The organism is Shewanella sp. YLB-07, from assembly GCF_009377275.1.
Genome location: NZ_VOQB01000015.1, coordinates 115,343 through 173,013 on the forward strand (window position 1 = coordinate 115,343; position 57,671 = coordinate 173,013).

General features: G+C 46.3%; 52 protein-coding genes and 1 pseudogene (2 of these 53 running past the window's edge). 32 read left to right on the forward strand and 21 right to left on the reverse strand.

The window, feature by feature from the left end; translation table 11 throughout:
- The 5 genes and pseudogenes from FS373_RS25835 to FS373_RS32280 form a co-directional block, all read left to right on the forward strand.
- Positions 1-760, forward strand: the 3' portion of a protein-coding gene (locus tag FS373_RS25835) for a TolC family protein (RefSeq protein WP_144044619.1). Its footprint begins 656 nt before the window's first position; 760 of the gene's 1,416 nt are visible here — the last part of the coding sequence; its start codon lies off the left edge, out of view; it ends in the stop codon at positions 758-760.
- Positions 750-1,721, forward strand: coding sequence for an HlyD family secretion protein (locus FS373_RS25840; RefSeq protein ID WP_152830900.1), 972 nt, complete (start codon positions 750-752; stop codon positions 1,719-1,721). Before FS373_RS25835 ends, FS373_RS25840 begins: the two co-directional genes overlap by 11 nt.
- 13 nt (positions 1,722-1,734) lie before the next feature.
- Entirely contained in the window at positions 1,735-2,940 is a 1,206-nt protein-coding gene (locus FS373_RS25845) for an ABC transporter permease (RefSeq protein WP_152830901.1), read from the forward strand.
- Between the two features lie 7 nt (positions 2,941-2,947).
- Positions 2,948-4,096: an ABC transporter permease gene (locus tag FS373_RS25850; RefSeq protein ID WP_144048779.1), complete on the forward strand. Its 1,149-nt coding sequence runs from the start codon at positions 2,948-2,950 to the stop codon at positions 4,094-4,096.
- Between the two features lie 562 nt (positions 4,097-4,658).
- Positions 4,659-4,805, forward strand: a pseudogene (locus FS373_RS32280) (ABC transporter permease); the annotation flags it as partial.
- 338 nt (positions 4,806-5,143) lie between these two features.
- On the opposite strand, the gene FS373_RS25860 reads toward FS373_RS32280, so the two are convergent.
- Both FS373_RS25860 and yjgA read right to left on the reverse strand, forming a co-directional pair.
- Complete coding sequence (locus FS373_RS25860; RefSeq protein WP_152830902.1) at positions 5,144-7,690, reverse strand: Ig-like domain-containing protein; 2,547 nt, start codon at positions 7,688-7,690, stop codon at positions 5,144-5,146.
- Between the two features lie 82 nt (positions 7,691-7,772).
- Complete coding sequence (yjgA, locus tag FS373_RS25865; protein WP_152830903.1) at positions 7,773-8,312, reverse strand: ribosome biogenesis factor YjgA; 540 nt, start codon at positions 8,310-8,312, stop codon at positions 7,773-7,775.
- Between the two features lie 140 nt (positions 8,313-8,452).
- On the opposite strand from yjgA, the gene pmbA reads away from it, so the two are divergent.
- The 5 genes from pmbA to arsJ all read left to right on the forward strand — a co-directional run bounded on the left by pmbA (position 8,453) and on the right by arsJ (position 14,072).
- Positions 8,453-9,793 carry a metalloprotease PmbA gene (gene pmbA / locus FS373_RS25870; RefSeq protein WP_144044624.1) on the forward strand — a complete coding sequence of 447 codons (1,341 nt, stop codon included), beginning with the start codon at positions 8,453-8,455 and terminating at the stop codon, positions 9,791-9,793.
- 385 nt (positions 9,794-10,178) lie between these two features.
- The gene (locus FS373_RS25875; RefSeq protein ID WP_144044625.1) at positions 10,179-10,526 is read left to right on the forward strand and encodes a metalloregulator ArsR/SmtB family transcription factor; all 348 of its coding nucleotides are present in this window, start codon (positions 10,179-10,181) and stop codon (positions 10,524-10,526) included.
- A gap of 25 nt (positions 10,527-10,551) precedes the next feature.
- A complete protein-coding gene (gene arsB, locus FS373_RS25880; protein ID WP_152830904.1) occupies positions 10,552-11,598 on the forward strand; it encodes an ACR3 family arsenite efflux transporter in 1,047 nt (348 codons plus the stop codon).
- 128 nt (positions 11,599-11,726) lie between these two features.
- Positions 11,727-12,749 carry an ArsJ-associated glyceraldehyde-3-phosphate dehydrogenase gene (locus FS373_RS25885; protein WP_152830905.1) on the forward strand — a complete coding sequence of 341 codons (1,023 nt, stop codon included), beginning with the start codon at positions 11,727-11,729 and terminating at the stop codon, positions 12,747-12,749.
- A gap of 75 nt (positions 12,750-12,824) precedes the next feature.
- Positions 12,825-14,072, forward strand: a complete 1,248-nt coding sequence (gene arsJ, locus FS373_RS25890; RefSeq protein WP_144044628.1) for an organoarsenical effux MFS transporter ArsJ — start codon at positions 12,825-12,827, stop codon at positions 14,070-14,072.
- A gap of 285 nt (positions 14,073-14,357) precedes the next feature.
- On the opposite strand, the gene xapA is transcribed toward arsJ, so the two are convergent.
- Positions 14,358-15,188, reverse strand: coding sequence for a xanthosine phosphorylase (xapA, locus tag FS373_RS25895; protein WP_152830906.1), 831 nt, complete (start codon positions 15,186-15,188; stop codon positions 14,358-14,360).
- Positions 15,189-15,407: 219 nt separating this feature from the next.
- On the opposite strand from xapA, the gene FS373_RS25900 reads away from it, so the two are divergent.
- The 5 genes from FS373_RS25900 to FS373_RS25925 all read left to right on the forward strand — a co-directional run bounded on the left by FS373_RS25900 (position 15,408) and on the right by FS373_RS25925 (position 20,851).
- Complete coding sequence (locus FS373_RS25900) at positions 15,408-16,373, forward strand: LysR family transcriptional regulator (protein WP_227993246.1); 966 nt, start codon at positions 15,408-15,410, stop codon at positions 16,371-16,373.
- Positions 16,374-16,787: 414 nt separating this feature from the next.
- Positions 16,788-17,246: a VOC family protein gene (locus FS373_RS25905; RefSeq protein WP_144044631.1), complete on the forward strand. Its 459-nt coding sequence runs from the start codon at positions 16,788-16,790 to the stop codon at positions 17,244-17,246.
- A gap of 72 nt (positions 17,247-17,318) precedes the next feature.
- Positions 17,319-18,185, forward strand: coding sequence for a glycine betaine ABC transporter substrate-binding protein (locus tag FS373_RS25910; RefSeq protein ID WP_194165934.1), 867 nt, complete (start codon positions 17,319-17,321; stop codon positions 18,183-18,185).
- Between the two features lie 27 nt (positions 18,186-18,212).
- Complete coding sequence (locus tag FS373_RS25915; protein ID WP_227993260.1) at positions 18,213-18,698, forward strand: Atu1372/SO_1960 family protein; 486 nt, start codon at positions 18,213-18,215, stop codon at positions 18,696-18,698.
- Between the two features lie 779 nt (positions 18,699-19,477).
- Positions 19,478-20,851: an alanine/glycine:cation symporter family protein gene (locus tag FS373_RS25925; protein ID WP_144044633.1), complete on the forward strand. Its 1,374-nt coding sequence runs from the start codon at positions 19,478-19,480 to the stop codon at positions 20,849-20,851.
- A 91-nt stretch (positions 20,852-20,942) separates the two neighbouring features.
- Here the strand turns inward: FS373_RS25925 and FS373_RS25930 are convergent, their stop codons facing one another.
- The 8 genes from FS373_RS25930 to FS373_RS25960 form a co-directional block, all read right to left on the reverse strand.
- The gene (locus tag FS373_RS25930; RefSeq protein ID WP_144044634.1) at positions 20,943-22,046 is read right to left on the reverse strand and encodes an ABC transporter permease; all 1,104 of its coding nucleotides are present in this window, start codon (positions 22,044-22,046) and stop codon (positions 20,943-20,945) included.
- A gap of 1 nt (position 22,047) precedes the next feature.
- Positions 22,048-23,007, reverse strand: a complete 960-nt coding sequence (locus tag FS373_RS25935; protein ID WP_152830908.1) for an ABC transporter ATP-binding protein — start codon at positions 23,005-23,007, stop codon at positions 22,048-22,050.
- The gene (locus FS373_RS25940; RefSeq protein WP_144044635.1) at positions 23,004-23,945 is read right to left on the reverse strand and encodes an HlyD family secretion protein; all 942 of its coding nucleotides are present in this window, start codon (positions 23,943-23,945) and stop codon (positions 23,004-23,006) included. The genes FS373_RS25935 and FS373_RS25940 overlap by 4 nt, the downstream gene beginning before the upstream one ends.
- 167 nt (positions 23,946-24,112) lie before the next feature.
- Entirely contained in the window at positions 24,113-24,286 is a 174-nt protein-coding gene (locus FS373_RS31690; protein WP_185976938.1) for a hypothetical protein, read from the reverse strand.
- A 400-nt stretch (positions 24,287-24,686) separates the two neighbouring features.
- The gene (locus tag FS373_RS25945) at positions 24,687-25,379 is read right to left on the reverse strand and encodes a TorF family putative porin (protein ID WP_152830909.1); all 693 of its coding nucleotides are present in this window, start codon (positions 25,377-25,379) and stop codon (positions 24,687-24,689) included.
- A gap of 258 nt (positions 25,380-25,637) precedes the next feature.
- On the reverse strand, positions 25,638-25,913 hold the full coding sequence (locus FS373_RS25950; RefSeq protein ID WP_144044637.1) for an HU family DNA-binding protein: 276 nt from the start codon (positions 25,911-25,913) through the stop codon (positions 25,638-25,640).
- A gap of 260 nt (positions 25,914-26,173) precedes the next feature.
- Positions 26,174-26,971 carry a response regulator gene (locus tag FS373_RS25955; RefSeq protein WP_144044638.1) on the reverse strand — a complete coding sequence of 266 codons (798 nt, stop codon included), beginning with the start codon at positions 26,969-26,971 and terminating at the stop codon, positions 26,174-26,176.
- Positions 26,972-27,047: 76 nt separating this feature from the next.
- The gene (locus FS373_RS25960) at positions 27,048-27,449 is read right to left on the reverse strand and encodes a hypothetical protein (RefSeq protein ID WP_144044639.1); all 402 of its coding nucleotides are present in this window, start codon (positions 27,447-27,449) and stop codon (positions 27,048-27,050) included.
- Positions 27,450-27,710: 261 nt separating this feature from the next.
- Here FS373_RS25960 and FS373_RS25965 point away from each other — a divergent pair, with 261 nt between their 5' ends.
- Positions 27,711-28,220: a DUF4240 domain-containing protein gene (locus FS373_RS25965; protein ID WP_144044640.1), complete on the forward strand. Its 510-nt coding sequence runs from the start codon at positions 27,711-27,713 to the stop codon at positions 28,218-28,220.
- A 104-nt stretch (positions 28,221-28,324) separates the two neighbouring features.
- Here the strand turns inward: FS373_RS25965 and FS373_RS25970 are convergent, their stop codons facing one another.
- The 3 genes from FS373_RS25970 to FS373_RS25980 all read right to left on the reverse strand — a co-directional run bounded on the left by FS373_RS25970 (position 28,325) and on the right by FS373_RS25980 (position 29,749).
- Positions 28,325-28,642, reverse strand: a complete 318-nt coding sequence (locus FS373_RS25970; RefSeq protein ID WP_144044641.1) for a hypothetical protein — start codon at positions 28,640-28,642, stop codon at positions 28,325-28,327.
- Positions 28,643-29,049: 407 nt separating this feature from the next.
- Positions 29,050-29,304, reverse strand: a complete 255-nt coding sequence (locus FS373_RS25975; protein WP_227993262.1) for a hypothetical protein — start codon at positions 29,302-29,304, stop codon at positions 29,050-29,052.
- A 139-nt stretch (positions 29,305-29,443) separates the two neighbouring features.
- The gene (locus FS373_RS25980; protein ID WP_144044643.1) at positions 29,444-29,749 is read right to left on the reverse strand and encodes a hypothetical protein; all 306 of its coding nucleotides are present in this window, start codon (positions 29,747-29,749) and stop codon (positions 29,444-29,446) included.
- Positions 29,750-29,975: 226 nt separating this feature from the next.
- Between FS373_RS25980 and FS373_RS25985 the strand changes: the two genes are divergently transcribed.
- Positions 29,976-30,512: a DUF3016 domain-containing protein gene (locus FS373_RS25985; RefSeq protein ID WP_144044644.1), complete on the forward strand. Its 537-nt coding sequence runs from the start codon at positions 29,976-29,978 to the stop codon at positions 30,510-30,512.
- Positions 30,513-30,620: 108 nt separating this feature from the next.
- On the opposite strand, the gene FS373_RS25990 is transcribed toward FS373_RS25985, so the two are convergent.
- Positions 30,621-30,932, reverse strand: a complete 312-nt coding sequence (locus tag FS373_RS25990; protein ID WP_144044645.1) for a prephenate dehydrogenase — start codon at positions 30,930-30,932, stop codon at positions 30,621-30,623.
- Between the two features lie 56 nt (positions 30,933-30,988).
- On the opposite strand from FS373_RS25990, the gene FS373_RS25995 reads away from it, so the two are divergent.
- The 4 genes from FS373_RS25995 (at position 30,989) to FS373_RS26010 (ending at position 35,859) form a co-directional block, all read left to right on the forward strand.
- Positions 30,989-31,870: a TraB/GumN family protein gene (locus tag FS373_RS25995; RefSeq protein ID WP_144044646.1), complete on the forward strand. Its 882-nt coding sequence runs from the start codon at positions 30,989-30,991 to the stop codon at positions 31,868-31,870.
- Between the two features lie 166 nt (positions 31,871-32,036).
- Complete coding sequence (locus FS373_RS26000) at positions 32,037-32,663, forward strand: chemoreceptor glutamine deamidase CheD (protein WP_152830910.1); 627 nt, start codon at positions 32,037-32,039, stop codon at positions 32,661-32,663.
- A 319-nt stretch (positions 32,664-32,982) separates the two neighbouring features.
- A complete protein-coding gene (locus tag FS373_RS26005; RefSeq protein ID WP_144048782.1) occupies positions 32,983-33,816 on the forward strand; it encodes a MaoC/PaaZ C-terminal domain-containing protein in 834 nt (277 codons plus the stop codon).
- Positions 33,817-34,146: 330 nt separating this feature from the next.
- Positions 34,147-35,859: a formate--tetrahydrofolate ligase gene (locus FS373_RS26010; protein WP_144044647.1), complete on the forward strand. Its 1,713-nt coding sequence runs from the start codon at positions 34,147-34,149 to the stop codon at positions 35,857-35,859.
- Positions 35,860-35,940: 81 nt separating this feature from the next.
- Here the strand turns inward: FS373_RS26010 and FS373_RS26015 are convergent, their stop codons facing one another.
- Positions 35,941-37,545 carry a mechanosensitive ion channel family protein gene (locus tag FS373_RS26015; protein WP_144044648.1) on the reverse strand — a complete coding sequence of 535 codons (1,605 nt, stop codon included), beginning with the start codon at positions 37,543-37,545 and terminating at the stop codon, positions 35,941-35,943.
- 216 nt (positions 37,546-37,761) lie between these two features.
- On the opposite strand from FS373_RS26015, the gene FS373_RS26020 reads away from it, so the two are divergent.
- Complete coding sequence (locus tag FS373_RS26020; protein ID WP_144044649.1) at positions 37,762-38,097, forward strand: hypothetical protein; 336 nt, start codon at positions 37,762-37,764, stop codon at positions 38,095-38,097.
- 33 nt (positions 38,098-38,130) lie between these two features.
- Here FS373_RS26020 and FS373_RS32485 read toward each other — a convergent pair whose 3' ends face one another.
- Positions 38,131-38,256 (reverse strand): hypothetical protein, encoded by a 126-nt coding sequence (locus FS373_RS32485; protein ID WP_265575354.1) that lies wholly within the window; start codon positions 38,254-38,256, stop codon positions 38,131-38,133.
- Positions 38,257-38,598: 342 nt separating this feature from the next.
- Between FS373_RS32485 and FS373_RS31695 the strand changes: the two genes are divergently transcribed.
- The 6 genes from FS373_RS31695 (at position 38,599) to rraB (ending at position 43,596) form a co-directional block, all read left to right on the forward strand.
- Positions 38,599-38,883 (forward strand): ABC-type zinc uptake system zinc chaperone, encoded by a 285-nt coding sequence (locus FS373_RS31695; protein ID WP_185976939.1) that lies wholly within the window; start codon positions 38,599-38,601, stop codon positions 38,881-38,883.
- Between the two features lie 249 nt (positions 38,884-39,132).
- Positions 39,133-40,371, forward strand: coding sequence for a hypothetical protein (locus tag FS373_RS26025; RefSeq protein WP_152830911.1), 1,239 nt, complete (start codon positions 39,133-39,135; stop codon positions 40,369-40,371).
- Positions 40,355-41,269, forward strand: coding sequence for a metal ABC transporter solute-binding protein, Zn/Mn family (locus FS373_RS26030; RefSeq protein WP_322619571.1), 915 nt, complete (start codon positions 40,355-40,357; stop codon positions 41,267-41,269). Before FS373_RS26025 ends, FS373_RS26030 begins: the two co-directional genes overlap by 17 nt.
- Positions 41,270-41,347: 78 nt before the next feature.
- Positions 41,348-42,145, forward strand: coding sequence for a metal ABC transporter permease (locus FS373_RS26035; RefSeq protein ID WP_144044651.1), 798 nt, complete (start codon positions 41,348-41,350; stop codon positions 42,143-42,145).
- A gap of 163 nt (positions 42,146-42,308) precedes the next feature.
- On the forward strand, positions 42,309-43,034 hold the full coding sequence (locus tag FS373_RS26040; RefSeq protein WP_144044652.1) for a 1-acylglycerol-3-phosphate O-acyltransferase: 726 nt from the start codon (positions 42,309-42,311) through the stop codon (positions 43,032-43,034).
- A 145-nt stretch (positions 43,035-43,179) separates the two neighbouring features.
- Positions 43,180-43,596, forward strand: a complete 417-nt coding sequence (rraB, locus tag FS373_RS26045; RefSeq protein ID WP_144044653.1) for a ribonuclease E inhibitor RraB — start codon at positions 43,180-43,182, stop codon at positions 43,594-43,596.
- Positions 43,597-43,724: 128 nt separating this feature from the next.
- On the opposite strand, the gene FS373_RS26050 is transcribed toward rraB, so the two are convergent.
- Both FS373_RS26050 and FS373_RS26055 read right to left on the reverse strand, forming a co-directional pair.
- Complete coding sequence (locus FS373_RS26050) at positions 43,725-44,693, reverse strand: GGDEF domain-containing protein (protein ID WP_144044654.1); 969 nt, start codon at positions 44,691-44,693, stop codon at positions 43,725-43,727.
- A 13-nt stretch (positions 44,694-44,706) separates the two neighbouring features.
- Positions 44,707-45,702, reverse strand: coding sequence for a response regulator (locus FS373_RS26055; protein ID WP_144044655.1), 996 nt, complete (start codon positions 45,700-45,702; stop codon positions 44,707-44,709).
- Between the two features lie 273 nt (positions 45,703-45,975).
- On the opposite strand from FS373_RS26055, the gene FS373_RS26060 reads away from it, so the two are divergent.
- Complete coding sequence (locus FS373_RS26060) at positions 45,976-46,782, forward strand: crotonase/enoyl-CoA hydratase family protein (RefSeq protein ID WP_144044656.1); 807 nt, start codon at positions 45,976-45,978, stop codon at positions 46,780-46,782.
- Between the two features lie 29 nt (positions 46,783-46,811).
- Here the strand turns inward: FS373_RS26060 and FS373_RS26065 are convergent, their stop codons facing one another.
- Positions 46,812-47,738, reverse strand: a complete 927-nt coding sequence (locus tag FS373_RS26065; RefSeq protein WP_144044657.1) for a DUF3530 family protein — start codon at positions 47,736-47,738, stop codon at positions 46,812-46,814.
- A 112-nt stretch (positions 47,739-47,850) separates the two neighbouring features.
- Entirely contained in the window at positions 47,851-50,757 is a 2,907-nt protein-coding gene (gene rapA / locus FS373_RS26070; RefSeq protein WP_152830913.1) for an RNA polymerase-associated protein RapA, read from the reverse strand.
- A 408-nt stretch (positions 50,758-51,165) separates the two neighbouring features.
- Between rapA and FS373_RS26075 the strand changes: the two genes are divergently transcribed.
- The 3 genes from FS373_RS26075 to FS373_RS26085 all read left to right on the forward strand — a co-directional run.
- A complete protein-coding gene (locus FS373_RS26075) occupies positions 51,166-52,560 on the forward strand; it encodes a PhoH family protein (RefSeq protein WP_144044659.1) in 1,395 nt (464 codons plus the stop codon).
- 282 nt (positions 52,561-52,842) lie between these two features.
- Complete coding sequence (locus tag FS373_RS26080) at positions 52,843-56,550, forward strand: response regulator (protein WP_144044660.1); 3,708 nt, start codon at positions 52,843-52,845, stop codon at positions 56,548-56,550.
- 218 nt (positions 56,551-56,768) lie between these two features.
- Positions 56,769-57,671, forward strand: the 5' end (the start) of a protein-coding gene (locus FS373_RS26085) for a zinc-dependent metalloprotease (protein ID WP_144044661.1). The gene runs 1,503 nt beyond the window's last position; only the first 903 of its 2,406 coding nucleotides appear in the window; its start codon is at positions 56,769-56,771; its stop codon lies beyond the right edge, outside the window.

The following is a 57,671-nucleotide window of genomic DNA, read 5'->3' on the forward strand; positions in this document are numbered from 1 at the left end:
AGAGAATGCCAAGGTCAATTTTGCCAGCGCCAGGCGTCAGGCCGAGATGGCAGAAATAGCCCTGTCGCGCATGTTACATGAGCGAGAAGTGAACCCTATCTCTCAGCTATTTATGCTAAATAATGCTCCCTCACTACCCCGATTAAGCCAGCTAACTCTGGCGCAACATCCGGCATTGAAACTACTCGAGGCAAAAGAGGCTCAGGCACAGGGTCTGGTGGATGTTGAGAAAGGTCAGTATTTACCGACGGTTTTTCTCTACGGTAACTACACACTATATGAAGATGACAGTTTGTTTTCCAAGATGGAGCCGGACTGGATGTTAGGCGTGGGCGTCAAGATCCCCCTGCTGAGCAGAGATGGACGTAGCGGCAAAGTCGAGGCGGCTAAGAGTGCGCTGCTGCAGGCGCGTTATACCAAGGCGCAGACTCAGCAAGATCTCAGCTTGTTGTTGGATCAAAGCTATCGTCAACTGCTACAGGCTCAAGAAGAGGTAGAGTCTTTAGACTTATCACTGAGCCTGGCAACAGAGAATAAACGTCTACGGGATTTGGCCTTTCGTCAGGGATTATCCACTTCCATCGAGAAGGTAGACGCAGAGCTTAAGCTCACAGGTGTTGAGATGCAGCAACTGGCTGCCAAGTACCGTTATGTTCAGGCCTATGCCCGTTTGATGGCGGTGAGTGGGCAACTGGATGAATTTTTAGGTCGCAGCAGTATTGAGACTAGCGCGATGCAGGAGAGTAAGAATGCAGGCTAATCGTATAATTGCAGTTGTGGGCTTAGTGGGCTTAGTGGGGGTATTGGGCTATGGACTTAAACTGGCCTATACCCCGAAAATCGTCTATCTGCAGGGGCAGATAGAGGCGAGAGAATACAATATCTCCTCAAAGGTTCCCGGGCGTGTCGAGCAGGTACTGGTGAGACGTGGCGACAGTGTAGAGGTCGGCGATCTCTTGTTTGCCATCGATAGCCCAGAACTTAATGCCAAGTTGATGCAGGCCGAAGGTGGCAGAGATGCAGCTCAGGCAATGCAGTCAGAAGCCGATAGCGGCGCCCGTAAGCAGCAGGTGATGGCCTCCCGTGAGCAGTGGCTGAAAGCGAAGGCGGGAGCCACATTAGCCAAGACTACCTACGATCGGGTAGAAAACTTGTTTGTCGAAGGCGTACTCGCCAGACAGAAACGTGATGAAGCATTTACTCAGTATCAGGCGGCCAAATACACGGAGCAGGCAGCCTTAGCCATGTATCAGATGGCTCAGGAAGGGGCGAGGGTAGAGACTAAGGCCGCCGCCGCGGGTAATGCTCGTATGGCCGAAGGCGCCGTCCACGAAGTTAATGCTATTTTAGCCGATAGCCAGATGCGTGCACCTAAATCCGGTGAGATAAGCGAAGTGTTACTGCAACCTGGTGAGCTTGCTCCTAGCGGCTTCCCTGTGGTTAGTTTGATAGATATGCAAGACGCCTGGGCCGTATTTCAAGTCAGAGAAGATCAGCTTAAGCAGTTCTCTAAAGGACAGAAGCTGATGTTGACTCTGCCGGCTCTCGAACGTGAGGTCGAATTTACTGTGTCTCATATTAGTGTTATGGGTGACTTTGCGACTTGGCGTTCGACTGAGAGTGGCCATGATTTCGACATGCGTACCTTCGAGGTGGAGCTGCGCCCTAATTCAGACATTAAAGATTTAAGGGTCGGCATGTCAGCGATCTTAACTCGCTAAACCTGAGATTATCATGAACAGTTTAGTGGCCCTTATTCGTCGTGAGATCCACGCACTGTGGAACTCGCCATGGCAGCTCGCCCTGGTTAGCTATATTCCCATCTTGAGCATACTCTGTTTATGGTGGCTGTTCAGTGCGGGTTTACCGAGACAGTTACCTGTGGCCGTCGTGGATTCGGACCATAGCCAATTGAGCCGTATGCTAACCCGTAAATTACAGGCCAACCCAGTGGTTGCTCCGCAGAATTTTGTAGACTTAGCCTCGGCGGTAACCGCCATGAAACAGTCCCAAGTATATGGCATCGTGGTGCTTCCCTACGGGTTGCAACGGGATCTTATAACGGGTCATAGCCCGGTCATAGATGTTCGCTATAACAGTCAGTTCTTGCTGGTGGGTAAACTCTTATCCAGCCAGATTCAACTCACATTAGGCTCGGGACTTCTCGAGGTCGCAGGAGTGAAACAGCTGCTTCAAGGCGTGCCTAAGTCTCAGGTAGCCTCGCATTTGAGCCCGGTGACCAGCCAGACCACGGCACTGTTTAATCGCAATAATAACTATGTGAGCTTCCTGGTGCCACCTGTGCTAGTTGCCCTTTGGCAATTACTGGCCATGCTAATCTTCTCTAATAGCTTAAGCCGGGAGTTAACCCCAGAAGGGTGCTTCGCTGCAGATAGCGGTATCTGGCCCAGGATTTGGGCCAAGATTGCCGTGTTTACTCCGATTTTACTCATGCATGGTGGCTTCATTCTGGCCCTGCTATATCAGTATTTAGCCCTGCCTGTAGCGGGTAGCTTAGCCCTATTAGTCTTGGCGCAACTGGCGATGTTATTGGCGGTCTGGCTGCTGGTATTGCTGGTCTTTTTCATCATGCGAGACAGTGCCCGCATGGTGAGTTTCGGTACCGCATTATTCGCGCCAGCATTTGCGTTTATGGGGATCACGTTTCCGGTCCATGAGATGCCTATACTCGCCCAGTGGTGGCGTTTAATTATGCCGTCCAGTCACTATGTGGACTCACATGTCAGCATCGTCAGTTATGGAGTGGGTTGGGAGACCATAGCTATACAGCTTACTAGCTATTGGGGCTTCCTCTGCATCATACCAGTACTTTTTTTGCTATCACGCCGCATTGAAAAGGCCTCGAAGTCCGAGCCCAGTCAGCAGATGATAGACCCGGATCTGGCGTCTAAAAGACAGGGGCGGATCTGTGATGAGTAATAAGATGATGAGTTTTTGGCAACTAGTATCAGCCGAGCTAAAGGCAATAGTGGCAGATAAGGCCATCGCAGTGACCCTATTTGGTGGTGTGCTGTTTTATTCTGTTTTATACCCCTTACCTTATCTTCATCAGGTACCGACTGAACAGCAGCTGGTTGTGGTTGATCTGGATCGCTCTTCATTGAGCCGCCGTCTGATCCGTCATGCGGATGCCAGTGCGAAAGTCAGTGTCATCGGCCAGGTGACCAGTATCAGTCAAGCTCAGAGCTGGATAGAATCCGGCCGCGCTCATGGCCTGCTGGTCATTCCCGAAGGCTTCAGGCGAGATCTGTTATTGGGCAAGGGGGTAACCTTAAGCTATGGCGGTGATGCTAGCTACTTCCTTATCTATTCCGCGGTTGCTGAGGGCCTAGTTACGGCTGGCATGGATGCGGGTAAACAAGTACAACTGCTCGGCATGCTGGCTAAAGGTGAGGCGCCTAAACAAGCGAATTTAAGCCTAAACTCGGTGAAGATCAACAGTGTGCCTGCGTTTAACCCTAGCCTGGGATACACTCCCTATGTGGTGCCTGGACTCTTCTTGTTGATCTTGCATCAGACTTTACTGATAGGAACCGGGATCTTAGGTGCCGGCCAATGGCGGAGAAAGGGTTATTGGCGAGATGTTTCACCTCTGCAACTCGTCTGTGGTCGCATCTCGGCATTCATGTTGATTTACCTATTTTTCAGCAGCTTTTATGTCGGTTTCTGTTTTTACTGGTATCAGGTCAGCGTGCAGGCAAGCCTTAGTCTGGTGGCCCTGTGGATGTTACCCTTTTTATTGGCAACCAGCGCTGCCGGTATTGCCTTGAGTAGCTTGTTTGTCCGCCGGGACCTACCGACTCAAGTCTTGTTGTTAGTCTCTATGCCCATCATGTTCGTTTCCGGCTTTGTCTGGCCATTGGCGCTTATCCCAGAGCCTCTGATTTGGCTGTCTCAGGTGATCCCTGCCGTCCCCGCTATCATGGGGATGTTAGAGCTTAATCAGATGGGGGCGTCTTGGTCCAGTGTCATGCCTAAATGGCTGCAGTTATGGGGCTTGTTCGCTGTGTTTTTTGTGCTGGCTCTGTATGGCGTCACGCGAAGACTCAAATCGGCAGTTGATGAGACGAGTTAGTTCTTAATCAGATGGTCGATGCCTCAGGTCCAGTGTTATGCCTAAATGGCTGCAGTTATGGGGCTTGTTCGCTGTGTTTTTTGTGCTGGCTCTGTATGGCGTCACGCGAAGACTCAAATCGGCAGTTGATGAGACGAGTTAGTTCTTAATCAGATGGTCGATGCCTCAGGTCCAGTGTTATGCCTAAATGGCTGCAGTTATGGGGCTTGTTCGCTGTGTTTTTTGTGCTGGCTCTGTATGGCGTCACGCGAAGACTCAAATCGGCAGTTGATGAGACGAGTTAGTTCTTAATCAGATGGTCGATGCCTCAGGTCCAGTGTTATGCCTAAATGGCTGCAGTTATGGGGCTTGTTCGCTGTGTTTTTGTGCTGGCTCTGTATGGCGTCACGCGAAGACTCAAATCGGCAGTTGATGAGACGAGTTAGTTCTTAATCAGATGGTCGATGCCTCAGTCCAGTGTTATGCCGAAATGGCTGCAGTTATGGGGCATGTTCGCTGTGTTTTTTGTGCTGGCTCTGTATGGCGTCACGCGAAGACTCAAATCGGCAGTTGATGAGACGAGTTAGTTCTTAATCAGATGGTCGATGCCTACAGGTCCAGTGTTATGCCGAAATGGCTGCAGTTATGGGGCTTGTTCGCTGTGTTTTTTGTGCTGGCTCTGTATGGCGTCACGCGAAGACTCAAATCGGCAGTTGATGAGACGAGTTAGTTCTTAATCAGATGGTCGATGCCTACAGGTCCAGTGTTATGCCGAAATGGCTGCAGTTATGGGGCTTGTTCGCTGTGTTCTTTATGCTGGTTTGGTATGCGTCATGCGAAGGCTAGAATCAGCAGGTAATGAGACTAGCTGGTTTCTGCTAAATGCCAGGCTGTTGTAATACCAAATTCGCCTTTTCTCCCTGTACTGAGCCTACGTAGCAGCTACTGGCGATCTTAAGATCCTTGCATTTGGCCTTATAATTTTTGGGTGGAAGTATAAGAAAGCCCATGTAGAAGTCATCTAAATGGGCTTTTAAGTATCAAATTCTCTCTCATGAGAAAATATGTCTATGTCCCTGTTAGGGTGACAGAAAAAGCGTGGCTGGATTTTATCTGTTTAGGTGTAGTGACATCGATACTGATGTTACTCGTCTTCGGCGCTTCTCCGATACTGGCTGGATCTATGTCATTGGTGATTATAAATCCAGTCGTTGTTCCGCCATTTCGGGTGATGTTAAGTACTGAAAAAGCATCGAAATTAAGCTCTCCGGATGAAGCTGTTACCGCCACTTGGGAGTCGGCTGGCATTATCTGGTAGGCGCTGTCATAGAGCTGTACAGAAAATTGTGATGATTGGCCCGGAGCGATATCGGTCAATGAAACGATAGGATCTGTTTCTTTCTCTGAATCATCTGAGATGAGCTTACCATCTTGCCAGAGGGTGAATTCTGCATGAGATCCTGACATGGTCATCACCAGAGCCTTACGGATATAGGTCTTGTTGGCTTGATCTATGCCGCAGAGGCTACCTTCGCACTGTGGGCCATTAAACTTGCCATCGGGCCCCGCATAACTAGTACTATTCTCAGTATTAAAGTACTTCTCACCTTCACTATGTTGACCTGTTTCATCGTCATCGCGGAAGGCATCACCTAAATCGCTAAAACCATTAGGCATGTAAGCTTCACGATCCATGCCATTACCGGAACAGGCTATTGAGTTATTATTCGAGTCCAGACAAGCATTCACTGGTCCACCGTCAGCATCATCGAAGATATTATTGCCGTTAGTGTCGAAGAAGGTTTCATGGCCGAGTGCATAGGCCAGTACAGTGATCCTATGATTAGGTACTCTAGCGCTAGCCGATGTCCACTCGACGCTACAGTTACCATCGACGGTTAAGCAGTTAGAGACTATCTGCCCACCTTCCGCTGTGAAATTGATTGTGGTGTCATCGGGAGCCGGGTTACCGAAGCTATCCGAGGCATAAGCTGTAATTGTGGACTTCTCACCATTGAATTGATCGGCTTCGGGGTTAAATACTGAAGCCGACAGGCTAAAGCCAAGTTGCTGAGGCAGGCCTGTGTTTACCGTTAATTGCTCCGATTGACTGGTAATAATCTCACCCGTGTCTGCATCGGTTGCCGAAGCGACCACACGTACTGGCGTAGGCACAGTGCCTGCCTGAACTCGAACGCTGACCACACCTTCCGAGTTAGTGATACTTTCCGCTGTGGCGAGTCCATTGGAAAAACTCAAGCCGCCGACAAGAGTATCGAGGGAAAAGCTAACAGTTTGCTGAGCGCTGGCTTGTCCATTTGAACCTGTGACCTTAAATGAGACCAGTGAAGATTCTGTGCTACCTGTACCGCCCGCACCCTTGATGCGAATGTTAGTCGGTTCTGCCGAGACGAAGCTAAGGCTAGCGAGTGTCTGACGCGCCAGGGTGAAAGGAAAGCTGGCAGTTAGTGTTTGATTTCCAACGAGTGTAGAGGCAATTACCTGATCGTCTCGCTCACTGTTGCCGCTGCAGCTGGTGTCCTGGAAGGTAGAGCTGGCACTGCCTGAAAGTGTGGTGACTGGAGTGTCCAGGCTGGCGTTGTTACCAAGTACACAATCTGAGCTGAAGCTGATTGAAGAAGGAGTCTGCACCCGGGTAATAGTGCCGTCATCTGCTTGGCTGATAAGAGTTGCTGTGATACCAAAACTTCCGCCTGCACTGATGATGTATTTACCATCGACAGGGATCAGTGAACTGGTTAATTCACTTTCTACAAATTGATCATTACTATCGAAATGACCTAATTTAAGTATACCTTCACCACCGATAGCATCGGCTGAAAGGACCTCATACAAACTATTAGTTTGGTAATTTTGTTCTTGATAGTCTAACGATACATTGAGGTTTGCTGCCCCTAGGTCACTGGTGCTTGGGGTATAGTTAACCTGCGCGATACCTTGAGCATTAGTCAGTGCAGTACTTGGGGTTAAGCTTACACTGCCTGCGGTAAAGGTCACCAGCTGATTAGCTATGCCTTGACTCGATGGGTCTAAAAACTGTGCCTGTAGCTGTACTGTCTCATCGACCTTGAACTGAGTGACTATCGCGGCACCATTGATGATGCTGGCACTGATCTTAGGGGTCTCTTCACCAGGAGTCGTAGTACTGCTGGTAAATTCGTAGTTCCTGATAGCCGAAAGAATATTGTTCTCGGCGGCTCCGGTATCGAATTGAGCCGTTAAGGTTCCCGCGCCTAAGGCTAGATCAGGATTGCTGAGTATGACGTGAGCTATACCACTGGAATCCGTCAATTTAGTCGCTGGAGTCAAAGTGCCTAACGTGGCACTGAAACTGATTAAGCTACCGCTGCTATTACTGCCACCTTGAGTGAGTTTTGCCACTGCGCAGATACTGGCATTGCTGGCAAAACTCAAGTCGCTGGTTGCCTCGGCGCATTGGCCGTCGACAACGGTTTTATAACTCAGGGAGAGGGCGAACTCTCCGGTATTTCCGCCATTATCGCCACTGTCATCGGATGAGCCGTTACAACCTCCGATAAACAATAAGGCAAGCAGGGTGAATAGTGCAGCAGGAGCAGATTTTATCAGTCGCATCAGCAACATCCTTGTGAAACTAAAATAGTCGTAAATTCAACGTTATAGGGCGAATATATTTTTATCGATATTTTACGCCAGGTTATTCAGCAAGTTCGCTACGTATATATTTAACTAACTCTATTGAAGATTTAGATGCCTCATCGGGCTTTTTCGTGAGTTCTTTTTTAGACTGGCGTACGAGTTGGCGCAGCTTCTGTCTTTCTAAGTCTGGATATTTTTCGATGAGGGCCTGCACAGCACTGTCACCTTCGCTTAGAAGTTGATCTTTAAATTTTTCAGCGACATTTTGCTTAGCACTCTCGTTACTGTTCTGATTCAACATATTTTTCATGTTGAGTTGCAGCTCTTCGATGTCGACATAACGCATTAACTTGCCAATAAATTGCAGCTGACGACGGTAAGCCTCAGTATTTATTTTTATGGTCTTAGTTTTGAATACGTTGTCATGTAACAGTTCATCAAGTTCCAATCTGTCGATCTGAGTTTTGCTCAGCGCAACGAGTTTCTTTCCTAGCTCTTGATATATCGCAATTTCACGTTTGGTTTCAGCTCTACTGACATAATCTTCATCATGGTCGAAGGGCTGTTTAAAATGTTCTGAATCACCGACTACTTTCATATATAAATATCTCTCTCTTAAACTAAGGTAATAATAACATTTCATTAGAAAATCGCCTATCAGCGAGGCAAGTTATTTAATGTACTTGGGTATTGGGTTTGTTATGCTATCAAGATCCCTGATAACAAAAGAGCAGATTTGTGACGACACCTAGCATTGACATCGAATTAGATTCATTAAAAGACGCTGTATCTATGGCACTCGAGTATGCCAAGCAACTCGGTACATCGGGTGCAGAAGTTGCTATCAGTAAACAACAAGGATTATCCGTATCGACTCGAATGAAGGAGGTTGAAACGGTTGAGTTTAATAAAGATGGCGCGTTAGGTATCACCTTGTTTCGTGATGGCTGTAAAGGCAGCTCATCGACCTCAGATTTGAGCCCTGAAGCTATAAAAGAAGCGGTCAAGGCTGCCGATGGTATTGCAAAGTTTACCTCATCGGATCCTTACAATGGACTAGCCGAAGCTGAGCTCATGGCAAAGGACTTTCCTGATCTAGGCTTGTATCATCCTCAGGAAGTTACTCCAGAAGAGTTAATTGAGTTAGCTGCGCGTTCAGAAGAAGCTGCATTGGATGTCGATAGCCGGATCACAAACTCTGATGGTGCCAGTGCTAATGCCCACACAGGTATAAAAGTTTACGGTAACAGCCACGGATTTTTAAATGGCTATTCCAGTTCTCGTTACAGTCTAAGCTGCGTGGTTATCGGTGAGACTGATGGCAATATGCAGCGTGATTATGATTACACCATCTCTCGAAAATTGAGTGAGCTGCTATCACCGGAAGAGGTGGGACGCAAGGCATCAGAGAAGACGTTAGGTCGTCTTGGTGGACGTAAAATTGCTACCACTGAGCTGCCGGTATTGTTGGCACCTGAAATCGCCACCGGACTCATGGGTCATTTAGTAGGTGCTATCAGCGGCGGTAGCCTCTACCGCAAGTCGAGCTTCCTACTCGACTCTATCGATACTAAGATATTCCCTGATTGGTTTAGCATCGAAGAGCAGCCGCATATCGTGGGTGGCTTAGCGAGTGCTAGCTATGACAGTGAAGGAGTTGCGACTCAGGAACGCGCAATTATTCAGGACGGGGTGCTCTCTACCTATCTGTTAACCAGTTATTCGGCACGAAAACTGGGCCTGAAGAATACCGGACATGCGGGTGGTATATACAACTGGACACTCTCTCATACAGGACAAACCTTCGATGAGTTAGTGAAAGAGATGGGCACGGGTCTTATCGTGACCGAGGTCATGGGTCAAGGTGTCAATGCTGTGACTGGAGATTATTCTCGCGGCGCGGCGGGCTTCTATGTCGAAAACGGCGTGATCCTCTATCCGGTTGAAGAGATCACCATAGCGGGTAACCTCAAAGATATGTACCAGAATATCGTTGCAGTGAGTAAGGATCGCGATCTAAGATCTTCGATCCGTACTGGTGGTATGTTACTCAGCGATATGAAAATAGCGGGTAATTAGATTTTTGAACGTTCCTAGAACCTAGAATTTAGAATCTAGGTTCTAGGAACGCTTTCCTTTTCTTCTGCTTCTCTCCAAAACTCGGCTATGGCCCGATGCAAGTGTGAACTCTTTAGAATACTCACATGGTCTTCGTCGAATCCCCTCATAAAGTCTGAACTCTGAGTATAAGCATATAAATCAAGTCAAACTAATAAGTTAGTTTTTTTATTCCAAAATTATCAGCCCCCTCACTTTTTTAGAATAACTTATCCATTGCATATATGGATAAACAGATATACTATTTATCATATATTCGTTTTGGCATATATCTTATTTCTTCTGAGTGTCCCAGGTATTGTGAACCTGAGGCTATATGTCGAAGACAGGCTTGTATGGAGTAAAAATGACCACTTTAGAGTTTTTCAAACTGTTATCCGATGAAACCAGACTACTCAGTTTGCTGTTGATCATTGAAGAGAAGGAGTTGTGTGTCTGTGAGTTAATGCAGGCACTAGACGAGAGTCAGCCTAAGGTTTCAAGGCACTTGGCTCAAATGAGAAAGGCTGGTCTGCTGCTGGATAAACGCCAGGGACAGTGGGTGTTTTATAGAGTAAATCCTGAGTTACCAGATTGGATCAATAAGACGCTTGCAGAGATCAGTGCAAACAATAAGGCACTTATTTCTGGCAATATCACTAGGTTACATCAAATGGGCGAACGTCCGGAACGTGTACGTGCTTGTTGTAATTAAACAGGTATAAATTGAGGAAATAAAAATGGGAATATTTGAACGTTATCTCAGTGTTTGGGTGGGGTTAGCTATCCTTGCTGGTTTGGTTTTGGGCAATCTACTGCCAGATATGTTTGCCTTGGTGGCATCGCTGGAATATGCCCATGTAAATTTAGTTATCGCCGTACTCATCTGGGTGATGATTTACCCCATGATGGTGCAGATCGACTTTTCATCGATTAAAGATGTTAAAAAGAGCCCACAGGGGCTAATTCTGACAGTCGTCATCAACTGGCTGGTTAAGCCCTTTACAATGGCACTCTTGGCCTGGTTATTTTTCAAGGTGCTGTTTGTCGATTGGGTCGACCCTAAGAGCGCGACCGAATACATCGCTGGCATGATTCTACTCGGCGTGGCTCCCTGTACGGCCATGGTGTTTGTCTGGAGTCAGCTTACCAAGGGCGATCCAAACTATACCTTAGTTCAGGTGTCGGTAAACGACCTCATCATGGTGGTGGCTTTCGCCCCTATCTGTGCATTACTGCTGGGTGTGAATGATATCCAGGTACCTTGGGAAACCTTGCTCTCTTCGGTATTTCTCTACGTGGTTTTGCCTCTGGTTGCCGGTGCGTTAACCCGTAAAAAGCTAGAAGCAGACGGCGATGCCGAGTCTTTAAATAGGTTTGTTGGCAAGCTAAAGCCTTGGTCAATGCTTGGTCTGCTCGGTACTGTAGTGTTGCTATTTGGCTTCCAGGCCCAGACGATTATCGATGAGCCACAGAACATCTTACTCATTGCCATCCCTCTGATGATCCAGACCTATGGCATCTTCTTCATTACTTACTATATCGCTAAGAAGATGAAGCTGTCCCATAAGATAGCGGCTCCGGCCTGCATGATAGCGACCTCTAACTTCTTCGAGTTAGCCGTCGCCGTGGCTATTTCGCTATTTGGTCTGCACTCAGGAGCGGCTCTGGCTACGGTTGTTGGTGTCCTGGTCGAGGTCCCGGTTATGCTCACTCTGGTGGCTTTCGTGAATAGTCGACGAAGTAAATTTGAAGCCGATACAGGCACTCAAGCAGTAGAAACATAATTATGCACAACAGGACCTAGGATTTAGAACCTAGGTCTTGGAAGTTGGCTTAAGAGCTAGATTCTGGAGTTAGCAATAGCTGAATCGTAATAGCTGAATTGGAATAGAAGCAATCAAGGAACTGAGTCATGAGTATTAAGATAGGTATCAATGGGTTTGGCCGTATGGGCCGCTTAGCATTAAGAGCCGCCTGGGATTGGGATGATGTCGAATTTGTGCATATCAACGATCCCGCTGGCGATGCTCATACTTTGGCTCACTTGTTAACGTTCGATTCGGTCCATGGACGCTGGCTATATGAAGCGACAGCAGATGAAACTTGCGATTCCCATTACATAGTGATCGGTGATAAGCGTATTTCTACGAGTCGCAATACAGCTATTGCGGATACAGACTGGTCAGATTGTGATCTCGTTATCGAGGCGTCTGGCGTGATGAAGACTAAGGCTAAGCTGCAGGCTTATCTGGATCAAGGTGTGAAGCGCGTTGTGGTGACGGCGCCAGTGAAAGAGGAAGGTGTACTTAATGTGGTGATGGGAGTCAATCATCATCTATATGACAAGGACCTCCACCCTATAGTCACAGCGGCTTCCTGTACCACCAACTGTTTAGCGCCTGTGGTGAAAGTTCTACACGAGAAGATCGGTATCAAGCATGGCTCCATGACCACGATACACGATATTACTAACACCCAGACCATACTCGATGCGCCCCATAAAGATCTGCGCCGTGCTAGAGCCTGTGGTTTGAGTCTTATCCCGACCACGACAGGTTCGGCTACCGCGATCACCCATATCTTCCCTGAGCTTATAGGTAAGCTTAACGGCCATGCGGTGCGCGTCCCCTTGGCCAATGCTTCGCTGACCGACTGTGTATTCGAACTTGAGCGCGGCACTACAGAGAATGAAGTCAACGCCCTCTTGAAAGAGGCTGCGGCGGGAGAGCTCAAAGATATCTTAGGCTTCGAAGAACGTCCTCTGGTTTCGGTAGATTACAAGACAGATCCACGCTCTTGCATTATAGATGCACCATCGACCATGGTCGTTAATGGCACTCAGGTGAAACTGTATGTCTGGTATGACAATGAGTGGGGATATGCGAATCGCACAGCAGAACTTGCGCGAATGATTGGTCTTCAAGATAAAGGTTAAGAAGGAAGCGAGTAACTAGTTCCTAGAATCTAGATCCTAGATCCTAGATCCTAGAAACTCGAAACTAAGGAACTTATGTTATCCAGTATCAAAGCCCTGCCTGAGCAGGTTAAACAATATCTGCTCGTCACAGGCAACTATTGGGCATTTACCTTGACCGATGGTGCCCTGCGCATGCTGGTAGTGCTGCATTTTCATCAGCTAGGTTATAGCCCTCTCGCTATCGCCATGCTGTTTCTCTTCTATGAGATCTTCGGAGTGATTACTAACTTAGTTGGTGGTTACCTGGGGGCGCGGATAGGGCTTAATAAGACCATGAATATTGGTCTTGGTTTACAGGTCGCGGCGCTTGTCATGTTGCTGGTGCCAAGCTCCATGCTCACCTTAGTTTGGGTTATGATGGCGCAGGGTATTTCCGGCATAGCCAAAGATCTAAATAAGATGAGTGCCAAGAGCTCAATCAAGATGCTGCTGGTTACTGAGCAGGTTGATGGCCAGACGAAGGCTGGAGATGTTGCTAAGCAACAGAAACTCTATAGCTGGATTGCCAAGCTTACCGGTTCTAAAAACGCCCTCAAGGGAGCGGGATTCTTTCTCGGTGGAGTCCTTTTGAGCCTGTTTGGCTTCACTGTTGCCATCGCTATCATGGCAATCGCGCTAACCTTAGTCTGGGTTTTGAGTCTGTTTACTCTCAAGCGAGATCTGGGCAAGGCCAAGAACAAGCCCAAGTTCAGCGAGATATTTTCTAAGAGCCGCAGCATCAATATTCTATCGGCGGCGCGCATGTTCCTGTTTGCTGCCCGTGATGTCTGGTTTGTGGTGGCATTGCCCCTCTATCTCGGCAGCCAGTTTGGCTGGGATCACTATTATGTGGGAGGATTCCTGGCGCTTTGGGTGATCGCTTATGGTTTCGTGCAGACTCAAGCTCCAAGGTTGACCTCTAAATCCGATGGCTCTGCGCCAGGAGGAAGGGAAGCCCTGTTATGGGTTTGTGCACTCACGGCTATCCCCGGGCTGATTGCATTAGCCTTGACCTTTAATATCAGCCCTCAGTTGAGCTTGTTAGCTGGATTGATGCTCTTCGGTGCAGTATTCGCGGTTAACTCTTCACTACATAGTTTTTTGATCGTCAACTATGCCAGTGACGATGGTGTCTCTCTGGATGTAGGCTTCTACTACATGGCCAACGCCATGGGACGCTTAATCGGCACAGTGCTTTCTGGTTATGTGTATCAGGTAGCAGGGTTAGAAGCTTGTTTGTGGATCTCATCCGTTATGCTGGGGCTGACGGCTGTTATTAGTATCTATCTACCAAAAGATTAGCGCCTTGGAATGAAGGCTAGGTTACATTTTTTATTTAGCGTCGGCTGAGTTTGCATTTGGTTGGTTATTGCAAGGCGGACCTTCATGGTGATTTATCGCTTCCCAGCGCGGGATGTGCACTCTTTATTTTGAGAAGGTTCTACGAGTCGCCACAAGCATATCGCTGTGGGCTCTACCAAAACGTCCATGTTTTGGAAGCTCGCAGCCGCATCTACACTTGTTATTACAAGCAAAGAGTAAGCAGTGTGTTTCTTCGATTTAACTTGGTGCACACTGACCCTTTTATTATTTTTTCGTGCTTTCGACAAATGACTGAATTAATTTAAGGAAGTCATTTTCGGCTAACTTTGCATTCTTGAGGGTTTGCTCGTGTGACAGTTTTACATCACCTAGGCCCTCAGCCATATTGGTAATGGCGCAAATCGCAAGCACAGGTAAGCTACAATGTGCGGCAGAGATCACTTCAGGTACAACAGACATACCCACAACATCGCCACCAATAATTTGCATCATGCGGATCTCTGCTGCAGTTTCAAAACAAGGTCCTGAGTAAGAAACAAATATACCTTCGTTTAACACAATATCTTGCGCTTTAGCTATGCTAAGCGCTTGTTGGCGGAGATCTTTGTCATAAGCGTTGGCTAGACTGAAGAAGCGTGGTCCATATTTGTCATCATTTTCGCCAGTCATAGGGGTGCTAGGCATAGTATTAATATGATCGGAGAATACAACCAAAGAGCCAACATCAATACGCTCCGGGCGCAGCGAACCTGCAGCATTGGTGACCAATAATAGGTCACAACCTAGAGTCTTGAATGTCCGCACTGGTGTGGTCATGACTTTCATGGTTTCATGTTCATAGAAATGGCCCCGACCTTTCATGCAGACTATAGGCACACCATTTAAATAACCTAAAACCAGCTCACCACTGTGACCTTCGACAGTGCTTACTGGGAAACCAGCTAGTTCTTGGTAGCTAATACTTACTTTATCTTCGAGTTTGTCTGCGAGCACACCTAAACCGGAACCTAAGATCATGGCTATTTGTGGCTTAAAACCTGGCTTGTATTTGTTAATCGTGGCGACAGTATTTGAGACCGGATCGTAGCTAGACATAATTTATTCCTAAGTGGATTTTTATTATACTCACGATATTCTTAAGCGATGCTAATTAAAATCACTTAAATCGGCCTTAATGTGCTGTTTTTCAGCACATTCTCAAATACTGTAATTCAAAGAATTAATACCGTTATTTAATACATTGATAGAATGTGTTTTTGATGAAATTTGACTCAATGAAGTGCCAGTTATCGCAATTTAATGGGTGATATATTTTTGAAAAAAGACCATCTTGATATGCTACTCGATCTTAAAAGCCTCTATTGGGCTGAACGCTTAAGCATGAAAATGCTTAGGTACTTTTATGTGGCGAGCCATAGTCAAAACTTAACTCAAGCCGCTGAGCGTCTGCATATTTCAAAGTCGCCACTGAGCGCTCAGATGCGAGAACTTGAAGCTATTTTAAGTGTTGAATTATTTAACCGTGAACAACGGAGTATTCAATTGACCGCAGCTGGAGTTCTACTACGCCAAGAGTGTCAGTCCATTTTTGAAGTTATCGAACGCTCAGTTAATAAAGTGACCCAATTTGAACGAGAAACTCAAGGTCACTTGCGTTTTGGGATTGTCAGTTCGATTTTTTGGGCTGGTTTTGGATATGCTTGTCAGCAATTAAAGAAACAATACCCTAAGATTCAGTTTGAGTTTATTGAGCTGTCGCCACAGCGGCAAAAAGTGGCTTTGTTTAACAATGAAATTGACATTGGTTTTGTACGTTATGCTGACACTCTTAATATCACGCCGTTAGAGTCCTGTGATCTCTATTGTGAGTCGATGTCGATTGCACTGCCAGACAAACATAGACTCTGTAGGCGAAAGCAACTTTGTTTATCAGACCTTGCTAATGAACAGTTTGTCATGATGAGCCAGAAAAACTCAGCTTCGGCTCTATTAGTGGTAGAACACTGCATAAAAGAAGGTTTTATTCCGCATATTATTCAGGAAGTTGTCGAGCCGATGACCTTGATGAATGTGATTGAAAATCATGAAGGTATATCTATAGTCCCTAATAGTTTTAGTCGACAGAGCTGGAAGCATATTCGTTTTGTTGAGCTTAAGCAGCACATTCCTGCCAATATTTGTGCTGTATACCATCCGCAAAAGATAACTGAAGACAAGCAGGCACTCATTCAGTCTTTAAATGTCTTTATGAACGCGGCTCCCCGTAGTATCCCCTCATAAGATAAACCAGGTCAATAAATTGGACCATGTACAGCTCGATTTTAGCTCTAAAGTTTAGTAGTGATAACCAGTAAAATACTGGGTAGGTTATTGATTAACAATGAGTGGCAATCTTGTTGGTATTGAACTTTTCCTTATATTTAGTCATGCCAAGTGGTTTTAGTAAACTGTCTTACATCAGTCCTTTATTATCAATATTTTTTTGAAACTGATGCCACTATTATCTGACTTATAAAAATAAATAAATTCATTAAGATAGGTTGCACGTAAACGATAATTTCTAGGTTTGTGCATGAAGTCTATTGCTATATTTTTCGATTCAATCCCCTAGAAAAAGAAGCTCAAGGTAATTAGTTCAATCTAAATTCAATTAACACCATAAAGAATCAGAGCCCTGAAATAAGGAGTTAAATTATGAATATTACTGGCTTAGATCATTTTACGATCAGGACGGTTCATCTATCGCAAACATTAGACTTTTATCAAAACATTATTGGTTTAATTGAAGGGGAGCGACCTGAGTTTAGGTTTGTAGGGCATTGGTTGTACGCCTCGAATAAGCCCTTGTTGCATTTGGTTGAAGTTAATCCTGATGATGCTGAATTACAGGCTTATTTGGGAAAGCGAGATACGGCTTCTGGCTCAGGAATGATAGACCACCTTGCCTTTCGTGGCCATCGTCTAGCGGAAATGCAACAGCGGCTAGCGTCACTGGCAATATCATTTCGAGAGAGAGTGGTGCCTGAGATTGGTGAGCATCAGTTATTTGTTGAAGATCCTAATGGGATCACTGTAGAGATGATTTTTACGCACGATATTGACAATAAGTTTGTTGGTACCCCAATGAAAAATTTACTATTTATTAACGAGTAAGTAGAGGAATAAATGGATAATTATAGTGAACTACGCCGGAAAATTTTAATGTCTTTAGGAGCGGCAGGATTAATGAGCTTTTCATCAACTAAAGTGCTGGCAGGGAGTGGTTTGTCCTCAGTTAAATTGGGCGTGACTAATTTGAGTTTTCATCGTGTAACGGCTGCGGTTGTCGCACAGGTGATGAGCGTCATGGGGAAGCAGGTTATTCGTAGTTATGATCTACATGAAGCTAATTTTAATCGGCTAAAAGATGGCAATGTTGATTTTGTCAGTTCCGCTTGGTTGCCATATAGCCATGGTCTTTATCAAACTTCTGTCGAAGAGACTATTCCGACTCGTGAGTTGGGTTTGCATTATCAACCCTATGCGCTTTGGGGTGTACCGGATTATGTTCCTGTCTCTGATGTGGAGGAGATAGGAGATCTGCTTAAGCCAGACGTTATTGCCAAAATGCGTCCCTTTATTCAGGGGATAGGAGAGGGGGCAGGGATCACTCGCTTCTCTAAGAAAATCATGCTGGATTACGAGCTTAGTGCATCAGGTTATCAATTTAGGACAGGTACTCAGGCGGATTGTGTCGCTGCCTTTGAAGCGGCTGTAGCGGTGAAAGATTGGGTCATAGTGCCGTTATGGCACCCACAATTTTTGCATCACCAATATAAAATCCGAGAGTTAGGGGATCCTAAATATCTGCTTGGCGGTAAAGATAGAGCGGTATTGCTTGCTAGAGAAGATAGCCTCAATGCACACTTTACGTCGCAACAGATTGCTGTACTGGATAATATTCATCTCTCAAATGAGATTGTTGCTGAGCTCGATTATGGCGTCAATCGACTTGGGCTAACGGAGGATGAGGCTGCTGCTAAGTGGTTGACAGATAATCCAACCCACCTTGCTCAATGGCTAGAACCTCTGATGCAAATCGATAAAGCCTAGATGACTGAGTCTTAAGGAGTAAACATCTTGGTAGATGATTCAGCTGAAATGAGAATAAAGCGATTAGGACTAACTCTACCCGATGTTGCTTCGGCTCTGGGGAATTATGAGCCTTATTGTATTGTAGGCAATACACTTATGACATCGGGTCAGTTTCCATATTTAAATGGAGAGCTACAATATCAAGGCCAATTAGGGCGGGAGTTTTCACTAGAGCAAGGCTATCAAGCCTGTCGACTGGCAGCGTTGAATGCAATTGCACAACTTAAGCAGGCTTGTGGTGACCTTTCACAAATAAAGCAGATCTATAGATTAGAAGGCGTGTTGAATGTAGGTGAAAACTGCTTTGACCATCCTAAGGCTCTGGATGGCTCATCGGATCTTATGCTTGAGGTATTTGGTGAGCGGGGACGTCATACTCGTATGATTTGGACTAACCCTGTGATGCCACTTAATAGCCTTTGTTTGGTGTATTTATTTGCCGAATTAAAATCTGATATACTTTGTAAATGAGGCGATAAATCAGGTCTTCTATTGTTAATGCAGGCTATTTTCGTTCTTCAACATATTAGCCAACAATTTTTTTCCCGTTATTAGTGCGTTACTTTTTCAGGTAGAGGGAATATGGAAATCAAAGTAGATGTATATTCAAATAAAATGGTGCTGTCTACCAATGAACGTACTATGACTTTCATATCCAAAGAACCTTTTACTACCACATGAATATCTTGAGGGTGGTTTATCTGAAGTCGAAGATCGCGTACTTAGGGAAATAGCTTTAGGTGCAGGTGCAAGAGAAGTACATGTTGTTGTGTAATGTGATGAAGAACTGAGACGCCCACAATTGTTTGCACTTAAGGTCGCTCCTAGACATCTGACCCATATGGATATGGAGAATGCCATTATGATGAAAGGAGCATCATTGACCGGCCTTCACGACATTGGTGCATTCATGCACGGCACCCACGGCAGGTGATAAATAAAAATGAAGTTTGGTTGTTAAATTCATTGGCCGCTATCATAACTGTTAGATAAAATAACCTAGATATTTGTAAACTTTTTATTTGAAAACTCACAACCCCGCCCAATGAACCCAAAAAAGATATTTGAATCAAACTTGTTATCCGACAAGTTACCGTATTCTATGTGTAAAACTATTCACCATTAGTTTCCTCCTCCACCCTTTCCAAACCTTAACTATTCGTTGTACTCTGGGGCGCAATCAAAAATATTAGCCATAGAGCTAAACGCAAAAAACATAAAAATAATCAGCAAGAATTGAAGAGGTTTAAATGGAAGGAATAACTGAATTTGTCAGTATGATCAATGGCTTTGTATGGGGTGTCCCCATGCTGGTCATGATCTTAGGTGTTGGTCTGTTTCTCTCCGTAGGTTTGAAACTGATGCCAATTTTAAAATTGGGAACAGGCTTTAAACTGCTCTGGTCTGGTCGGATCCCTGATAAAGATAAGTCGATGGAAGGGGAGATAAGCCCTTTCAATGCGTTAATGACTTCGCTTTCAGCAACAATCGGTACAGGTAATATTGCCGGTGTTGCTACAGCTATCTTTATTGGTGGTCCGGGCGCGTTATTCTGGATGTGGTGTACGGCGCTGGTGGGTATGGCGACTAAGTTTGCGGAGGCAGTACTCGCGGTAAAGTATCGTGAAATAGATGCAAATGGCAACCACATCGGTGGCCCTATGTACTACATCAAGAATGGACTCAGCAGCAAGTGGGCCTGGTTAGGTACCGCATTTGCCCTGTTCGGTTCTTTTGCCGGTTTCGGTATCGGTAATACAGTACAGTCAAACTCGGTAGCCGACGCTTTAAGCAGTAATTTTGGCGTGCCGACTTGGGTAACTGGTCTAGTACTTATGGTGCTGGTAGGCGCTGTGCTGATGGGCGGTATTAAGCGTATCGCCGATGTGGCGGGTAAGCTGGTACCACTCATGACCCTGTTCTATATCGCTGCAGGTCTTGCCGTATTAGCCGTTAATGCAGCCGAGATTCCGGATGCCATTGCCTTGATTATTCACAGTGCATTTAATCCGGTTGCGGCTCAAGGTGGCTTCGCCGGTGCAGCGGTATGGGCAGCGATTCGTTTCGGTGTGGCACGAGGCATCTTCTCTAATGAAGCGGGCCTAGGTAGTGCACCGATTGCTCACGCTTCGGCTCAGACTAATAACCCGGTCGCTCAAGGCCTGGTTGCCATGTTGGGTACTTTTATCGATACCTTAATCGTCTGTTCTATCACAGGCCTGGCAATCATAGTATCGGGTGCCTGGACATCGGGTGAGAATGGCGCGGCGATGACGTCTTTGGCATTCTCAACGGCGCTGCCTATGGGTAACTATATTGTGGCAATAGCCCTATCTGTGTTCGCCTTCACCACCATCTTAGGTTGGAGTGTGTATAGCGAGAAGTGTGTGCAGTATCTATTTGGCGTGAAGGCGGTGAAGCCTTTCAGAATTCTATGGATTCTGGTGGTGCCATTAGGTGCGGTTAGCTCACTGGATTTCATCTGGTTACTGGCGGATACGCTCAATGCCATGATGGCGATTCCAAACCTTATCGCTCTGGCATTACTCAGTCCGGTAGTGTTTAAACTGACTCGGGAATATTTTCTTAAGAAGCGCGAAGAAGAGGCGGCTGCTAAAGCTTAATCTATCAATAGCTACATAATCGAAAACAAAAAGCGCCGAGAGGCGCTTTTTTATGTCTGTGATTTCCAGATCCTGTTTATACCGATAGGTATCAATCCAGGCGCTTATTGAATCTTAGTGAGGCTATGATAATACCTATGATGGTAAAGCCGACCAGCCAGAGGGCATCGAAACTCATGTCGCTTATCTCTCCGCCTCGGAGCACCACCGCGCGAATGATGCGCATGAAGTGAGTTGCAGGAAGAATTTCGGCAAGCCACTGAGCAGGTTTGGGCATAGCCTCGAAGGGGAACATGAAGCCTGACAGCAATATGGTGGGCAAGATAATAAATATGGTCATCTGCATAGCCTGAAGCTGAGTCTTGGCTATGGTTGAGATGATCAGTCCCAGAGTGAGACTCGCGGCGATAAACAATAAGGTGCCTAACAGCAACTGAGCGATATCACCATTGATCGGCACATCGAAGATGAGGTGGCCCAGGCCAAGAATGATGGTCATCTGGATCAGACCGACGAATATATAGGGTAATATTTTACCTAACATCAATTCCAGAGGCTTGATTGGGGTGGTGATCAACAGCTCCAAATTACCTTTCTCACGTTCACGGACTATGGCGGCCGAAGTAAACAAGATCATGGTCATGGTTAAGATCACCGCGATAAGCCCGGGAATAATATTGACCGCGGATCTTTGCTCAGGATTATAAAAAAGTGCGACTTCAAATGTCGGTGCCTGTTTTGAGACTAGGTTGGTTATCTGATCCAGAGGCATGTTGCGCAGTTGCATAATTGCGCCGGCTATCATGGTGTCCGAGCCATCCACTAACCATTGACCTAAGGTCTCCTTGTTGGCCAGCTTCTCGGTTAAATTTGGTGGCAGGATGAGGGCGGCTCTGATCTCGCCGCGGGTAATAGCGGCTTCGGCTTCACCGCTGGTTTTGTAATAGGCCTCCACAGATACGACCTGGGTTACTTTAATTGCCTCGACTATCCAGCGACCCGCGGCGGAGTCACTTTGATCGACGATGGCAACGGGCACGTCTCTTACGTCTGTGTTGATGGCATAACCAAACAGCAGCAGTTGGATCAGAGGGATCATCACCACCATGGCAAAAGTAATGCGATCTCTCTTAAGCTGCCTTATCTCTTTTGTGGTTATCGCCATGGTTCTGCGAAAGCTGTTAATCATGGACATATTAACTGACCTCCAAGGCGGATGATTGCTCAGTGACAGTCACAAAGACATCTTCGAGATTAGGGGGGGTTAAGTGTATTTCAGATTGTTCCAGTGTGGGCAGAGCCCGTTTTAGCCAGATATCGGGTTGGTTAACCTTGTCATCTACCAGCACTCGCAAGCGTGCCCCTATTTGGGCTGCCGATCTTACCTCGCTAAATTCGAGTAACTCATCTTTTACTTGTCTCAGGTTAGGGTGAGTGAGTTCGAGCACATTCGCCCCCATATTCTCCATCAAAGCTTTTGGGCTGTCGTCGGCGAGTATAACGCCCTGATCCATAATCGCCAGGCCATGGCAACGCTCGGCTTCATCCATATAGTGAGTGGTCACTAAGATACTGGTTCCCGCTTCGGAAAGATCGAACAGTTGCTCCCAAAAATTACGTCGACTCTGTGGATCTACGGCCGATGTTGGCTCATCAAGGAACAGGAGTTCAGGGTCATTGAGGCAAGCGCAGGCAAGAGATAGGCGCTGTTTCTGACCGCCACTTAAGGTGCCGGCAAACTGCTTAGCCAGTTTTGTTAGCTGATAGGTGCTGATGAGCTGTTCTATTTTACGTTTGCTCTCGTTGGGGGATAAGCAGTAGATCTGCGCAATAAACTCCAGGTTCTCTTTGACCGTGAGATCGTCATACAGGGAGAACTTCTGTGTCATATAACCTATACGTAGCCTGAGTGCTTCACTCTGTTTGGGGATAGACATACCCAGCACACTTATCTCACCAGCGGTAGGGGTCAGTAGCCCAGTTAACATACGTATGCTGGTGGACTTGCCGCAGCCATTAGGCCCTAGAAAACCATAGATCTGGCCTTTGGGGACGCGAAGGTTGAGATTTGATACCGCGGCGAGCTTGCCGAACATTTTGGTCAGGCCTCGGGCATCGATGGCGAGTTCATGGTCGTGTGTGTCACAGCTGTTCATGGCAGGTCCACCTGAGAGGGGATACCTGTAGGCAAATTATCGGCCTCTGGACCCAGATCTATCTCGGCGAGGTAGACCAGGCGGGCCCTGTCTTTTTGATTGAGTGCATAGTAAGGGGTAAATGCGGGTTCCTTATTCAAACGGCGTAGAGTGCCGATGAAGGCCTTGTCTATGCCGTCTACCCGTACGTTAAGTTTCTGACCTATGGTGAGCTTGGCCATATAGGTTTCAGGTATGTAGACGCGCGCATAGGGAGCATTGTCGGCTTGAATCGCGACTATGACGGCATTTGGTGGCACGCGCTCGCCAAGGTTAAAGGGTAAGCTGTCGAGCCGTCCGCTACGGGTAGCGACCACGCTTAAGTCATCTAATGTCTGCTGCTCCAGTGAGAGATTGGCAATATTAGCATCTAACGCAGCCTTGGCCTGATTGATATCCTCTTCCCGGACGCCGGCGATAAGCTTACTGAGGTTTTCCTGTGCTGCGGTTAATTCGGCACGCGCCTGATCTCTGCCGGCCTTCGCCTTGTCTTGGGTCGCCTGACTGGTTAGGTTTTGCTTCAACAGGCTGGATGTGCGTTTTAAGTTCTGTTCGGCTTCTAATAATGCAGCCTTAGTGCGGGCGACATTGGCCTGAGCGGTGGCGATATCTTCGGGTCGTTCGCCGTTGGTTAATCGTAACAGATAAGCCTGAGCCTTATTGACCTCGGCTTTGGCGATGGCGACTCTTGATTCTTGCTTTCGGGTATCAAATTGAACCAGTAGATCACCTTTTTGTACCAGGCTGCCCTCGGTCTGGGGCAATGAGGTAATAATTTCACTCGCCGTGGCTCGAAGCAATACGCGATCTCGCTCTAAGGTGCCTAATGCCTGATTTGGCATGTCTCCCTGACAGGCGGTTAATAATACGAGCATAGTGATTAACAGGATTTGCTTCATCTGTTCTATTCCTTGATTAGAGCTTAGCCTCATCTAGTCATAATGGAATGCACAGAAAAAGAGATCAATCGCTTTGTTAAATAAGTTGTAAAAAGAAGGGGCTAGGGGGTACTTATGATTAGGAATACTCAAATGGTCTCATTCGAGTATTCCTCTAATCTAAGATATTAGTAAAAGTCTCCACCCATGGCGCGTTTAAGTTCTGCTTCGGCGAGTAACTCTTCTAAACGTTTTTTCACTTCTCGTCGGTGTTGCAATTCATCTGCCGCTTTAGGGTTTCTTGGTGAGGTGAAGGCTTCTATCTCTCTATCGTTGGGCACAAGTTCAATAATCTGAGCCATAACGAACTCCTATATTTTAAAAATTCTATGGCTGGTGGATCTGTGTGCCAGAGAAAAATGAGACTGACAAAGTGTCAGGAACTTAGTAGAAAAAGTGCTTTAGCTTAGGATGTTAACTCTGTTGAGTTGGAAGTATTCGGCTTCATATTAGTAAGCGCTGATAAGAAAGATATCAGGCTATTTGGAGGGAAAGTGAGATCCATTTAACATTATTTGTAGATAATAAAAAATTAATGGTTAGTGGGGATAACTTAGGGTGGGTTTTATTTAATTGTATTTTAACCAATGATTTAATGTGTTCCGTGAACTAGGTCATCGCCAAAAAAACGATAACCTAGCCGATTCTGGATCACAAAGTTAGCAAACTCTAACGTAAACTAGCATCAGGATAGTGATTTTATTAAAGGTCGAAACTGTAGCTGTAACCTAAGACAATTTTTGGATCATCATCCTTTAGGTCGGTATCGCTCAAGCTGAAAGAGATGGATCCAAAATCTGTCTCTTTATTGAGTGAGACCGAATAATCGGTATAATTGCTGGTGTCGAACCAAGCGGTGACAATATCTCCGCTGGAGTAGCCATAGTGTGCCGATATGGATAGAGTCTCAGACAGTGGAAAACTGACTCCGGCATCTATATATCCCATATCTGTATTGTCTAAAGGCTCGCTGGCCACATCGCTGCCTGCGTTGACGACATATGAGTAGCTAAGGCTGAACCATTTCCAGCTAATACCAGCGCTGAGCTCCCCAAAATCGACATTGGAGTCACTGTCTGGATAGGCGTAATAGAGATAACCGACATCATAGCCAAAGTCTTCACCGATTGATCCTGCATAGCCAGCATAAAAATCGAGTTCGTAACTGGTGCCATCATCGAAATCGACATTAGATGCCCAAGTGCCAAGATAGAGTCCGCTATCATGCTCGTAATCAACCCCTCCCTGGACAGCGACAGCATCTTGAGTCTGAGTCACACCTCGCCATAGGTAGTTTGAGGTCGCGCCGATATTTCCCGAAACGGCAGCACTTGCTGAGAAGCTGAGCAGGATGGCTGAAGCTAAAATAGAGCCAGATATTATTGCTTGTTTCATGTTCATTCCCTTTGATGGTTAGCGTGCTTATCCCTGCAGTTGAATTGGTATATATTTTTAAGCAGTGGATGTGCTCAAAGGAAAGCGAGTATTGTGCCAAAACTTAATTGTTTGAATTTAAAGGGATTGATCTAGACTTTGGCTGATTGCCGGACTGGTTTGTATGATTTTAGAGCAGATGTGCACTTTAATCGTGCAAGGAGGAAGTTCAGGCATAAAAAAACCTCCCTGTAGGAGGTTTCTTTAGACAGAAAAACCTTACTGATTAACGCTATCTTTCAGTGTTTTGCCTGCTTTAAACTTAGGTACGGTTGCAGCTGGGATCTGGATCTCTTTACCCGTCTGTGGGTTACGACCAGTACGTGCAGCTCGATTAGTAGTTTCAAAAGAACCAAAGCCAATAATAGAGATTTTATCACCACCCTTCAGGGCTTCTGTGATTGTCTCTTCAAAAGATTTTAGTGCGCGTGCAGCTTCTGCTTTAGTCAGGTCCGCATTTTCAGCCATTTTTGCAACAAGTTCAGTCTTATTCATTTGAATCGTCTCTTCTTTCCGTAGATTTAATTAAGCTAACCACATTAGGTACTTAGTAATTACTCTACGTAACATGCCATAAGCTTAGCCATTTTTAAAGGCTTTTAGCGCCCTGAAATGGCGTTTTAGGTCAATTTTCGAGTAAATAATCATCAAAATGTGCTTGTTTGACGAATCATCGAGCATTTAGCCCAGTGGTGGACCAGTTATCTGGTCCATTCTTGTTTTGCCACACTGAGCATTTCTCGGGTTAATTGGTATTATTCATCGAGCAGTTGATAAAGAAGTTGCTTAACCAGTTGAGGTTCGAAGGGTTTGTCACAGAGGGCATTGACTCCGGCATGAGACACGTTACTCAGATGTGTTTCGTTCGCTTCAGATGACACCATTAAGATAGGGATATGGGATTGTTGGCTATCATTACGAATAAACTGGGTAAGGGCGAGTCCGTCTACACTTGGCATATTGTAATCTGTGATCACCAGATCAAACATGTTCGACTTCATCAGTTCAATGGCTTCGGCCCCATCGCTGGCTTCGGTGACTAATCTAAGGCCTAAATTGTTTATGGTGCGCTTAATGATGTTTCTCGCCATCATGCTGTCGTCAACAAGCAATACCCTAAGGTTGTGGACATCGAAATGGTTGAGATCGAGTTCATCATTACTGAGTAGATCTATGGTGGCGTTAAGCGCTTTACCTAAGTGCTCAGAAGAGAAAGGCTTTGGCAATATCGATACTACACCGGATTGGCGATAAGCCTCTAGATGTTCACGACGACATTCGCTGGAGACCAACATAAACTGTATATCTTGATATTCGTCATTGCCTTTGAGCTGCTTAAGCAGATCTAATGCCGTACCATCTTCAAAGTGCATGGCACTAGCAACAAGATCCGGATGATGTCTGTCTATGATAGTGAGGGCTTCATCTAAGGTTTTGGCAGTCTGAATGTTATTAATGCCTTCCTGATTCAAACTGTTACTGATTATTTTTCTTTGAGTATCAGAGGGCTCAACAAGTAATATTGAAAGTTCACTCGGGAGTAGCATGCTCATCGTCACGATTCTCGGAATATTGTTATCATTGTGTGGCGGCTAAATTACATTAAAGATCATGCATGATCAAACAAGCTTACTCGTGTTCGATTGATTCTTCCGCTTGCAGGTAGGCCTTAGTGGATTTGGCTAGGGCAAGATAGATCTGGAATGACAAGAGTAGGGTAGCAACTATTGCTATAAGGGGAACGGGAATATCATGTCCATCTAGGATGACTTTGACATCTTGCGGCGAGATTTGATAGGCGATAATGGCTGTGCCACCCAGTGCCGATAATCCCAGTGTCTGTATACCTAAGTAAACTTTAAAGACGATGCTGGCCCAGTTAGTCCTTAGCAGCAGGCCTATAAGAACCGGGATAACCCCTAGAGAAAACAGATCTACGGCTTGAGTATTGACAGCCCGGAATAGGGCGATTAATGCCAAGGCGAAATATAGGAACATGAGTATAGATAAGCCTAAGGGTGGTTTTTTCATTAAATGTCTCATAGAACCTAAGTGATAGTTTATTTTGATGCTAGGAATTGTTGGCGAGTGTAGAAAAGTCCATCAGCGCTGTCAAAGGTATATCCCTTTTTCTTTAAGGGGAAGTTTGTAGTACCAATACGCTCGGTATTAGCTGACACCTCTATTGATAGTTTTACTGGCTCTGTCTTCCTGGCTGAGAATTTGTACTGTCTCGAGTCAGTATATTGGTTAGAATAGTCAAAAGCAGTAGATGAGAGTGAAGATAAGCCAATGACTGAAATAGAATTCTGGCAACTGGTAACGAGAGAGAGACCCGCGCAAGACCAGATAAGCCTTGCCGATAACCTTAAGAGTAAATTAGAACAACTATCTGACCAAGAATTGCTCGAATTCGATAAAATATTCGGGCAGCAGATGCGCAGATCCTATTTTTGGTCTATTTGGGGAGCGGCTTATATTATCACTGGCTGTGATTCAGAGTATGCTTTTGCCGAGTACCGATGTTTTCTTATCTCATTGGGTCAAGACTGGTACGAAAAAGTGATCGCCAACCCCGATGAGATTGCTCAGTTAACTCAGTGGCCAGAGAAAGATGGTTATCCTTATCCGTTTTTGGATGAATATGATTTGATAGCCGGTCAGATCTTCGAAGATAGAACTGGAGAAGAACTTCCTTTTATCCCTTCCGGAAAAGCGACGCCACAAGGTAAAAAGTTCATCACTAAGAAAAAGCAGCTAAAACTTACTTATCCGCAATTGAGCCAAAGATTTCCATTCTAAACTGGCTTTGTCTGGCTGATTTTTTAGAGAAGGGAACGTAAAAAAGCGAGGTTAATCTCGCTTTTTTTATTGATTTTTTATACCTATCGGTATTCGTTGCTAGCTTACTTCTGCTCGTAACAGACTTCGGTGGCATTATCGTATTGACGCCCATGTTCATTACAGATATTACTCATAAATTTGTTTTCTGCCTTTTCCAAGCCAGCGTCGAAGTCTTGTTGTTGGTTATCAATCATAGCTTCATCTGACCTGCCTTGCTGCTCTGACAATAGTTCCATATGCTGATTGACGGCGGCTTGTTCCGAAGGCGTAAAGTCATTGGCGGACGCTTGACCTGTGATCATAGCGCCTATGATAAAGACTGAGAGTAGGGCGATTTTACCAGAGAAGCTGACTTTAGTTTTCGTGATTGCATGGCTCATAAAATGTCTCCAAAATGTATTGTGACCAGATAAGGAAGCGTTTGCACTTAGTCGACATCCGTCTTAACTGTCGATGAAGAAGTGTCACCTCTGGTAGTAAGCTTGTTCTTTCGAAACCTGGTCTCAAAAGAGTGCTAGTGCTCGTTAACTTATTCAGTATGTTAAACGGTAAACCATGAACCTAAGCTGAATGAAAAGTGAGCGGTTTAATTTGGAGTGAGACGCCTGATTCAGAGTCGGTAATGGCTATCTTGAGGAAGTTGACTTGAGAATGTGTTCTTGAGTAAGTTTGCTTGGGAGGTGTAAGGAAGGCGAGGCATAGATTGCCTCGATCCAGTTTATCTACACTTCTTTCGACAGCATGAGCAAGTGCAATGCTACTTGCATATGTGGATTCGTTATACGGATCATTGTGAGGTACAGATCTCTTCGCCGGTATCCATGTCGATAGAGTATTCGGTACAAATTGGCTGTAGCAGTTCGAGGTTTTCTTGATCGAGTTGCTGATCTATCTTGTCTAATTGGGCTTCTGCATCCATCTCATCGGTGAGGGCCTGATACTGGCTAAGCACTTCGTCGGCAGTGGCCTTAGTCTCATCTATCTCTAAACTAGATAAGTCGGTGGCACTCACTAAAGAAGATGCGGTGAGAAGAGAGATCATTAATATGTTTTTTAGTGAAGAAGTCATAGTCATAGTCATAGTGCTTGGATAGGTATTTTGTTGCATATTATCATTGCCAACTTGAATGTCTGCTGAACTGTTACGATATCAGTAAGGTTTATAGGCTAAGAAGGAGGGCTTACTCTCTTTTCATTGTTTCACATTGAAAGCCTTGTCGGCTGGAGTCGAAGCGGCATCTTAGCCCGCATTCCCAGGGGGCGTTATCAAACCGGACCGAGGTTTCTACTGCGTGTTCACGGCAGGTTTCATAGCTGATAAAGTCATCTTGCTTCTTATATCGACCCGAATTGTAGCCATTGGTATACACGAAAGAGGACCAGGTTTCAGGTGAATGACTCTTCTCTGAGCTATTGATAAGATAGAGGCTAGTACCAAGAGCGATGAAAATTAGCGTAACAAGAATAATCGCGGGGGCATTTTTCATTTGATGTTTGATAGATTAGCATTGAGTGACGCTATTCTATTTATCTATGATAATTTTTGATACAGTTTTATCTAATTATTATGTAATTAAATCTAGCATGTTACGGTCTAATATAAATGGTGCACTATACAAGTGAATAGTCATTAATTGTTTTGCATTAAGCTCATATTCAGGTTAGATTTTGTACGCTAAATGCCATGAAAAACACTTAGCCCAGGAGGCTGATATGAAGTTAACCCATCTATTACTAGCAGGAACTATGGTTTCTGGCGCGATGCTTTCAGGTGTCGCGGTTGCCGATGAAGTGGCTGAAAATCCAGTGACAGAGCAAGGTGTGGTCAAGATAACTTGGCAAGACCCTAACAGTTTTCGTGATGTCAAAGCGGTGAGTGATATTCAGTCGCGTTATGAGGCTCGTACGTTTGAAACATTAACCAAGAGCCTGAATAAAGAGGCGAGCAAAATTCTCAAACCGGAACAAAAACTTGAGTTGATAGTGACAGACTTAGATCTTGCCGGCGATGTCAGGCCGACATTCGGTGCGACCATGAATGATATTCGCTTGATCAAAGATATCTATCCGCCTCGCATTACCTTTAGTTATTCGGTACTCGAGGGCGATAAGGTGGTCATGGTAGGTAACGAGAAGCTGACCGATATGGGCTTCATGCATAATATAGGTCGCATGAGTGATAAGCCATTAAGATATGAGAACAAGTTACTTGCCGATTGGATGAAGAAAACGGTAGAGCCTAAAATTTAAGTTCTAAGAAATAGAATAGTTCTAATGTGTTAGGTGCAAAAAGGCTAAATGAGCGAATCGCTTATTTAGCCTTTTTTGTTTCGTAATTCAGAGCTCACAGCGTACAGATTATTTTGATTGCTCTTTAAATGCCTGTAATGTCTGAATCAATACGCCCAACTTGCGTACAAACTTCTCTAATGCAGCAGGCATATTTTCGCTATCAGTCGGCAGCTCTTCGAGTTCATCGGCAAGCTCCTGGACATAGGGCTTAAAGCGATTGCTGTTGGTGATGAAGCCTTCAGTCTGAGTGAAAATCCTATTGAATTTTACATGACCCGCTTTTTTTAACTCATCGAGCTTGCCATCTGCATCGATGGATTTACGATAGGCTGATTGTAAGTTTTGTTTCAATTGTTCAATAACACGTGTGTGTGGCATAAAAGCCTCTCATTGCATAAACTTTTAAATTATCGAGATTATAAGGGGCTAATCAGATGGCAACAAGTCGGCATAGGTTATTACTTGGTGTTGTATGGCTCGTTTTTTCGGGTTTTACCGCGTCGGCTCAGGCCGCAGTAGAAGATAGGCCCCCTTTCTTTCAGCTAGACTATCAGGGCCAGACAGCCTATCTCCTCGGTTCCATTCATGTGGGTCAGGCTAATTTCTATCCCATGGCCCCGCTGATCGAATCTAAATTTGAGTCGGCAGGATCTTTAGTTGTCGAGGCCGATGCCGCCAGTGCCGATATAATGGCCTTGATAAGAAAATATGGATTGAACAAGCTCCCTATAGACGTTGAAACGAAAACTGTACTCGATGCCTACTGTAAACAAAGAGCCAGTGTGTGTGCCACGCTGAGTGGATTCGCGCCTTGGTTGCAGTCGATGCAATTGGGAATGAATCGGTTCGAGGAGCTAGGTTACAGTGCTGAGTATGGCGTGGATCAGAGGTTTATTGCTAGTAATCAAGGCCGTCCCCTGTTAGAGCTAGAGAGCACCGAGTTCCAGTTCCGTTTACTCTCTTCCTTCGATGAGAAGTCTCAGTGGGCCATGGTAAGAGAAGCCATAGAATCACCGGACGAAGATATGCGTGGCCTGGTTACGGCATGGAGAACGGGAGATGCGGCACATATCGCCGAGTTGATGGAGGGGCAGATGTCAGATGAGGAGGATCTCTTGATGTTGGACAAATTGCTCTGGCAACGAAACATAGATATGGCCGCGAGAATTCGTGAGCTAATGCTAGAGCCTGGCATTCAGCAACCGCTATTTATCATTATCGGTGCCGGCCACTTGGTTGGCGCTAGAAGTATTCCCATGGAGATGACTCAGCACGGTGCTAAGGTGACAAGCTGTTGGCAGCTGGAATGCGACTGAAGCTGATACTTGTTAATCTCAGACTCAATAAGGATTAAATCATGACTAAGTATTAGGGCTAGCTTGCATTTGCCTGACTATACTTTGGACTCACTATTGGTATTCAAAACGATACTCGCATCTTAGATGGAGTTTGATTCGGCGAGATTAGCAGCAAGGAGGCTGAATGCAAGCAGTCACAATTCCTCCCCCGAAATTGGGTTTCGAGGAGATCCCCAGAAACTGGGATAAGAAGCATAACAAGGTCATAGCCAGAGTCGATCCCGGCGCTTTCTATATATCTTCCCATGACGAATATATTTTCACTCGTTTGGGCTCCTGTGTTGCCGCCTGTATCTGGGATCCCTTACTGGGGATCGGGGGCTTGAATCACTTCCTCTTGCCCGAGAAGGAACTTCATGAAGACTGGCACCAACTGACCAGTTATTCATGCCGCTATGGAAACTTGGCCATGGAGCAACTGATCAATGGGATCTTGACCTTAGGAGGTAAGCGTCAGAGATTAAAGGCAAAAGTGTTTGGTGGGGCCCAGATTACTAAGACGTCAGTGCTCAATGTCGGTCAATCCAACATAGAGTTTGTGAAGGAATACCTGAAACTCGAGGGGATCGCGATAGAGTCGGAGGACTTGGGCGGTCCCTGGCCGCGTAAAGTACTGTTTCACCCCAATAGCGGTAAAGTCTTGTTGAAACGTATGTCACCTGCGCGTATAGGTCAGATGGTGACTGAAGAGAAGGTCTATCTTAGTAATATCGTCAAAAAGCAAGAAGATAATCAGATCGAGCTATTTTGAAGCCTGGTTTCCTCTAGTGCCAGGACAATACTTTCGGCGACATCTTATAGGTGGGTTTTAATCAAAACCCAGTCCAAATTCATCTCAAAATCTTGCTGTATCTGTTTTACACTTTTAACCATAGAAATCCAGTATGTTTTCATCTAAGTCTATCGCCTTGTGTACGCTCAAAACCTATTTGAAATAGATTAATTCTGTTTGAATTTAGCGTATCTAGCTTACTTTAAGGTATACTCGCTGGCTTGAAATCTGTTTGGTGAGATAAAATTTGAAAGGTTCGGTTAACGTGGAAAATGATTATTCTATTGAATTGAAGGCGATGCCTTCTCTATTTTCCCTCTATCGCAAGATCTTCTTCGGGCGTAAGCCTGGGTGGGATGAGCAGCCTTTGCCACGGATCTACGTTTCAACGCCTAATGTCAGCTTGTCGCAAGATAAAGTTGCTCAATACTCTTCGGTATGCGGCTTCGACTTCGACGGCACGACACTGCCCATGACTTACATGTATGTTATGGCATTTCGTCTGCATGCGGTTATCTTTACCCATGATGGCATTACGTTCCCTCTGCTTGGAATGATTCATCTTAAGAACAGTATTTCTCAGTACAGAGTGTTAAATCTCGATGAAAAATTCGATATTGAGTGCGCCTTAATGAGCAGCACTGTGACGGATTCAGGATTAGAATTCGACTTAGTCTCGAAAGCTTTCGTCGATGGTGAATTGGTTTGGGAGTCATTGTCTACATATCTCTATCGTATCGAGAACGGTAAGCGCCGTATTCGCCCACCTAAGGCTAATGCCATGGCTTGGGAGTCACCCGAGGCTTGGAGCTTAGCCGATGATTTAGGTCGCCGTTATGCAAAAGCTTCGGGAGACTATAACCTTATTCATCTTCACCCCGTACTCTCGAAACGTTTTGGTTTCGATCGTGTGTTAGCTCACGGTATGTGGTCTAAGGCTCGCTGTATCGCCCAGATGATGCCGCAAATTGGCGAGCGTCCCTGCAAGGTGGAAGTTGCATTTAAGCTGCCACTGTTAATGCCAGCCGATGTTACCTTCGATTCCGAGACTGATGAAGATAACTTAGTCTTCGAATTAAGAGATAAACGGGGTCGTCGCCCACATCTCTCTGGAAAAATCAGTTTTCTGTAATAATGAGTATGACTCGAATAGAAAAGGCGCCAATGGCGCCTTTTTTGTTTTTTAGCATTGGAGATTAAGCAACGCTGTGGCCTGCCAGATGTTAAACCATTGCTGTTTGTCTAACTTTATCCGGTTCGATGCCAGGGCAGCTTCAATTCTTCGGCTTTATTCTACTAGATTACTATTTATTGATTTAGATTCAAAAAAGCTTAAATAAGCTTCACTAATCTGACTTAGGCTATTTAGCCCATGTCATATATCGCCTATATTCTTGGCTGTCATCCTACACATATTTACTCAACTAAAATAAATTCATCTCTTAAGAAGAGGAGCAAAATAATGCTGTCAGATATAGAGATTTCTCGTCAATCAAAGCTTAGTCCTATCAAGCATATCGCTAATAAGTTAGGCATCGAACCTAGTGAACTATCGTTATTTGGCGATACTAAGGCAAAGATCAGTTTATCTATATTAAATCGACTGCAAGGAAATCAGGAGGGGAAGTTGGTGATTGTCACGGCCGTGACTCCGACGCCGTTCGGTGAAGGTAAGACTGTCACGACTATTGGCCTGACCCAAGGATTAAATGCCATAGGTAAGCGTGCTACCGCTTGTATTCGTCAGCCTAGCATGGGGCCCGTATTTGGTACAAAAGGGGGAGCGGCTGGTGGCGGATATGCCCAAGTTGTGCCGATGGAGGAGCTTAACTTGCACCTCACCGGCGACATTCATGCAGTCAGCAGTGCACACAATTTAGCGGCCGCGGCTATCGATGCTCGCCTGTTTCATGAATCAAGATTATCTCGAGAGGAGTATGTTGCGCAGTCTGGAATTGAGCCTCTCAATATCGATCCTAAGCAGATCCTATGGCGCAGGGTTGTGGATCATAATGAGCGCAGTCTGAGAAATATCAGCGTGGGAATAGGGGAGAATAACGGGCCCGTACATGATTCTGGCTTCGATATCACGGCGGCATCCGAGCTGATGGCTATACTCGCCTTGAGTCGGGATCTGAAGGATATGCGCCGGCGTATCGGTCGCCTGATACTGGCATTGGATACTCAAGGAAATCCTATTACGGCAGAAGATGTGGGCGTTGCTGGCGCTATGACAGTCATCATGCGCGATGCCATCGAGCCGACCCTGATGCAGACGTTAACCGGAGACCCATGTCTCATCCACGCCGGCCCCTTTGCTAATATTGCACACGGCAACTCATCGATTATCGCCGATAGAATCGCACTAAAACTGTCGGATTTCGTGGTCACGGAAGCTGGTTTTGGCTCAGATATGGGCTTCGAGAAATTCTGCAATATCAAGGTCAGAGAATCTGGCAGAGAGCCCGATGCGGCTGTTGTTGTGGTAACCCTAAAAGCACTCAAGGCCAATTCTGGGCTCGAGTCTCGACACGATATTAATCTGCCGGACATGGAAAGGCTGATGGCTGGTTTCGCTAACCTCAAGTGGCACATAGACAATGTGGGTCAATACGGCGTTCCCGTCGTGGTGGCGATTAATCGCTTCCCAACGGATATCGACACCGAAATTAAATGGCTTAAATCGGCTGTGGCTGAGACATCCGCCTTTGGCTGTGAAGTCAGCGATGCCTTCGGTGAGGGGGCTAGCGGCGCTGAAGTACTGGCAAGAGCCGTGGTGAGTGCCACGCAGCAAACATCTGATTTTAGATTTCTCTACCCGTTAGATATCAGTATGGAAGCAAAGCTAATGACGATTGCCGAAGCTGGCTATGGGGCGAAAGGGGTCACATTAACCCATGAAGCAAAACAGCAGCTCAATCAGATAAAAATCATGGGGTTAGAAGGCTTAGGGATTTGTGTGGCAAAAACTCCTCTGTCTATCTGTCATGACCCTAAGGTGAAAGGGATCCCTGCAGACTTCGAATTACCAATAATCCAATTTAAGATCAACGCCGGAGCGGGTTTTATTACGGCACTGGTCGGCAAGGTGATGACTATGCCAGGTTTAGGCGTGAGGCCAGGGTATCTGAATATCGATATTAATGAGCAAGATGAGATAGTAGGATTGGCTTAATATAATACTGAACAAGAAGCTCCTAGGATCTAGAGCCTAGAGCTTCTTGTTCGGTGGTGCACCAACCGGTATTAGCGCTTGTTAGCTCTGATAAACATGTACATCGCGTTGTGGGAACGGAATGCTGATGTTCTCTCTGTCGAAGCGCATCTTCACTTCACGGGTGATGTCCCAGTAAACATCCCAGTAATCTTCAGGTTTCGCCCAAGGGCGTACGATAAAGTCTACCGAAGACTCACCCAAGGTATGCAACTTGACCATAGGCTCTGGATTCTTAAGTACTTTAGGATGTGATGCGACGATATCCATCAGCACACGTTCTGCTTTTTCAATATCATCACCGTAGCCGATGCCGAAAGTCATATCGACACGTCTCTGATGCTCAACTGTGATGTTATTGATGGTATCACCCCAGATCTTGTTATTCGGGATGATGAGTCTCTGGTTATCTAAGGTCTTAATGGTGGTCGACACCAGACTCATGTGACTCACCTTACCGGTCACGCCAGCCGCATTGATGAGGTCGCCGACGTCATAGGGACGGTAGACCAATATCATCATGCCGGAAGCAAAATTAGACAAGGTGTCTTGCAGGGCAAAACCAATAATGACACCGGCAACACCGAAGCCTGCTAATAAGGGGCCTAGTTCGAAACCGAGTTGAGATAGCGCGATCAGCACACCGATAGTGAATACCGCTTTACCCGACAAAGAGGTGAAAAACTCTTGCAGCAGCTTGCTGAACTTAAGTTTGGAGTTACCCACCGCTTTCCTGACCAGCTTCTCCACGCCTTTGCCGACTAAGCTGGCAATCATTAAGATTAGCAGGAAGATAGATACCTTGAAAACCACACTAGGGCCATTATCTATGGCCTGATTTTTGGCCGTTGTTAGCCATTGCTCGGCTAGGCTGCTGGCAACGTCTAGGTTGAGTACATCCTGAGTGATGTCGCCAGATGTACTGAACAGGGTCTGTTTTAACTCAGATGTGTCCTGGCCTAAATTATCCAGCAGTTGAATTACGACCGCTAAACTGGAACTGCTATGGGACAGTCTCTCATTAAGCCGAGTGATCTGAGTCGTTTGATCGCTCGAGACATCTTTACCCGCCAGGCTGGCATCATCCACCGCCGCTTTCAATCTGTCTTGAGTGAAATGCACCAGACTGTCTAAGTTATCGGCTCGCTCAATCAGGCTAGATGTGAATTGTTGTTTTACATCACCGGTATCGATAGACAGCTGCTCTGCCCAGCTTAAAGTATCAGATTTGGCTTGTAGTATCTCATCACGATCTAACTCTCTATTGGTTAGTTGCATCATGATATCGGCGTCATTGTCTCTACCCAACATTAACTTCAGAGCGCCAATGCTTCCTCGGTAATAAACATCGACATCCTCAATAAACTTGAGATGATCTTTAACATAGGGAGTGAGCAGCTCGGTGTTCAAGGGAGCCACATTCATTAACTCTTCGAGTCTTTGATGTAATTGAGCCGATTTTTGCTTGATACGGTATTCGGTGAATTGAGATAACTCGCCTTTGTCCTTTCGCAACTGGGTGACATCGCGATGGATTGATTGCTGCAAAGAGGTGAGTTCGTAAGTTATATCAGCCTCTTCGGCGCGTACTTGAGTCCCGATAAGCGTCATGAGAGTGAGCATGATCAGGGTGAATGTGCGATACATAGTAAGGTCCTGTTACTTTTTTAGGCGCTTATAGTATTACTTTGATCGGGCCAGTGTAAATTATCATTAGCGAATTATCGTTATTCGTTAAGTCAATTAATGCTTAAGTAGTCAGAGGGAAGGGGAAATATAGAGGCTGAATAACCAGCATTTTTTTAACTCAGATTCTGTTAAACTCTTTCACCGAATTATTGTTAAACGAAAGAGATCTAGCCTGTGTTATGTACTCACTGTAGTAAAACTTTTGGTGTCAATGCGGTCAAGAACCAGCGTGGTAAGGGGCTAAACGCGCAGATTCAATGTCCCCATTGTGATGCCTGGTTAGGTAAGAATCCTATTCTCACTCGTTTAAAAATCGCCGCCTTCTATTCTGGAGTCGCTGCTTTAGTCTACGGCTATTTTGAGCCTGAGGTGCGTAACCTAACCACACCTCTGGCCATAGTGGCTGTGATTGTCTTACTTGTCAGTCATATGATGGATCACCTAAGAGTAACCCAAGCTCCTGAGGTTAAAGAGGTCGACGATAGTGAGCATAGGCAGAAGTATCGCTAACTTTTTATGGAATGTATTTATTGAAAGCCTAACTTAATTAATAACCGTAACCTGTGCTTCCAATGCGGCATCGACATAGTAGATCCCGCCACCTATGGCGATGAAGAAAAAGGTGGTCCAAAAGATCATTTTACCGTTTTCACGTAGGAACTCTAACATGGTGTTTACTCCCCTGATGGGTTTACGCTCGCTTAAATAGGATTAGTTTATTTAGCTATCTGTTGTAATTTTAGGCTTTAGAGCTTAAGTCAGTATTAATTGTGGCCCAGAATTGAGTGATGGCGATCATATTCTATTATGATATTTTTCAATTAAGATCATCAGTTATACGCACTTTCTTCGACACTGACTCATTTCTGCTTACATTTATTTTGTGAATTTTACCTATTTTTATTAAAAGCGTAACTTGACTTAACTCTCTGTTTGCATAAAATTGTACGCGCTTTTACCTCGTCTTGATTCGAGGTAGGCTGTTAATTTGTGTCTTCAACGGTGGTATTCATGGTCAGTAATAGTGTGAGAAGAGGAATTGCTTTATGGCTATCAGCCATATTGATCTGCCTGTCTTTTGCCGCTTCTGTCCATAGCGTTGAACATATAGATCATGGTGCTAAGGGTCACTGTACCCTCTGTTTCCATAAACATCAGCTTAATAAACTCTTACCTAGTGTTCCATTTACCCTTCCGGTTTTAGTTCAAACATTTGAACCTGTCGCCTATCGGGTATGTGAGCGCCTGGCATCACATGTCAGCGTTTTCCGTAGCCGCGCTCCTCCTGTCGCGTAAATCAAATCAACCTCAGTTAACTAATTTCAATCGCGAGCTCAGTTTTGGGACGGGATGACTGTACTTTCTGTACTTGTCTGACACCCCATTTCTTACTAAAGCTATTGGGGCTAATAGCCCCTTGGCTTGAGCGTGCACCTGTCTAGTTAACTTCAGTAATACGATTTTTTTGATTTAGTCCACCTAGCACCTAATTACTTAATATTTATAAAAATGTTAGGGGACTTATGCTGTATTTTGGAGAAACAAATGACCGTTTTAAATAACCGCGTATCATGCGTGGCCGCTGCATGTGCCTTTTTTACGACTTCTGCCTTCGCTGAAGATCCCACTCTGACAAACCCGGCGATCAGTGCCGTGCTCGATGGCTACTATCAAAATACCGAGCGTCCGATGGCCGAGCGCGGCGAAGGTTTCGGCTTAGGCCACACCGAGATAGCCATGAGTGCCAATATCGACGATATGTTTTACGGTAAATTGACCGCCGTAATTGAGATGCACGATGGTGAAACTGAGCTGGGTCTGGAAGAAGCCTTCATTCAAACCTTAGCCATGCCATGGGGATTTTCGATTCGTGCGGGCCGCTTCTTGTCGGATGTGGGTTACTTGAACAATCAACATGTTCATACCGACGCCTTTTCGGACCGTCCTGCCGCATATCGTGCCTTCCTCGGCAGCCATTATTTCGATGATGGTGTGCGCGTAAACTATGTGGCACCAACGGATCTTTACTGGACCATGGGTTTGGAAGGTTTTAAGGGTGACAGCATGCGTGCCGCTGGTGGTGAACATGATGAACATGATGAACATGATGAACATGAAGGTCATAGCGACCATGCCGAGCGTGAGTACAAAAATATCGGTGTCTACACCGCCTATACCAAGATCGGTGGCGATATCGGCAATGGTTCATGGCAGGCCGGTCTAAGTTACATGCGTAACGAGAATGGCCGCATGGTCGAAGGTGAGCACGAAGACCATGCCGCATTGGCAGCCGGACATGAAGGCCACGACCACAGTCACAGCGCCACCTTTACCGGTGAGAATACCTATATTGCCGATTTCGTCTATAAGTGGGCTCCGAACGGCAACTATAAATATCAACACCTCACAGTCAGTGGTGAATACTTCAGGGTGACAGACTTTGCTCCCCTCGAAGATGGTCACGATCATGACCATGATTCGGCTGATAGTGTCGATGATATGCAAGGATGGTATCTGAGTAGTGTGTATCAGTTTAGTCCAAACTGGTCCGCCGGTGTGCGTTATGGTGAGACCGATGTTCAGGAGCTTCATGGGGACCATTTCGATGCCCAGAAGTTAAAGGAAACTGAGGTCAGTCTGGCTTGGCATCACAGCCATTTCTCTACGGTTCGTCTGCAGTACACCAATCAGAAAGGAACCAATTACTTCGGTATCGAAGACGATAACGTTCTAACTCTTCAATATGTTATGACTCTGGGGGCTCACGGTGCGCATCAATTCTAAGTTAGTAAAGTCGGCGATAGCCGCAATAGTAGTGAGTTATTCGAGCATTGCATCTGCCGAATTGAATATCTTTGCCTGCGAGCCTGAGTACGCGTCTCTGGCGAAGGAGTTGGCACCGAATGCCAGGATCTATTCGGCGACGACCGCGATGCAAGACCCCCACCAGGTTCAAGCCAGACCGAGTCTGATCGCTAAGATGCGTCAGGCGGATATCGCTGTCTGTGCCGGTGCCGATCTTGAAGTTGGTTGGCTGCCTATGCTGCAGATGAAATCATCTAACGCTAAAGTTCGCTCAACTGATCAGGGTCTCTTCTATGCCGCCGAGCAGGTTGAAACCATAGATCAGCTTAAATCTGTGGATCGAAGCATGGGCGATGTCCACGCTAAGGGGAATCCTCATCTTCACTTCTCACCTGAGAGGATGTTGAAAGTGGCCCAGGCTCTTACGGTTAAGCTCACAGCCGTCGATCCCGGCAGCAAAGCGGATTATGAATCGGCCTTGGCTGACTTTAGTCTGAGATGGACCGCGGCGATCCCGGTTTGGGAGAAGAAAGCGGCGCCTCTGCGCGGCAAGAAGGTTATCGCCTATCACTCGAGCTTCAAATACCTGTTCAATTGGGTAGGCATTGAGCAAGTTGCCGATCTGGAGCCTAAGCCTGGCTTACCACCTAGTAGCAGTCATCTTGCAAGTTTGCTGACACGAACCGAGGCGGGTGATGTCATGGCGATTATCGTGGCATCTTATCAGGATGAGCGTGGTGCTAATTGGCTGGGAGAGCGTGCAAACTTACCGGTTCAGGTGCTACCTATGTCGGTTGGTGGCAACGATCAGAGTCAAGATCTCTTCAGCCTCTACGACAGTGTGTTAGATCTCTTACTTAGCGTAAAAGCTAGCTAGAGAAAATAAGTAGGGGCAGTGATTTATCCACTGCCCCTATCTTCTATTCGATTACGCTCAAAAAGCGAGTATTCGCCTATGTTTGATATTAACTTAATCTCAATTCTCTTGCCGGCACTTGCTGCGGGTGTGCTGGTGTTGTCGACCCATGTGTTACTCGGTCAGCAGGTGCTAAAGCGGGGAATTATTTTCATCGATCTAGCTATTGCGCAAGTTGCTGCATTGGGAGCGATTGTCGCCCATCTCAATCATGATATTGAGCATCTGCCTTTCTCTAATGTGTGGATGCCAGCACTTTTCGCCCTCGCTGGAGCGGGGTTTATCGCCTGGTTATCTAAGCGTATGGCCGATGAACTTGAGGCGATAATTGGTTGCTTCTATGTGCTGTCTGCTGTCGCCGCCATGTTGTTGCTTTCCAATGATCCTCATGGGGCAGAAATGCTTAAACAGTTGTTATCGGGGCAAATACTCTGGGTCAACTGGTCGCAACTCATCTGGCCTGCTTGTGTCTCCGCACTGGTATTAGCCGTGGTTTTCCTCAAGCCTAAGCTGCTCGAAGGCAGTGGTTTCTATATTCTGTTCGCCATAGTTATCACCTTATCGGTCGAGTTGGTTGGGGTCTATCTGGTGTTTAGTACCTTGATATTACCCGCGCTCGCGGTCAATAAGTTTGGATCTAAATATAGGCTGGGGGCTGCTTATATGGTGGGACTGACGGGGTACATTCTCGGTTTACTTCTTTCTGCAACTCTGGACCTGCCGAGTGGTGCCGCCATAGTCGCTACGCTCGCGGTCAGTGCCATCCTGTTCAGACTGGTATTGAGTTTGTCCAAAAAGTCCGCTCAGGAAGCCGCTATGCAGGTTAACCAAAACTAGGCTAATGCTTATGAACGCGATTGTGCTCCTTGTCTGATAATGCATTTTTAGTCTATTTGCTCTAATTGATGCATATCAGTCTCGGGCTACAAACGTAAACAAAATATTGAGTCATACCCTCTTGCTGGCTATAATGACGCGATTAGAATCATGGGAGTATGTTGTGCTGTTAATCCTCAGATCGTTGATATTAGCTGTGATGCTGTTGCTAGCATTTATTTTTGGTGGCCTTTTTTGTCTGCTCAGACCTCGTCATCGAGATAATGTACACATGTTCGCTAAAATATTTTCCTTTGCCGCGCCAGTGTTAGGCATCAAGGTCATAGTGCGTAAGCCTAGTTTAGGCTTGAAAGATGAACCTTGTGTCTATCTCGCCAATCACCAAAATAACTTCGATATGTTCACTCATACCGCTGCGGTGCCTAAGGGGACTGTGAGTCTGGGCAAGAAGAGTCTCGCCTGGGTACCTTTTTTCGGACAGATATATTGGTTATCGGGCAATATCCTGATCGACAGAAAGAACCGTAATAAAGCCTTCGAAACCATGGCACAAACAGCCAAAAAGATTAAAGATAAATGCTTATCTATCTGGATTTTTCCCGAAGGTACACGTTCTAAAGGTAAGGGCTTGCTGCCTTTTAAATCAGGTGCCTTCCACACTGCGATCGAAGCCGGTGTCTCTATGGTGCCTGTATTAGCCTCCTGTCAGGGGCATATTAAGATGAATCGTTGGAACAATGGTGTGGTTATCATAGAGATGATGGAGCCTATCGAGACCAAGGGCTTGGCTAAGAATCAGGTCAAAGAGCTTTCATCCCGTATTCACGCGCTAATGTCAGCCAGGTTGACTCAGCTTAACCGGGAAGCATCGGCGTTAATGGCCAAGTAGATCCAATGGGTAGATATTTGACAAAAAAACCTCCATTTTAGAGGTTTTTTTATGTCTGGATTAATACCAATTCCATTAAATTTATGATCACTTACTTAATGGAACTGGTATATAATTTGCCAAGATTTTTTATTGGGAGTCATCCATGTCAATTGAGCGTTTACTTAAGGCACAGAAACAAGAAAACCAAGAGATAGTCGATGCTATTCTTGGTGACGGTTCACATCCGGATGCCGACTACACAATTGAGCATCACTTTTCATCGACTAACTTCGATCGCCTGGAAAAAGCGGCAGTAGATGCGTTTAAATCAGGTTTTGAAGTCAATGATGCCGAAGAGATGGAGCTGGAAGATGGGTCTGTTATCTACTGTTTCGATGCTGTCGCAAGCCACAAGCTTGAAGTTGAGCTGCTCGATAAGGCTTGTGAAGCCTTATTAACGTTAGCGGCTAAGCAGAAAGTCGACTATGACGGTTGGGGTACGTATTTCATCGATGAAAACGGTGATGAGGTGCGCGACGATGAGTTTGAAGACGAAGATGAAGAAGATATCATCCATTAGACGCTAATCGCTATCTCATGAAAAAGGCCCATTATGGGCCTTCTCTGTTTTCATCACTCTGGTTTTGTATAAGCTGATTATGTTTTAGGCAATACCAATTCCATTAAATTTATGCGCTGAATGATCACTTACTTAATGGAACTGGTATAGATCACACAATTGTTTCGCCCCGCCTTCTTGGCTTCATAAAGGGCTTTATCGGCAAATGATAACCATTGGCCACTGTTGCCGACCTGTTCTTGTAGATCGCTGATCCCCATACTGACAGTGACCTTGATAGACTTGCCCTCATAAACCAGTTCAGTGGTTTCAATTTTATGGCGTAAACGATCGGCGAAGTTGAGGGCATCTTTGGCACTGGTTTTCGCCAGCACCACAGAAAACTCTTCACCACCATATCGACCCGCGCAATCGGTTTCACGCAGAGACTGCTTAAGCAGGTGGGAGATATGTTGAATCACCTTATCACCTGCCATATGGCCATAGGTATCATTAACCTTCTTGAAATGATCGATATCGAACATGACCAGGCTGGTTTGATCACCATAACGGGCGTGGCGATCGAACTCTTTCTGCATGCATATCTGCCAGTATCTGCGGTTATGGAGTTGAGTTAATCCATCGGTCTGACTCAAATGCTCTAAACGTTCATTTACGGCCTTTAGCTGTAACTTGTTGATGGCTACATCGGTCACATCGTAAACAATCATGCTGATGTGTGTGATCTGTCCCGTGAGCGAGGAGAGGGGCAACAGAGTGACATTTTGGTACATAAAATCTGCTCGTCCGGTAATGGGACGATAGTTTTTAAATTTAAACACATAGGGTCTCTGTTCCCAGCTGATGAATGCCCGGTTCTTGAGTAAGAAAACTGATTCCATCTTCTGTTTCAGCCAATCGGCGGGAAGGTAATCGAACTGTTCAAACAGATTGGAACCCTTGATAGAGTTAGGAGAGACTCCACTATGGTTTTCCATGAAGCCATTCCAAAGCTGAATATCAAAGTTTTTATCTAATACTACCAAGCCAACTTCTATGGTTTGAACCATATCGATTAACCAGTGGAGTTCGTTCATTGCGCTTTGGTCATATGCCATAGATGGATCCAACTTAATCTAACAGATAGCCGAGCTTATAATTGAGCGTCGGTAATGAGTCTTCGGTAAACAGCAAGAGCAGATCACATTGGATATCATGATCTTCGATTCGATAATTAATCTCCATGGCCAAGGTGCGAGACCACTTCTCCGAATTGTCATGAATAAGATCGTTCACTGTGCAGTGACGCCCGAGTACAACGGGATGGCCTTGGCTGAATTTCATATGCAGTTGTTCGGAGATGCCATTGAGAAAGGCGCCAATCAATACGTTACCCGTATCTATCATGACCTCTATCTCGGTATTCTTATCTTCGGGATTGTCGAGTCCCATTAATTTCGCCATATCTTTAAAGGACGAGTCATGGAACAGCAGTAAAGCCTCTCCGGCGATACCTGCACCGATAAAGCCTTGGCATAGTGCGGAAACCGTACTGTGCTCTTCGGTGGCTTTGAGGGTCATGGTCAGTTCGCTGACTTCGAGCACATTCACGTTTGGGATAGGTAATAGCACAAAAACATCGAGCAATTTGGCCAGCAGATCGGCTGCACGTCCCATGGCAACATTGGCTACCTCCCGACAGGCGTCAAGTAGGTCTACTTCGATCATCGGGCTGTCAGCAACCCCATCGCCTAATGCAATGGTGAGAATGCCATACTCTTGTAATATATTACTGATAGCATCGGCGCTAACGGGTTTCTGGATAAAATCCAGTGCACCCAGCGCCTTGACCCGTTCATGGGCTTTTATCTGAATATCACCCGAAACGACTATGACTAGTGCGGGGAGATCTTCTTGCTGTATGGTTTGTAGTACTTCATAGCCATCCATCACAGGCATGTTGAGATCGAGAAAAACAACTTCACCTTTGCCCGCTCGAATGGCCTCGATACCTTCGGCACCATTATTTGCAAAAGTGATGTCAACGTCCCACTCTTTGGGGAGTGTTCTCGCCATCTGTTTTCTAGCGAGCGCGGAATCATCGCATATCAGTACTGGGATCGACATTATCGTTTCAACATCCTAATCTGCCCATATATTCAAGATAACACTTATTATTGAACTCGGTTGTTCAAATGATAAATTCAGAGGCATTATTTATATTTTTGAGTTCACTTTATTATATCAATTTTTGTCTATCAGCATGAGTCCAAAGTGGAAATGCCATGCCATTTTTTTGACGTCAGTCAAATTTCCTCTATATGTTATCTCTATTAGTGAAATAATCCAAATATGTTAACCTCATGTTCTGGACTGACCAGTTTAATGGCGGAGAGTAATATGGCAAGGAAGTTTGTTAAGTTAATCGTTGATAAGCAGGTGGCCCATGTCATCTTAAATCGGCCGGGAAAATGCAATGCGCTAAATTTCGATATGTTCCGTGAACTCGATGAGGTGATACGTGAAATAAAGCATGACCGCTCGGTTCGTGGGGTTATTCTTTCGGGGAGTGATGGCAACTTTAGTTCAGGCTTAGATGTGAAGAGCGTGATTAAATCACCCATGCAGGCGGTTAAGCTGTTGTTTAAGTGGCTTCCGGGCAATGCCAACCTGGCCCAAAGGGTCTCAATCGGCTGGCGCAGACTCCCCGTGCCTGTTATCGCCGTACTTGAGGGTGTGTGTTTCGGTGGTGGCATGCAGATCGCTCTTGGCGCAGATTTTCGCATCGCGGCCTCTGATGCCCAGATGTCGATCATGGAAGCTAAGTGGGGGCTCGTCCCGGATATGGCAGGCCTTGTCTCTTTAAGGGAAGTGGTATCTAAGGATCAGGCGCTACTGCTGACGATGACGGCTGGGGTGCTGAGTGCACAAGATGCCTTGTCTAAAGGCTTGGTGACCGAAGTCGTCGATGAGCCTATGGTGCGAGCGCTCGAGTTAGCCGCAGTTTTAGCTAAGACCTCACCCGATGCCAACGCGGCAATTAAGATGAGCATAAACAAAAGCTGGAGCTCAAGCATCCGCAGCCTGTTATCCCGGGAGTCCATCAGTCAAATTAAGTTATTGCTGGGCAAAAATAGACTGGTAGCGGCTAAGCGGCAAACAAGCGAACCAGATAAGGCCTATAAAGACAGGCAAGCCAGGTGGTAAATCTTAGTGAGCCTTTTTCCTACTAGATCCTATTTTCTTGGGCCTTGGCTTATTCTTAATGCAAAGCCCTCGATGGACTTCAAGGCTGTCTCCCAGGACATGGGGTTTTTGAGGTTAAGTGCTAAAGTCTGCTGACTGTATCGATAGGGGGCATTTTGCGGCGATAGCTCGGCTCTCATATGAGCCGTTGCAGATGAGGCCCTATGACCATCGACAGATTGGATGTCCAGTACAGGAATATCTAACTCTGCAAGTTGCTTAGCTAGCGCCAAGTTTTCACCTTTCATCTTCAGGTAGGGGTTGATAAGTACCAGTATATCGGGCTTGGCCAAGAGGTTTTTGTTGATCATGGCTATGGTTAATCCAGCGCCCTGTCCGCTGGTTATCAGTAAACGTTTACCTGGATAGGGAGCGCCTATTGCGTCAAGCTGGTTCATGGTCTGACTGATGAACTGGCTCTGTTTCTCACGAATATCTTGCCAGACTGCATCAGAGTATTGCTCGGTTGCTTCATTGGCTTTTTGATTTCCCTGCATCTCACCGGCCTTGGCGATCTCTTTTGCGGAGGTGGCAAAGTTAGGTGTGGCTACTTTTTTAGGTGGTGTTATCGCGATTGTCGCCCAGCCGGCAGGATTCAATTTCCGTCTCAAATAGGCTTGAAATCCAGCGCCATCGGCACCCATGCCCGGGTTAGCAAGTAAGATGGCTGTGCCCAGTTGCTTCTTGCCACTCCAGGATCTAACTAATACCTCAGTCTGCTGCTGACCTACGGTTATTTCAATGACCTCCTCCTTGGGGAGATAATCATATTTGGTCTGCTTAGCGGCTTTATCCTCAGCCTTGCTCTCCTTGGTCATAGCTTCGTTAGGTGAGGCATCTTGGGGATCGGCTGCAAAAGCCGTTGGAGCGATGAGAAGGAGGAATAGAGTGGTAACAAGAGCTGTGTTGAAACGCATAAATACGCAAAGCTTGGGCAGAGAATAAGATAGATAAAGTATAACAGGATAAATGGGTTGGGTGATTGAAAAGAGGCCCTAGGTTCTCGAACCTAGGGCCTAGTCGCCTATGTTAAGCGTGACTCACTAGCACCAGACGCACGGCATCGAGTTGCAGCAAGCTATCATCCAAGTAACCATTGAGTTCGGTCATCTGATCCTTCAGGTGAGTGATCTCTTCGTCACGAATGTTAGGGTTAACAGCCTTGAGTGCTTCGAGACGCTCGAGCTCCACCGTAAGCTGAGAAGTCATTTTTGCTCTGGCACTCTCGGCAAGCAGTTTAAGCTCAACCTGTGCAAATTCTTCTCCCTTAGCAAATAAGGGATGTAAAGCGGTCTGATAGGCATTAACCAGCTTACTGGCAATGTGTCGATTGACCGCACTGAGCTGCTTATTAAAACTCTCGTAGGTGACGTTATCAGACAAGTCGTTACCGTTCTTGTCCAGTAAGATACGTACAGGAGTTGGCGGTAGATAGCGATAAAGCTGGCTAGATTTAGGTGCCGAGGCATCGGCCATGTAGATCAGCTCGAGGAAGATGGTACCCGCAGGGAGTGCCTTATTCTTCAATACGGCTACGCTGGTGGTACCCGTCTCAGACGAAGTGATTAGGTCTAAACCAGTCTGGACCAGAGGATGCTCCTGGGTGATAAGGGCAATATCATCACGGGAAAGGGCCACTTCTCTATCGAAGGTGATAGTCATGCCATCTTCGGATAATCCCGGGTAGGTCGGGAACATCATATGTTCACTGGTCTTGAGTACTATGGTGTTTTCACCACAGTCTTCCTGTTCGACGCCTATGATGTCCCATAAACGGATAACCGAGCCGATGAGTTGCGTGTCTTCATCACGTTCTGCCAGACGTTGCACCAGCTTAGCTGCGCGATCGCCGCCATGGGAGTTGATCTCAAGTAACTTATCCCGGCCTTGTTCCATCGCCGTCTTTAGCTCTTGGTAACGAGTTTGAGTATTACTGAGTAACTCTTGAAGTAGTGTCTCATCTTGAGTGATCAACTGTGAAAGCAGAGGTTCAGAAAATTCGTTGAAGAGTATGTGTCCACTGGGACAGGTTTGCTCGAACGCGTTGAGTCCCTGGTGATACCACTGCATCAGACACTCTTGGGCCGTGCCAGCCAAATAAGGCAAGTGGATCTCGACATCGTTGTTTTGACCGATACGATCTAAACGGCCTATGCGTTGCTCCAGCAGATCCGGATTCAGAGGCAGATCAAACAGGATTAACTGGCTGGCAAACTGGAAGTTTCGACCCTCAGAGCCAATCTCGCTGCAGATGAGTGCCTGAGCGCCACCGGTTTCCTGAGCAAAGTAGGCGCCGGCCTTATCACGTTCGATAATCGACATGCCCTCATGGAACACGGTCGCTTGAATACCTTCACGGGTACGCAGGGCTTCTTCCAGACTAAGAGCTGTTTCCGCCTGGCTAGCAATAATCAGTACCTTCTTGCTACGGTTAGTTTTCAAAAATTCGATGAGCCAATCGACTCTGGGATCGAATTTCCACCAACTGGCGCTGCTGCTCTCGAAATCCTGATAGATCTTCTCCGGGCTCAGGGCTTGTTTGACCTTGGCGGCAGTATCTAAGTGGCCATTCATCATGGCACCGACTCGCGCGGCCGTCACATATTGGCTTGGTATCGCTTGTGGATGTGCGTGGAAGATACGTGTCGGGAAGCCTTTAACCGATGCTCGGCTGTTACGGTAGAGCACACGACCTGTGCCATGTCTGTCCAGCAGATCTTGCAAGAGTTCATTACGGGCGGCTTGTTGCTTGTCGACATCGGCGTTGCTTGACTGAATTAACTCCAGAGTCGCGCCGATATCTTTCTCACTGAGCAGGGTCGTCAGCTGGGCAACAGCGTCGGCCGAGAGTGCGTCGCCGCTGGCGAGCGCTTCGGCTGCGCTGGCAACATCCTTGTAGCTTTTTTCCTCTTCGAGGAAGGCGTCATAATCGTAGAAACGATCGGGATCGAGCAGGCGTAATCTGGCAAAATGACTCTGATGACCCAGTTGATCAGGCGTCGCGGTTAGCAGTAATACGCTAGGTACGGCTTTACTCAGGGCCTCAACGATACGGTAGGCGCGGCTAGGCGCGTCTTCGGTCCACTCAAGGTGATGTGCTTCATCGACAATCATAAGATCCCAATCGGCATCTATGGCTTGTTCCAGGCGCTTCTTCTTACGTAATAGCTCCAGTGAGCAGATCACCAGTTGTTCGGTATAAAATGGATTTTCGTTATCGGCGTAAGCTTCGATACATCTGTCTTCATCGAATACAGAGAACTTAAGGTTGAAGCGGCGCAGCATCTCGACTAACCACTGATGACGCAGGGTATCGGGAACTATAACCAGAATTCGTTCGGCGCGGCCAGTAAGCAGTTGCTGATGAATGATCAGTCCTGCCTCGATTGTCTTGCCCAGGCCAACTTCATCGGCGAGTAATACTCTAGGGGCAAAACGGCGACCCACTTCATGGGCTATCCACTGCTGATGTGGGATCAGGCCGACTCTTGGTCCCTGTAATCCCAGAAGATCTGATGTGGCCAGCTTATTTCTCAATAATTGACTCTGATAGCGGACGCCGAATCTGTCTAAGCGATCGATCTGACCGGCGAATAGCCTGTCTTGAGGCTTATTGAATCTAACATTGTAGTTAAGCAGAGTTTCTCTGAGAGAGACTTGCTCACCGGTTTCGGTGTGAATTCCGTGGTAGATAATGAGCTCATTCTTCTCTTCGAGCTCACTGACGGTCAGGCTCCAGCCTTCATGGCTTTCAATTTTATCGCCAGGATTGTAAATAACTCGAGTCAGGGGAGCCTCGGTGCGTGAGAACAACCTGTTCTCATCGGTTGCTGGAAACATTAGTGTGACCATACGGCCTTCTAATCCTACGACTGTACCTAAACCAAGTTCTGATTCGGTATCACTTATCCAGCGTTGACCTAAGGAAAAGGGCATTAACTATTTCTCATCTACGGGTGAACCACGAAAGGGCGCGTATTTTACCTAAACTCCCTCAAAGTGCAAGGATAGGAGCCTCTTTCGAGGGGCTTAATCGACCTCAATTTTGTGTCGAACCTAAGCTTAATAAGTAAAAGCACCGATTACAAATTATACAAATAGTTTCTTTATCTGGAATTTGTCATATCTGTGTAATCTAACTAAGTAACTCTCAATTATAGAAAGTTCTAAGCAAGTGATTGAAGCGGCCCTTTAATAGTGGCAGTATGAAATCAAGGTGATAGCTATTTCTTTACTTTTGGTTAACACTGAAGTGGATAACTCGACATTATTTTTAAAGGACTAATTAAGGACTGGGAGCTGTGAAAACATAACATCATATAGATAGAAGTAATTGGAGGCGCCATGGAACAAGACGACAGAAAGTTGTTTGTACTGGATACCAATGTATTACTACACGAACCCTTAGCCATCTATTCATTTAAGGAGCACGATGTAGTTGTCCCCATGACTGTTCTGGAAGAACTGGATCAGATTAAAGATCGAAAACGAGACGTAAGCAGAGACGCACGAGTCGCCATCAGGGCACTCGAAGATATACTCGGCGGTAAAACCACCCCAGAGCAGATACTTCAAGGGGTTAAACTGCCACGGCGAGAGGATCACGGCGATGCCTGTGGCACCTTGTCCATCTTTCCCGATCATCAACTCGAAATGACCCATGCTTCGCTACCGGACAACAACAACGATAACCGCATAATCAATACAGCATTACACCTGCAAAAAATCCATAAACCCCGTAACGTCGTTCTCGTCACTAAAGATATCAATATGCGCCTCAAGGCCAAAGGGGCGGGCATTAAACTGGTCGAGGATTATCGCACCGATCAGCTCATCGATGATATTCGCTTCCTCACTACCGGGTTTCATCAATTCAAGGGCGATTTTTGGGAGCGCAAGGAACACGTCTCTACCGAGTCCCATGGACGTCATACTGTACATACCGTGCCAGTGGTTGAGGTCGGAGATGATAATTTCTATATCAATCAATACTTGTTAGATGAAGACTCCAACTTCTGCGCCCGAGTGTTGGAAAAGACCAATGGGGATCTTAAATTGTTAGATCTCGGTAAAGACAGATTACTCAACATGGATGCGTGGGGCATACGGCCAAAGAATATTTATCAGGGCATGGCGATGCAGGCTCTGCTGGACCCGAATATTGATCTGGTGATTCTCACCGGGCCAGCAGGCTGTGGTAAGACATTATTGGCCATGGCTGCAGCGCTGGAAATGGTGGTGGAGAGAGGGCTCTACGATAAAATTATCGTGACCCGTAATACGCCGGAAATCGCCGAATCCATAGGTTTCCTTCCTGGTACCGAAGAGGAGAAGATGACGCCTTGGCTTGCGGCGATTACCGATACCTTAGAGGTGCTACACAAGAATGATGTGAACCCCAGTGGTAGCATGAACTACATCATGGACAAGGCCAATGTCCAGTTCAAATCCATCAACTTTATGCGGGGTCGCTCGATACAGAACTCTGTGGTGATCCTCGATGAGTGCCAGAATCTGACGGCTTCTCAGATAAAGACCATGATCACCCGCATGGGAGAGGGGACTAAGCTTATCTGTAGCGGTAACCTGTCGCAGATAGATTCTAACTATCTCACCGCAGTGACATCCGGGTTGACCTATATCGTGGAGCGTTTCAAAAACTTCGAAGGCAGTGCCAACATCTATCTCAATGGGGTCGTACGTTCGCGTCTGGCCGAATTTGCCGAGGAAAACCTCTAAATAACCTGAGTTCCTCACTTTACTTTAGCCCTAAAAATTAGGCCTCCATCTCTATGGGGGTCTTATTATTTTGCGTAAAGAGAAAAATGTAGCACTAGGGTAAAATTTTAACCATCTCTGTATCTATCTGTAAGCTAGGTGTTTATCTAGAGTCTTTATCTCACCTTAAGTTAAGCTATTAGACTAATATGGTGTATTCAATTCATCTATCTTCCTGATACTATACTGTTAATGAAATTTAGAGCCTGTGCAGGGAATTGCAGGTTTATTCAAGGGCTATGAATGAAACCGACTGAGCCAGATCTTCAACTGAAGTCGCCGATACAGAAAAACTATAATCGCGCTGTTTTTTATACCTATATTGGCGTGATCATTATGGCGCTGATCACTGCCTGGTTCTTCTTCGAACGCCAGAAAACTCAGCTTATGGACCAAAGAGAGGAGCAGGTTGAGCGCCATGTTTTGCAGATCGATCTCTTGCTGGAATCGAGTATCCGAGCGGTAAAGAGTCTGAGGAACGTGGCCGTCGATCATCTCAGGCTCGGTGAGTTAGTGCGTAAAGACCGCTTACCACAATATGAGAAATTCAATGAGAGTGGCCAGTATTTTACCTTAGAGCCGAGTTACGCCCAGAGTGGTGAACCTTTTACCAATATGGGACGCATCACAGGTGCGGGCTCCCTCAATGGTCGCAGCGAGAAGTTCTATCAGGAACTGGAGATGCTGTTCGAGTTATCTCTTTCCTTCCCCGTGGCAACCGAAGCAGCTCCCAAAGCCTCATCTATCTATTACATCTCTAAGCGTAGGATCATGTCCTATTTCCCCTGGCCATCGGACGAGCAAAGATTCAGAGATGAGTTACTCAATAAGAACCAGTTTCAGCTAGCGACGCCGGCGATGAACCCCCAGCGAAGCGTGTTCTGGAGCCCCGCTTACGTTGACCCGACCGGTAAAGGCCTATTGACCACCTTAGGCGTCCCCATCTATCTGGAAGATGAGTTTATCGGTTCGATCAACTTGGATATGACCTTGGCCTCGCTGGCAAGGCAGATACGTCTCTACTTCAAGATGCCGGGTACGGTTATCCTATTGGATCAGAAGAACAATATTCTTTCCCACAGCGATGATGATAACTCTGAGATTAGTCGTGTCTTCCATATCAGTCAGAAGATCCCCTCTGAGCTGCATTCGATTCCTGAGTCTGAGCTGTTCGATGCCCATGAAGGGATCATCAGAAATGGTTACTACATCCACTCGGTAGCGCTACAAAATGCCCCTTGGCGCCTGCTCTACCTGCAAGATAGAGATGAGCTATTTAAGGATTCTTGGGAAAAGCTGGAGCTGACCTTTATCTTAGTGGTATTGGCCCTGTCGATATTAGTGACCATAGTTCACTGGCAGACCCGACGTTCATTCGTTAACCCGGCTTCGCGTCTGTTGACGCATCTGGAATCTTGCTCCCAGGAGCCCCGTAAGCCCCCTGAGCAGATCACCCAGGGTTGGGAGCCTTGGTTCCAACTGGTGAGTCGAATATTCGAAGAGAACCAACAATATACCCGGCACCTGGCGGAACAAAACAGGAGACTCGATAAGCTGGTGGCTCGGCGTACCGATAGGCTGAAAGAGACAACAGAGAGGCGAGAGCGGGAATACGCCTTACTGAGATCTTTGCTCGATGCTATCCCGGAGGCGATTGTTTTCAAAGATAGAGAGGGTAAGTATCTAGGTTGCAACAAGGCGGCCGAACGTATGTTGGGCTATACCGAGAGTGAGATCATCGGCCAGGAGTCGATAAAACTTACCTCCGAAGAACAGTCGGTGCGTATCAAGGCCGAAGATGAGCGAGTTCTGGCGGAACGTACTCCGCTTCGCTATCAGGAGAAGGTGGAACTCGCCGGCAAGCCAGTGCTACTCGATACCCTTAAGCTGCCCTTCTATAATCGACGCGGTGAGCTGTTAGGCCTGATCGCCGTCTGGCGTGATGTGACTCGCGAGTATGAGTCGGCCGAGCAGTTAAGGTTGTCGGAAGAACGTTATCACTTAGCCATGGATGCGGTTGAAGATGGCTTGTGGGATTGGTATTTGGATTCGAAACAGATCATCTGTAATCCCGCTTACTACTCCATGCTTGGCTACAAGATCAATGAGTTCCCGGCATTGGTTTCAACCATAGACGATCTTATTCACCCCGACGACAGGATCAGGGTGCAGGAGTATCGCGAACAGTATCTAGGCGATCCTATTGGTGCCTTCGATATCGAATTCAGGATGCGTGGCAAGAGTGGCCAATACCACTGGTTACTCTCTCGTGGTCGTGTGGTGGAGTTCACACCCAATAAACAACCTAAACGTATGGTGGGTACCCATAAAGATATTACTCGTCATAAGAGTAACGAGGTGGCCCTACTTGAGGCTAAGCAAGATGCAGAGTCGGCCAACGTGTATAAGAGTGAATTTCTGGCCAACATGAGCCATGAGATCCGCACGCCTATGAATGCCATCATCGGCATGCTGCAGCTGGCTCAGCGCACAGAGCTCACGCCGAAACAGCAAGATTATCTGGAGAAGGCTGGCTTCTCGGCCCAGTCTCTGCTCAGGATCATCAACGATATCCTGGATTTCTCTAAGATCGAGGCGGGTAAATTAGAGCTTGAGAGGGTGGCATTCCCACTCGATAAGGTGCTGGACCATGCCCTGGATCTTAATGCACTCAAGTCCCAACAGAAGGGAGTCGAGCTGCTCCTCTACGCCCCTGTCACGGCTGGTTTAATCCTCGAGGGTGATCCCCTGCGTCTGGGTCAGGTGTTGATCAACATGCTCTCTAATGCGGTCAAGTTTACTCAAACTGGTGAGATCGAGTTAGGTTGTGAAGATGTGGGTGAGCGCGATCATCGCATCACTCTCAAGTTCTGGGTCCGTGATACAGGCATAGGGATCAGTAATGAGCAGCAGGCCAGCCTGTTCGATGCCTTCGCCCAAGCCGATGGTTCTACCACACGTAAGTATGGTGGTACCGGCCTGGGTCTCTCCATCAGTAAACATCTGGTGTCCATGATGGGTGGTCAGATGCAGGTCCAGAGTGAGATGGGGGTCGGTAGTACCTTCAGCTTTACCATCAGCTTCGAGATTGCCGAAGAGGCCGAAATTAAACCTATGATAGTGCCAGAGCGTTTAGGTCATCTTAAGACCTTAGTGGTCGATGATAACCCGACCGCACTACAGATCTATTCTGCCGTGATGCGTGACTTCCACTTTGAGGTGGATACTGCCGCTAATGGTTCTGAGGCGCTATATAAGCTGGAGAAGTCATCGGTGGATCTTCTGCTGCTCGATTGGATGATGCCGGAGATGGATGGTATTCAGGTAATCGAAGAGCTGGATCGTATGGTGGCCGATGGTCGATTAGATAAGCGTCCTATCGTCATCATGATGACTGCTTATGCCGCAGAGCCTCTCAAGGAAGATGCGGAGCGCTCAAATATTTACGCCATGTTACAGAAGCCGTTTAAAGCCTCGGCTCTGTTCGATGAAATCATTGGCGCTTTCGCCGAAGAGCCTAAGGTCAGCTCTGTGATAGAAGTAGCAGTCGAAGAGGTAGTCGATACACATGCTGGCGTGGTCTTGCTGGTAGAGGATAACCTTATCAACCAGCAGGTTGCGACCGAACTACTCAAGAGTGCTGGCTACGAGGTCGATGTTGCCGATAACGGTCAAATCGCCATAGACATGCTCGCCGAGAAAGATTTTGATGCGGTACTCATGGATATTCAGATGCCGGTGATGGACGGTTTAACCGCAACAAGAGAGATCAGGAAGCACTTTAGTCTGCAGGAGCTGCCTATCATAGCCATGACGGCTCACGCCATGTCGGGAGATAGAGAGAAGAGTCTGTCGGCGGGGATGAATGCCCATATTACTAAGCCTATCGTTCTCAATGAGTTGTTCGATACCTTAAGTTATTGGATTAAACAGAAAGAAGAAGTGAATTAAGGGATTAATTATCTTGTGGCCCACTCTTAACTTAGGAAGAATTAAGCTAATTGTATAAGAGTGAGCTAAATTAATGATTTGCACTTGAGACTAAAGGGATAGCTGTTAAGCTATCCCTTTAGTATTTTTAGTGCAAAATTAGAACAGCAGTTAAAACAAAAATTAATATTGAATTGTTGAGTACTAAAGGCCGTCTGAGCCGCATTCAAGGAGACCCAATGAAGCCCTATAATCTCGCATTGGCGATAGCACTTCTCTCTGTGCCCGTCGTCGATGTCGTCGCAGCCCCAAGTAATACCGCCACTATCATCAAGAAAAGCCAGTCTGCAAACGGTTTTATTAACTTGTTTTACGCTAAAGCCGATGGCGAGCTTTACCTGGAAGCGAACAAGTTAGATCAGCCTTTCCTGTTGCTGACAAGTTTACCCCATGGCGTAGGTTCCAATGATATCGGCCTGGACCGTGGTCAACTCGGTTATACCCGCATGGTGCAATTTGAGCGTCATGGTCCCTACTTGATTTTGAAGCAGCTCAATACTCAATATCGTGCCAGTAGCGATAACGCCGCCGAGCAAAGAGCGGTTAAAGAAGCCTTTGCCGAGTCAGTGCTCTGGCGAGGCAAGATCATAGATGGAAAACGGGATCTTGTGTCGATCAATGATCTGGTGATTAACGATCTTCACGGCATCTCCTCGGTGCTCGAAGACACTAAGCAGGGTAGCTATCAGCTAGATAAAAGCCGTTCACTCATCTTACCCGAAGGCGTTAAGTCCTTCGAGCGTAACAGCGACGTGGATGTCTTGTTGACCTTCAACAGTGCCAAGGCGGGTAACTATGTGGCCCAGGTGACGCCCGATGCTAATCATATGTCGGTTCGTCTGCGTTACTCCTTCATTCAGTTGCCGGAAGAGGGCTATGTGGCTCGCGATTACCACCCCATGAGCGGCTACCTATCCGATGAGTATTTGGATTTCGGTACTCAGGTTAATCAGGATATTCGTCAGCGTCATCTGCTGCGCCATCGCTTGCAGAAGGTGAATCCGGGATCTGAGCCCAGTGAAGTGATCGAACCTATCATTTACTACTTAGACCCAGGTGTACCTGAGCCAATTCGCAGCGCA

Coding starts and splice junctions, on each gene's coding strand:
- FS373_RS25840 (WP_152830900.1), top strand. CDS start 750: ATGCAGGCTAATCGTATAATTGCAGTTGTGGGCTTAGTGGGCTTAGTG.
- FS373_RS25845 (WP_152830901.1), top strand. CDS start 1,735: ATGAACAGTTTAGTGGCCCTTATTCGTCGTGAGATCCACGCACTGTGG.
- FS373_RS25850 (WP_144048779.1), top strand. CDS start 2,948: ATGAGTTTTTGGCAACTAGTATCAGCCGAGCTAAAGGCAATAGTGGCA.
- FS373_RS25860 (WP_152830902.1), bottom strand. CDS start 7,690: ATGCGACTGATAAAATCTGCTCCTGCTGCACTATTCACCCTGCTTGCC.
- yjgA (WP_152830903.1), bottom strand. CDS start 8,312: ATGAAAGTAGTCGGTGATTCAGAACATTTTAAACAGCCCTTCGACCAT.
- FS373_RS25875 (WP_144044625.1), top strand. CDS start 10,179: ATGACCACTTTAGAGTTTTTCAAACTGTTATCCGATGAAACCAGACTA.
- arsB (WP_152830904.1), top strand. CDS start 10,552: ATGGGAATATTTGAACGTTATCTCAGTGTTTGGGTGGGGTTAGCTATC.
- FS373_RS25885 (WP_152830905.1), top strand. CDS start 11,727: ATGAGTATTAAGATAGGTATCAATGGGTTTGGCCGTATGGGCCGCTTA.
- arsJ (WP_144044628.1), top strand. CDS start 12,825: ATGTTATCCAGTATCAAAGCCCTGCCTGAGCAGGTTAAACAATATCTG.
- xapA (WP_152830906.1), bottom strand. CDS start 15,188: ATGTCTAGCTACGATCCGGTCTCAAATACTGTCGCCACGATTAACAAA.
- FS373_RS25905 (WP_144044631.1), top strand. CDS start 16,788: ATGAATATTACTGGCTTAGATCATTTTACGATCAGGACGGTTCATCTA.
- FS373_RS25910 (WP_194165934.1), top strand. CDS start 17,319: ATGAGCTTTTCATCAACTAAAGTGCTGGCAGGGAGTGGTTTGTCCTCA.
- FS373_RS25925 (WP_144044633.1), top strand. CDS start 19,478: ATGGAAGGAATAACTGAATTTGTCAGTATGATCAATGGCTTTGTATGG.
- FS373_RS25930 (WP_144044634.1), bottom strand. CDS start 22,046: ATGTCCATGATTAACAGCTTTCGCAGAACCATGGCGATAACCACAAAA.
- FS373_RS25935 (WP_152830908.1), bottom strand. CDS start 23,007: ATGAACAGCTGTGACACACACGACCATGAACTCGCCATCGATGCCCGA.
- FS373_RS25940 (WP_144044635.1), bottom strand. CDS start 23,945: ATGAAGCAAATCCTGTTAATCACTATGCTCGTATTATTAACCGCCTGT.
- FS373_RS31690 (WP_185976938.1), bottom strand. CDS start 24,286: ATGGCTCAGATTATTGAACTTGTGCCCAACGATAGAGAGATAGAAGCC.
- FS373_RS25945 (WP_152830909.1), bottom strand. CDS start 25,379: ATGAAACAAGCAATAATATCTGGCTCTATTTTAGCTTCAGCCATCCTG.
- FS373_RS25950 (WP_144044637.1), bottom strand. CDS start 25,913: ATGAATAAGACTGAACTTGTTGCAAAAATGGCTGAAAATGCGGACCTG.
- FS373_RS25955 (WP_144044638.1), bottom strand. CDS start 26,971: ATGAGCATGCTACTCCCGAGTGAACTTTCAATATTACTTGTTGAGCCC.
- FS373_RS25960 (WP_144044639.1), bottom strand. CDS start 27,449: ATGAAAAAACCACCCTTAGGCTTATCTATACTCATGTTCCTATATTTC.
- FS373_RS25965 (WP_144044640.1), top strand. CDS start 27,711: ATGACTGAAATAGAATTCTGGCAACTGGTAACGAGAGAGAGACCCGCG.
- FS373_RS25970 (WP_144044641.1), bottom strand. CDS start 28,642: ATGAGCCATGCAATCACGAAAACTAAAGTCAGCTTCTCTGGTAAAATC.
- FS373_RS25975 (WP_227993262.1), bottom strand. CDS start 29,304: ATGATCTCTCTTCTCACCGCATCTTCTTTAGTGAGTGCCACCGACTTA.
- FS373_RS25980 (WP_144044643.1), bottom strand. CDS start 29,749: ATGAAAAATGCCCCCGCGATTATTCTTGTTACGCTAATTTTCATCGCT.
- FS373_RS25985 (WP_144044644.1), top strand. CDS start 29,976: ATGAAGTTAACCCATCTATTACTAGCAGGAACTATGGTTTCTGGCGCG.
- FS373_RS25990 (WP_144044645.1), bottom strand. CDS start 30,932: ATGCCACACACACGTGTTATTGAACAATTGAAACAAAACTTACAATCA.
- FS373_RS25995 (WP_144044646.1), top strand. CDS start 30,989: ATGGCAACAAGTCGGCATAGGTTATTACTTGGTGTTGTATGGCTCGTT.
- FS373_RS26000 (WP_152830910.1), top strand. CDS start 32,037: ATGCAAGCAGTCACAATTCCTCCCCCGAAATTGGGTTTCGAGGAGATC.
- FS373_RS26005 (WP_144048782.1), top strand. CDS start 32,983: ATGCCTTCTCTATTTTCCCTCTATCGCAAGATCTTCTTCGGGCGTAAG.
- FS373_RS26010 (WP_144044647.1), top strand. CDS start 34,147: ATGCTGTCAGATATAGAGATTTCTCGTCAATCAAAGCTTAGTCCTATC.
- FS373_RS26015 (WP_144044648.1), bottom strand. CDS start 37,545: ATGTATCGCACATTCACCCTGATCATGCTCACTCTCATGACGCTTATC.
- FS373_RS32485 (WP_265575354.1), bottom strand. CDS start 38,256: ATGTTAGAGTTCCTACGTGAAAACGGTAAAATGATCTTTTGGACCACC.
- FS373_RS31695 (WP_185976939.1), top strand. CDS start 38,599: ATGGTCAGTAATAGTGTGAGAAGAGGAATTGCTTTATGGCTATCAGCC.
- FS373_RS26025 (WP_152830911.1), top strand. CDS start 39,133: ATGACCGTTTTAAATAACCGCGTATCATGCGTGGCCGCTGCATGTGCC.
- FS373_RS26035 (WP_144044651.1), top strand. CDS start 41,348: ATGTTTGATATTAACTTAATCTCAATTCTCTTGCCGGCACTTGCTGCG.
- rraB (WP_144044653.1), top strand. CDS start 43,180: ATGTCAATTGAGCGTTTACTTAAGGCACAGAAACAAGAAAACCAAGAG.
- FS373_RS26050 (WP_144044654.1), bottom strand. CDS start 44,693: ATGGCATATGACCAAAGCGCAATGAACGAACTCCACTGGTTAATCGAT.
- FS373_RS26055 (WP_144044655.1), bottom strand. CDS start 45,702: ATGTCGATCCCAGTACTGATATGCGATGATTCCGCGCTCGCTAGAAAA.
- FS373_RS26060 (WP_144044656.1), top strand. CDS start 45,976: ATGGCAAGGAAGTTTGTTAAGTTAATCGTTGATAAGCAGGTGGCCCAT.
- FS373_RS26065 (WP_144044657.1), bottom strand. CDS start 47,738: ATGCGTTTCAACACAGCTCTTGTTACCACTCTATTCCTCCTTCTCATC.
- rapA (WP_152830913.1), bottom strand. CDS start 50,757: ATGCCCTTTTCCTTAGGTCAACGCTGGATAAGTGATACCGAATCAGAA.
- FS373_RS26075 (WP_144044659.1), top strand. CDS start 51,166: ATGGAACAAGACGACAGAAAGTTGTTTGTACTGGATACCAATGTATTA.
- FS373_RS26080 (WP_144044660.1), top strand. CDS start 52,843: ATGAAACCGACTGAGCCAGATCTTCAACTGAAGTCGCCGATACAGAAA.